The organism is Pustulibacterium marinum, from assembly GCF_900116665.1.
In the GTDB taxonomy this organism is placed as follows: domain Bacteria; phylum Bacteroidota; class Bacteroidia; order Flavobacteriales; family Flavobacteriaceae; genus Pustulibacterium; species Pustulibacterium marinum.
On record NZ_FPBK01000002.1, the window covers coordinates 54,360 to 112,030 of the forward strand.

At 35.4% G+C, this 57,671-nt stretch carries 58 protein-coding genes (1 of these 58 only partly in view); 27 read left to right on the forward strand and 31 right to left on the reverse strand.

All coding sequences use genetic code 11. The features are described from left to right. The 3 genes from BM383_RS18920 to BM383_RS04720 form a co-directional block, all read left to right on the forward strand. On the forward strand, positions 1 to 184 hold a 184-nt coding region (locus BM383_RS18920; RefSeq protein WP_218157911.1), incomplete at its 5' end, for a hypothetical protein. A gap of 64 nt (positions 185 to 248) precedes the next feature. Further along, positions 249 to 878: a hypothetical protein gene (locus BM383_RS04715; protein WP_093023540.1), complete on the forward strand. Its 630-nt coding sequence runs from the start codon at positions 249 to 251 to the stop codon at positions 876 to 878. A gap of 246 nt (positions 879 to 1,124) precedes the next feature. After that, positions 1,125 to 2,921 carry an NACHT domain-containing protein gene (locus BM383_RS04720; protein WP_093023542.1) on the forward strand — a complete coding sequence of 599 codons (1,797 nt, stop codon included), beginning with the start codon at positions 1,125 to 1,127 and terminating at the stop codon, positions 2,919 to 2,921. A 103-nt stretch (positions 2,922 to 3,024) separates the two neighbouring features. Here the strand turns inward: BM383_RS04720 and BM383_RS18980 are convergent, their stop codons facing one another. After that, the gene (locus tag BM383_RS18980; RefSeq protein ID WP_262501693.1) at positions 3,025 to 3,321 is read right to left on the reverse strand and encodes a transposase; all 297 of its coding nucleotides are present in this window, start codon (positions 3,319 to 3,321) and stop codon (positions 3,025 to 3,027) included. 313 nt (positions 3,322 to 3,634) lie between these two features. Here BM383_RS18980 and BM383_RS19045 point away from each other — a divergent pair, with 313 nt between their 5' ends. From BM383_RS19045 to BM383_RS04775, 9 genes are all read left to right on the forward strand, one after another. Continuing rightward, positions 3,635 to 3,763 (forward strand): hypothetical protein, encoded by a 129-nt coding sequence (locus tag BM383_RS19045; RefSeq protein WP_262501682.1) that lies wholly within the window; start codon positions 3,635 to 3,637, stop codon positions 3,761 to 3,763. Beyond that, positions 3,760 to 4,014 carry a hypothetical protein gene (locus BM383_RS04735; RefSeq protein ID WP_093023546.1) on the forward strand — a complete coding sequence of 85 codons (255 nt, stop codon included), beginning with the start codon at positions 3,760 to 3,762 and terminating at the stop codon, positions 4,012 to 4,014. Before BM383_RS19045 ends, BM383_RS04735 begins: the two co-directional genes overlap by 4 nt. Positions 4,015 to 4,554: 540 nt before the next feature. Next, positions 4,555 to 5,415: a TraB/GumN family protein gene (locus BM383_RS04740; protein WP_093023548.1), complete on the forward strand. Its 861-nt coding sequence runs from the start codon at positions 4,555 to 4,557 to the stop codon at positions 5,413 to 5,415. 6 nt (positions 5,416 to 5,421) lie between these two features. Beyond that, a complete protein-coding gene (locus BM383_RS04745) occupies positions 5,422 to 5,925 on the forward strand; it encodes an RNA polymerase sigma factor (RefSeq protein WP_093024056.1) in 504 nt (167 codons plus the stop codon). Next, positions 5,915 to 6,538 carry a hypothetical protein gene (locus BM383_RS04750; RefSeq protein WP_093023550.1) on the forward strand — a complete coding sequence of 208 codons (624 nt, stop codon included), beginning with the start codon at positions 5,915 to 5,917 and terminating at the stop codon, positions 6,536 to 6,538. Before BM383_RS04745 ends, BM383_RS04750 begins: the two co-directional genes overlap by 11 nt. A gap of 277 nt (positions 6,539 to 6,815) precedes the next feature. Beyond that, the gene (locus tag BM383_RS04755) at positions 6,816 to 7,319 is read left to right on the forward strand and encodes a hypothetical protein (protein ID WP_093023552.1); all 504 of its coding nucleotides are present in this window, start codon (positions 6,816 to 6,818) and stop codon (positions 7,317 to 7,319) included. Positions 7,320 to 7,673: 354 nt separating this feature from the next. Next, positions 7,674 to 7,964 carry a hypothetical protein gene (locus BM383_RS04760; RefSeq protein WP_143106340.1) on the forward strand — a complete coding sequence of 97 codons (291 nt, stop codon included), beginning with the start codon at positions 7,674 to 7,676 and terminating at the stop codon, positions 7,962 to 7,964. A 146-nt stretch (positions 7,965 to 8,110) separates the two neighbouring features. Continuing rightward, complete coding sequence (locus tag BM383_RS04770; protein WP_143106341.1) at positions 8,111 to 8,944, forward strand: hypothetical protein; 834 nt, start codon at positions 8,111 to 8,113, stop codon at positions 8,942 to 8,944. A gap of 53 nt (positions 8,945 to 8,997) precedes the next feature. Further along, positions 8,998 to 9,642, forward strand: a complete 645-nt coding sequence (locus BM383_RS04775; RefSeq protein ID WP_093023560.1) for a hypothetical protein — start codon at positions 8,998 to 9,000, stop codon at positions 9,640 to 9,642. Between the two features lie 121 nt (positions 9,643 to 9,763). On the opposite strand, the gene BM383_RS04780 is transcribed toward BM383_RS04775, so the two are convergent. From BM383_RS04780 to BM383_RS04790, 3 genes are all read right to left on the reverse strand, one after another. Next, positions 9,764 to 10,507, reverse strand: a complete 744-nt coding sequence (locus tag BM383_RS04780; protein WP_093023562.1) for a succinylglutamate desuccinylase/aspartoacylase family protein — start codon at positions 10,505 to 10,507, stop codon at positions 9,764 to 9,766. Next, positions 10,501 to 11,373 carry a TonB-dependent receptor plug domain-containing protein gene (locus BM383_RS04785; RefSeq protein WP_245766525.1) on the reverse strand — a complete coding sequence of 291 codons (873 nt, stop codon included), beginning with the start codon at positions 11,371 to 11,373 and terminating at the stop codon, positions 10,501 to 10,503. The genes BM383_RS04780 and BM383_RS04785 overlap by 7 nt, the downstream gene beginning before the upstream one ends. A 180-nt stretch (positions 11,374 to 11,553) precedes the next feature. After that, entirely contained in the window at positions 11,554 to 11,871 is a 318-nt protein-coding gene (locus BM383_RS04790) for a hypothetical protein (protein ID WP_143106342.1), read from the reverse strand. Positions 11,872 to 12,004: 133 nt separating this feature from the next. On the opposite strand from BM383_RS04790, the gene BM383_RS04795 reads away from it, so the two are divergent. Beyond that, on the forward strand, positions 12,005 to 12,397 hold the full coding sequence (locus tag BM383_RS04795; protein WP_093023566.1) for a Fur family transcriptional regulator: 393 nt from the start codon (positions 12,005 to 12,007) through the stop codon (positions 12,395 to 12,397). A gap of 130 nt (positions 12,398 to 12,527) precedes the next feature. Here the strand turns inward: BM383_RS04795 and BM383_RS04800 are convergent, their stop codons facing one another. Beyond that, positions 12,528 to 13,547 (reverse strand): helix-turn-helix transcriptional regulator, encoded by a 1,020-nt coding sequence (locus BM383_RS04800; RefSeq protein WP_093023568.1) that lies wholly within the window; start codon positions 13,545 to 13,547, stop codon positions 12,528 to 12,530. A gap of 179 nt (positions 13,548 to 13,726) precedes the next feature. On the opposite strand from BM383_RS04800, the gene BM383_RS04805 reads away from it, so the two are divergent. Further along, positions 13,727 to 15,127, forward strand: a complete 1,401-nt coding sequence (locus BM383_RS04805) for an RtcB family protein (protein WP_093023570.1) — start codon at positions 13,727 to 13,729, stop codon at positions 15,125 to 15,127. Positions 15,128 to 15,216: 89 nt separating this feature from the next. On the opposite strand, the gene BM383_RS04810 is transcribed toward BM383_RS04805, so the two are convergent. The 6 genes from BM383_RS04810 to BM383_RS04835 form a co-directional block, all read right to left on the reverse strand. Continuing rightward, positions 15,217 to 16,236 carry a cytochrome-c peroxidase gene (locus BM383_RS04810; RefSeq protein WP_093023572.1) on the reverse strand — a complete coding sequence of 340 codons (1,020 nt, stop codon included), beginning with the start codon at positions 16,234 to 16,236 and terminating at the stop codon, positions 15,217 to 15,219. A gap of 61 nt (positions 16,237 to 16,297) precedes the next feature. Further along, the gene (locus BM383_RS04815; RefSeq protein WP_093023574.1) at positions 16,298 to 17,158 is read right to left on the reverse strand and encodes an MbnP family protein; all 861 of its coding nucleotides are present in this window, start codon (positions 17,156 to 17,158) and stop codon (positions 16,298 to 16,300) included. A 26-nt stretch (positions 17,159 to 17,184) separates the two neighbouring features. Next, positions 17,185 to 19,170, reverse strand: coding sequence for a TonB-dependent receptor plug domain-containing protein (locus BM383_RS04820; protein ID WP_093024060.1), 1,986 nt, complete (start codon positions 19,168 to 19,170; stop codon positions 17,185 to 17,187). Between the two features lie 2 nt (positions 19,171 to 19,172). After that, a complete protein-coding gene (locus BM383_RS04825) occupies positions 19,173 to 20,099 on the reverse strand; it encodes a hypothetical protein (protein ID WP_093023576.1) in 927 nt (308 codons plus the stop codon). Positions 20,100 to 20,232: 133 nt separating this feature from the next. Further along, complete coding sequence (locus BM383_RS04830; protein WP_093023578.1) at positions 20,233 to 20,604, reverse strand: hypothetical protein; 372 nt, start codon at positions 20,602 to 20,604, stop codon at positions 20,233 to 20,235. Between the two features lie 256 nt (positions 20,605 to 20,860). Then, positions 20,861 to 21,232 carry a hypothetical protein gene (locus tag BM383_RS04835; RefSeq protein WP_177229064.1) on the reverse strand — a complete coding sequence of 124 codons (372 nt, stop codon included), beginning with the start codon at positions 21,230 to 21,232 and terminating at the stop codon, positions 20,861 to 20,863. A 653-nt stretch (positions 21,233 to 21,885) separates the two neighbouring features. On the opposite strand from BM383_RS04835, the gene BM383_RS04840 reads away from it, so the two are divergent. Next, positions 21,886 to 22,689 carry a hypothetical protein gene (locus BM383_RS04840; RefSeq protein ID WP_093023582.1) on the forward strand — a complete coding sequence of 268 codons (804 nt, stop codon included), beginning with the start codon at positions 21,886 to 21,888 and terminating at the stop codon, positions 22,687 to 22,689. Positions 22,690 to 22,786: 97 nt separating this feature from the next. Beyond that, positions 22,787 to 23,524 (forward strand): formylglycine-generating enzyme family protein, encoded by a 738-nt coding sequence (locus BM383_RS04845; protein WP_093023584.1) that lies wholly within the window; start codon positions 22,787 to 22,789, stop codon positions 23,522 to 23,524. A gap of 194 nt (positions 23,525 to 23,718) precedes the next feature. Here the strand turns inward: BM383_RS04845 and BM383_RS04850 are convergent, their stop codons facing one another. Continuing rightward, on the reverse strand, positions 23,719 to 25,095 hold the full coding sequence (locus tag BM383_RS04850) for a TlpA family protein disulfide reductase (RefSeq protein WP_093023586.1): 1,377 nt from the start codon (positions 25,093 to 25,095) through the stop codon (positions 23,719 to 23,721). Positions 25,096 to 25,206: 111 nt separating this feature from the next. Between BM383_RS04850 and hutH the strand changes: the two genes are divergently transcribed. Beyond that, positions 25,207 to 26,721 carry a histidine ammonia-lyase gene (hutH, locus tag BM383_RS04855; protein ID WP_093023588.1) on the forward strand — a complete coding sequence of 505 codons (1,515 nt, stop codon included), beginning with the start codon at positions 25,207 to 25,209 and terminating at the stop codon, positions 26,719 to 26,721. 4 nt (positions 26,722 to 26,725) lie between these two features. Here hutH and BM383_RS04860 read toward each other — a convergent pair whose 3' ends face one another. From BM383_RS04860 to BM383_RS04870, 3 genes are all read right to left on the reverse strand, one after another. Next, entirely contained in the window at positions 26,726 to 27,130 is a 405-nt protein-coding gene (locus BM383_RS04860; RefSeq protein WP_093023590.1) for a hypothetical protein, read from the reverse strand. 40 nt (positions 27,131 to 27,170) lie between these two features. Then, positions 27,171 to 28,550: a 30S ribosomal protein S6--L-glutamate ligase gene (rimK, locus tag BM383_RS04865; RefSeq protein WP_093023591.1), complete on the reverse strand. Its 1,380-nt coding sequence runs from the start codon at positions 28,548 to 28,550 to the stop codon at positions 27,171 to 27,173. 160 nt (positions 28,551 to 28,710) lie between these two features. Further along, entirely contained in the window at positions 28,711 to 30,111 is a 1,401-nt protein-coding gene (locus BM383_RS04870; protein WP_093023593.1) for a Do family serine endopeptidase, read from the reverse strand. A gap of 161 nt (positions 30,112 to 30,272) precedes the next feature. Here BM383_RS04870 and dapF point away from each other — a divergent pair, with 161 nt between their 5' ends. The 4 genes from dapF (at position 30,273) to BM383_RS04890 (ending at position 33,627) form a co-directional block, all read left to right on the forward strand. Beyond that, a complete protein-coding gene (gene dapF / locus BM383_RS04875) occupies positions 30,273 to 31,052 on the forward strand; it encodes a diaminopimelate epimerase (protein WP_093023595.1) in 780 nt (259 codons plus the stop codon). Further along, a complete protein-coding gene (locus BM383_RS04880) occupies positions 31,046 to 31,567 on the forward strand; it encodes a GNAT family N-acetyltransferase (RefSeq protein ID WP_093023597.1) in 522 nt (173 codons plus the stop codon). The genes dapF and BM383_RS04880 overlap by 7 nt, the downstream gene beginning before the upstream one ends. Further along, the gene (gene mltG / locus BM383_RS04885; protein ID WP_093023599.1) at positions 31,564 to 32,601 is read left to right on the forward strand and encodes an endolytic transglycosylase MltG; all 1,038 of its coding nucleotides are present in this window, start codon (positions 31,564 to 31,566) and stop codon (positions 32,599 to 32,601) included. Before BM383_RS04880 ends, mltG begins: the two co-directional genes overlap by 4 nt. A gap of 357 nt (positions 32,602 to 32,958) precedes the next feature. Then, entirely contained in the window at positions 32,959 to 33,627 is a 669-nt protein-coding gene (locus tag BM383_RS04890) for a peptidoglycan-binding protein LysM (RefSeq protein ID WP_093023601.1), read from the forward strand. 75 nt (positions 33,628 to 33,702) lie between these two features. Here BM383_RS04890 and BM383_RS04895 read toward each other — a convergent pair whose 3' ends face one another. Continuing rightward, on the reverse strand, positions 33,703 to 34,587 hold the full coding sequence (locus tag BM383_RS04895) for an aldose 1-epimerase family protein (protein WP_093023603.1): 885 nt from the start codon (positions 34,585 to 34,587) through the stop codon (positions 33,703 to 33,705). Positions 34,588 to 34,694: 107 nt separating this feature from the next. Between BM383_RS04895 and BM383_RS04900 the strand changes: the two genes are divergently transcribed. Next, the gene (locus BM383_RS04900) at positions 34,695 to 35,228 is read left to right on the forward strand and encodes an NADPH-dependent FMN reductase (protein ID WP_093023606.1); all 534 of its coding nucleotides are present in this window, start codon (positions 34,695 to 34,697) and stop codon (positions 35,226 to 35,228) included. A gap of 117 nt (positions 35,229 to 35,345) precedes the next feature. Here BM383_RS04900 and BM383_RS04905 read toward each other — a convergent pair whose 3' ends face one another. The 3 genes from BM383_RS04905 to BM383_RS04915 all read right to left on the reverse strand — a co-directional run bounded on the left by BM383_RS04905 (position 35,346) and on the right by BM383_RS04915 (position 38,715). Continuing rightward, complete coding sequence (locus BM383_RS04905; protein WP_093023608.1) at positions 35,346 to 36,701, reverse strand: DEAD/DEAH box helicase; 1,356 nt, start codon at positions 36,699 to 36,701, stop codon at positions 35,346 to 35,348. A gap of 53 nt (positions 36,702 to 36,754) precedes the next feature. Further along, the gene (locus tag BM383_RS04910; RefSeq protein WP_093023611.1) at positions 36,755 to 37,120 is read right to left on the reverse strand and encodes a DUF779 domain-containing protein; all 366 of its coding nucleotides are present in this window, start codon (positions 37,118 to 37,120) and stop codon (positions 36,755 to 36,757) included. Between the two features lie 68 nt (positions 37,121 to 37,188). Continuing rightward, a complete protein-coding gene (locus tag BM383_RS04915; RefSeq protein WP_093023613.1) occupies positions 37,189 to 38,715 on the reverse strand; it encodes an aldehyde dehydrogenase family protein in 1,527 nt (508 codons plus the stop codon). Positions 38,716 to 38,828: 113 nt separating this feature from the next. Between BM383_RS04915 and BM383_RS04920 the strand changes: the two genes are divergently transcribed. Beyond that, positions 38,829 to 39,743, forward strand: a complete 915-nt coding sequence (locus tag BM383_RS04920; protein WP_093023615.1) for an AraC family transcriptional regulator — start codon at positions 38,829 to 38,831, stop codon at positions 39,741 to 39,743. Here BM383_RS04920 and BM383_RS04925 read toward each other — a convergent pair. From BM383_RS04925 to BM383_RS04970, 10 genes are all read right to left on the reverse strand, one after another. After that, positions 39,740 to 40,930: a heparan-alpha-glucosaminide N-acetyltransferase domain-containing protein gene (locus BM383_RS04925; RefSeq protein ID WP_449421146.1), complete on the reverse strand. Its 1,191-nt coding sequence runs from the start codon at positions 40,928 to 40,930 to the stop codon at positions 39,740 to 39,742. The genes BM383_RS04920 and BM383_RS04925 overlap by 4 nt on opposite strands. 120 nt (positions 40,931 to 41,050) lie before the next feature. After that, positions 41,051 to 42,337 (reverse strand): argininosuccinate lyase, encoded by a 1,287-nt coding sequence (gene argH, locus BM383_RS04930; RefSeq protein ID WP_093023620.1) that lies wholly within the window; start codon positions 42,335 to 42,337, stop codon positions 41,051 to 41,053. A 6-nt stretch (positions 42,338 to 42,343) separates the two neighbouring features. Continuing rightward, positions 42,344 to 43,411, reverse strand: a complete 1,068-nt coding sequence (locus tag BM383_RS04935) for a M20 family metallo-hydrolase (protein WP_093023622.1) — start codon at positions 43,409 to 43,411, stop codon at positions 42,344 to 42,346. Beyond that, on the reverse strand, positions 43,408 to 44,184 hold the full coding sequence (gene argB / locus BM383_RS04940; RefSeq protein WP_093023624.1) for an acetylglutamate kinase: 777 nt from the start codon (positions 44,182 to 44,184) through the stop codon (positions 43,408 to 43,410). The genes BM383_RS04935 and argB overlap by 4 nt, the downstream gene beginning before the upstream one ends. Next, on the reverse strand, positions 44,184 to 45,137 hold the full coding sequence (locus BM383_RS04945) for an N-acetylornithine carbamoyltransferase (protein ID WP_093023626.1): 954 nt from the start codon (positions 45,135 to 45,137) through the stop codon (positions 44,184 to 44,186). The genes argB and BM383_RS04945 overlap by 1 nt, the downstream gene beginning before the upstream one ends. Next, the gene (locus BM383_RS04950) at positions 45,134 to 46,261 is read right to left on the reverse strand and encodes an aspartate aminotransferase family protein (RefSeq protein ID WP_093023628.1); all 1,128 of its coding nucleotides are present in this window, start codon (positions 46,259 to 46,261) and stop codon (positions 45,134 to 45,136) included. Before BM383_RS04950 ends, BM383_RS04945 begins: the two co-directional genes overlap by 4 nt. An 8-nt stretch (positions 46,262 to 46,269) precedes the next feature. Beyond that, positions 46,270 to 47,058 carry a pyrroline-5-carboxylate reductase gene (proC, locus tag BM383_RS04955; protein WP_093023630.1) on the reverse strand — a complete coding sequence of 263 codons (789 nt, stop codon included), beginning with the start codon at positions 47,056 to 47,058 and terminating at the stop codon, positions 46,270 to 46,272. Positions 47,059 to 47,091: 33 nt separating this feature from the next. Further along, complete coding sequence (gene argC / locus BM383_RS04960; protein WP_093023632.1) at positions 47,092 to 48,069, reverse strand: N-acetyl-gamma-glutamyl-phosphate reductase; 978 nt, start codon at positions 48,067 to 48,069, stop codon at positions 47,092 to 47,094. Then, on the reverse strand, positions 48,066 to 49,253 hold the full coding sequence (locus BM383_RS04965) for an argininosuccinate synthase (protein WP_093023634.1): 1,188 nt from the start codon (positions 49,251 to 49,253) through the stop codon (positions 48,066 to 48,068). Before BM383_RS04965 ends, argC begins: the two co-directional genes overlap by 4 nt. Further along, positions 49,250 to 49,891, reverse strand: a complete 642-nt coding sequence (locus BM383_RS04970; RefSeq protein WP_093023635.1) for a GNAT family N-acetyltransferase — start codon at positions 49,889 to 49,891, stop codon at positions 49,250 to 49,252. The genes BM383_RS04965 and BM383_RS04970 overlap by 4 nt, the downstream gene beginning before the upstream one ends. Positions 49,892 to 50,286: 395 nt before the next feature. On the opposite strand from BM383_RS04970, the gene BM383_RS04975 reads away from it, so the two are divergent. The 3 genes from BM383_RS04975 to BM383_RS04985 are packed head-to-tail and all read left to right on the forward strand — an operon-like array spanning position 50,287 to position 54,914. Next, positions 50,287 to 51,591, forward strand: coding sequence for an anthranilate synthase component I family protein (locus BM383_RS04975; protein ID WP_093023637.1), 1,305 nt, complete (start codon positions 50,287 to 50,289; stop codon positions 51,589 to 51,591). 45 nt (positions 51,592 to 51,636) lie between these two features. Next, positions 51,637 to 52,944: a tRNA lysidine(34) synthetase TilS gene (gene tilS / locus BM383_RS04980; RefSeq protein WP_093023639.1), complete on the forward strand. Its 1,308-nt coding sequence runs from the start codon at positions 51,637 to 51,639 to the stop codon at positions 52,942 to 52,944. A gap of 2 nt (positions 52,945 to 52,946) precedes the next feature. After that, positions 52,947 to 54,914, forward strand: coding sequence for a protein-disulfide reductase DsbD family protein (locus tag BM383_RS04985; protein ID WP_093023641.1), 1,968 nt, complete (start codon positions 52,947 to 52,949; stop codon positions 54,912 to 54,914). Positions 54,915 to 54,993: 79 nt separating this feature from the next. Here BM383_RS04985 and BM383_RS04990 read toward each other — a convergent pair whose 3' ends face one another. Together BM383_RS04990 and BM383_RS04995 are read right to left on the reverse strand one after the other, a co-directional pair. After that, positions 54,994 to 55,194, reverse strand: a complete 201-nt coding sequence (locus BM383_RS04990; RefSeq protein WP_093023643.1) for a helix-turn-helix transcriptional regulator — start codon at positions 55,192 to 55,194, stop codon at positions 54,994 to 54,996. Next, on the reverse strand, positions 55,184 to 55,672 hold the full coding sequence (locus tag BM383_RS04995) for a hypothetical protein (protein ID WP_143106343.1): 489 nt from the start codon (positions 55,670 to 55,672) through the stop codon (positions 55,184 to 55,186). Before BM383_RS04995 ends, BM383_RS04990 begins: the two co-directional genes overlap by 11 nt. A 216-nt stretch (positions 55,673 to 55,888) precedes the next feature. Between BM383_RS04995 and BM383_RS05000 the strand changes: the two genes are divergently transcribed. Further along, positions 55,889 to 57,671, forward strand: the 5' portion of a protein-coding gene (locus BM383_RS05000; protein ID WP_093023647.1) for a CocE/NonD family hydrolase. The gene runs 65 nt beyond the window's last position; only the first 1,783 of its 1,848 coding nucleotides appear in the window; the start codon lies at positions 55,889 to 55,891; its stop codon lies beyond the right edge, outside the window.

Sequence of the window (57,671 nt, forward strand, 5' to 3'; positions counted from 1 at the left end):
AAATGCGACAAAAACAGTAACAAATGCGACAAAAACAGTAACAAATGCGACAAAAATAGTAACAAATGCGACAAAAATAGTAACAAATGTACTGTGTGTAATTTGTAAAACTCTAATATTCAGTAGTGTAAAAGTAATGATTGTGGTGGGTGAAAAAGCAGATAACTCTTGTATAACCAGGTAAAAAGACCTGAGAAGAGAACTGCTGTACAATCAATTAAAATTCAATTTTTTAAAAAAACAGTAACATGAAAAGAAAAGTACGAATTTCATATGCTTATATGAAAGACAGCCAGCTAAATGTATTTGCAGGAGAAGTAATTACCAAACTCACCGGAAATACCAATTTTACGTTCGATGCGGGGGTGTTAGAAGCCTTAACGGCTGCTTCGGTAGCCTACAGAGAAAGTTTGGAAGCCGCTACAGGTGGTGGAATGGCCTATACGGCAGAGAAAAACATAGCTCGCGCTACGTTGTTGGTAGCCTTACGAAAAGTAGCTCAGATAGTTAACTATCAAGCAGATGGTGATGAAGCTAAATTGCTAAATTGTGGATTTATTTTAATACGAATCCCTACAGAAGTAGTATTGCCAGCACCAATTAATTTTAGTGTAGTTGCGGGCCCCGAAGGAGCCGATTTAATTTTACGAATGAAAGCCAACAAAGATGCCAAGTCGTACCTTTTTTTCGTCGGCCCGTCAGAAACCCCGGTAGTAACAGCTAAACTTCAACAACACAGCAGCAGTAGCTGCACGTTGCATATTACAGGTTTAGAACCGGGCGTTAAGTATGCCTGTCGGGCCGCCTATTTGGGTAGCAGTAAAAGCAAACTAAAATACTCTAGCATACAGTTTGCCTGTACCACACCAGTACCTTAAAAATAGTGACATTACTTTTGTTTTTTGCCAGCCAAAAGTGTTGTATACATTAGCCGCAACACTTTTGGTTTATTACAAAAAAGAAACTTTTTGCACCTACCGTAGGTATGTTCCCAACTGTTAAAGCTTTTTGTTTATACAAAAGGCTTTTATTTTGGTAGCTACCATAGAATAGTATTTACTATTATTGTATAAAAAAGTTGTATATTGGTGCTGATATAAATGAGTTAGGTTACATTAGAAAATATGAAAGAAGAAATAGACCCAAATAAAATTATCGCAGAGTTTTTAAACCTAAAAGTTAATGATTTAACTAAAATTGGGGAAAGCATAATTAAAGGAACTAAAGAAAAAGTAAAAATTACGCTAAAGACTGGATACGAAAAATTCTTAGCAGAATCATTTACTAGATATGGGAAATCTAAGACATTCTTTCATAGAGATTCTAATGTAAACTTAAGCACTTTTTATGTTCCATTAAGTCTAAGATGCAATGATGTCTTAATAAAATCTGCAAATATTAAAGCATTACTTGATGCTAATAAAAATATTATAATTTCTGGAACTGGAGGAGCAGGTAAATCAATTATGCTTAAGCATCTATTTGTAAATTCACTTTTCGCTAAAAAACAGATTCCCGTTTTTATTGAATTACGCGACCTAAACTCTAAAGGTTTTGATTTAAAGGAATTTATTAATTATACTTTTGATTCTTTTGGTTTAGAGATTGAAAAAAGTTTTTTGCAAAAATCTTTAAATAAAGGTCAATATATATTCTTCTTGGATGGATTAGATGAAGTTTTCCCAGAAAAAAGAGAATCACTTTTAAAGGAAATTGACAATTTAACAAAAGCCTATAGTGGTTGTAGTATAGTTTTATCAACTAGACCAGATTTAAATGTTTCAGAATTAACCACATTTTCAATTTTTAATGTCGAGCCTTTAACCTTAGAAAAAAGTATTGAATTAATTAATAAACTACCTGCTGACAAGACAATTAAAGCAAAATTTATCTCAGATTTACAAGATAATTTATTTGAAAAACATAAATCTTTCCTTTCCAATCCTTTACTGCTATCAATAATGCTTATAACTTATGGTTACAGTGCTGATATACCAAATAAACTAAGTGTATTTTATAACCAAGCTTTTGAAGCATTATTTCAAAGACATGATGCTCTTAAGGGAGCCTTCAATAGAAAAAGAGAAACAGAATTAGATATACAAGAGTTCTCTAAAATTCTATCTATTTTTTGTGTATTAACTTATGAGCAACGTAAATTCAAATTTACTAGAATTGAAGCCCTCGAATTTATTGACCAAGCAAAAGAATTATCTTGTTACGAATTCAATTCATCAAAATATTTAACAGATTTACTTCAATCAGTTTGTCTGTTAGTAGAAGATGGACTTTTTATCTATTTTACTCATCGTTCTTTTCAGGAGTATTTCACTGCAAAATTCATAGTAGAATCTCAAACCGAAATAAAAACAACATTATTAAAAAAATATCAAGCAAATATAAGGGAAGATAATGTTTACAAATTGGTTCATGAGTTAGACCCTGACTTTATGGAATTTGAAATTATTATACCGTTCATAAATGATTTATTTAATGAAATTAAGCTTAAAAAAAATATTGGTATTTCACATTATGTAAGGTTTATCAGAATAATGTGGGAGAAATTCGAATTCAGAAATGGCAAATTAATTGGTACAGTAAAAAACGGGATTATCAACGAAATGGTCTATTTTATAATTTTTAATATTAAAAATGGAAAAAAATCCAAATCTTTATTGGCAGGGGAATCTGAATGGATAACAGATAATAAGGACGCTACTAAAGAAGGTAAAGAAAGGCTAGTCTTTTTAACTGAAAACTTAAAAACATCTGATATAGCAACATTAGAGTTCTATAAGAGTAGTCGGTTCTTCTCAAAAGGAATGTTAGAATCTTTAAATTTTGCAAAAAAGTCTATCGAGTTGAGAAAAAAGAATCATTCTTCTAAATTATTTGACTTATTATTAAAAGAAAAAACGTAGCCTAACACCGGTAGCTGTTGCACAACTCCTTGGTAAAAGTTGGGGGTTGGTTTCTACAAGTCGCTTTTGAGCGACTTTTTTGTTTTTAGCGTTAGTTGATTTTCTAGTTTTGCGGAAGGCTTACAAGGGGTTTATGGACTTTTAGGAAGGCTTTTATGGCCATTGTAAGTAGACGTGTGTTTCCCTGATTACTATGTGCCTTTTTGGTGGTGTATTTAAGGTATTTTTTAAGATTATAGGCAATGGCGGCCATGAGCATGCATTTGTTGGCTTGCTGTATGCCCAAGGTATTCACTTTGGCGAGCCCCATAAATTGGGTAAGAATGCCAAAAACAGGTTCTACGGTGCTAGAGCGTTTGGCTTTCATGTAGCGGCCTTGTTTGTAATTCCTTTTCTGAATAAAAAAACATACAAAGCTTTAACTGTTTTATTCCTTGTGATATGTATTCCCATTGTGTTTTTTCAATTTAATCCCATAGATACGTCTACATTTCCAAATGATGTAAAGGTGCTCAAGGTACAAGGATCATATCAACAAGTAGTAAGAGAGCAACAAAATATGAAAACTTTAATGGAGGAAAGAGATACAGTTTGGGTAGAAGATCGATTTATTTTTAGACGTATACTCAAATAAAACACTTTATATAGGTTTTATCTTACTTTTTGTGTAAATTTATGGGTAAAGTTTTATAAATCTTCTTAAACTTAAATTTATGAGTAAGCATTATGCGTATGCGGTGTGTTTGGTATTCATCTCCATTTTTATATGGTTTGGTTGCGAAGAACCCAAAAAGACAAGTGAAACAGATATGGAAGTAAGCGAACCTACAGCTATAAATTGATTTCATTATTTGAACAAAAATATGGAGTAATTAAACTCGCCAAATGTGATTACAATACAGAATTAAGCTCCTTTAAATATAAGTGTCCTAAGGTTAAAAAAGAACTTACTGAAAAATTTAAAAGTGAATTTATTCTCAATTTACGAAATGAGAAATTAGTGAATGAAATTAAAACATCGAGTGATTCAAAAATATTGGTTGTATATGGTGCTGGACATCTGAAAGGAATCAAAGAATTAATTAAAAAATAAAAAGCAGCACTCACAATAAAGATGTTAGCCAATGCATAACTCTTTGGTAAAAGTTATTCTTATCAGAAAACAACGGGTAACAATGTTTATATTTATTTAGATATAACGAGTTAGCAAACATAAAACCAGTCAATGATAATACTTGAACCAACAGTAGTATTTGAACCATGGGGTTGCTTAGGTGAAGAAGTTCATGGTATAATTGGTACAAATGAATAGTATGAGTGTTGAGATAATTTTTGGTAACACTTGAATTGAACCAGTATATTCCGGGTCTTGGTTTATACCTCTTGATAAAATTAACAAACCTGAGGTTTAAAAAAAAATCACTCATAGACTAGCTTTGATCTAGTGTACAGGAGAGTGCAGAGAAACCTCCACAAAACCCTAAGCAAAAGGTTGTAGGGAATGTTTGCATAACACAATTAAAACCCTATGAACATTAAAATCTACTCGTAAAGAAGTCTCCATTGTCATTTTTTTTTGTAACAAATATTGCTTCGCTATACTTACCCGGTATAATCAAAAACAATCAAAAAAATGAAGAGTTTAAAACATTGGATTACCGCTTGTATTGTATGTATTCCTGCCGTCTTTTTTGGACAAGAGAAAAATACTATAAAAAATTCTGTTCTTTGGAAGATAGAACATCCAAATTTAGAAAAACCATCTTATCTTTTGGGAACTATGCATATGATGTGTGAAGATGATTTTATCATTCCAGAAAAAGTATTAAAAACCCTAAATAATATTGATGATTTGGTACTGGAAGTAAATCTTTCTAACCCTAAAGAAATGGAGGCACTTCAAAAGGAAATGACTCATGCAAACAAGATTTCTGAAGATTTAACCGATGAGCAGTTTGCAAGGCTGGATACGCTTATCCAAAAAATTATGGGTGTTCCTTTAAAAAACTTTGATTCATATGGTATTTCAACACTTTACAGTATGATGGCAAGCAAGATGCTACCTTGCCATAAAATTAAATCAATAGAAATGGAATTGGTTAAAATTGCTACCGAAAATAACACCAATATTGTTTCGCTTGAAAGTGTATCAGAACAATTTGCCTATGTAAAAAAAGCGTATCCTGTAATGGAAAGTTACCGGCTTATATTTTTGTTTGAAACCTATAAAAAAGATTTCAATAAAGCCATTGAAGCGTATTTGGAAGAGAATATTACCATGACAGTGGGTTTAATTGCTCAAGAAAAATATATGAATGCCAATTCAACCAAGTACATGTTGCATGTTCGAAATGAAAACTGGGTTCATAAGATGCCCGAAATGATGCAAGAAAAAAGTAATTTGTTTGCTGTAGGAACTGCACATCTAACAGGTGAAAAAGGGCTTATTCAATTATTAAGACAAAAGGGGTATAACGTAACCCCAATACTGTAAAATATGATGAAAATAACCGAAAAAGAATTTTTAGATAAAATAAACGCTCACAAAGGTATTATATATAAGGTTTCAAGAATGTATTTTGATGAACCTGAAGATCGTGAAGATTTATTTCAGGAAATTATATTCCAACTCTGGAAGTCTGTAGATTCTTTTAAAGGCAACAGTCAGTTTTCATCTTGGATGTACCGTGTAGCATTAAATACTGCCATCGTTTTTTATAAAAAGCAGAGAAAACGAATAGGTACAACAGCTGATTTAAAAACAGAACCCGTAGCACCAAAAGATTATGATGGTGTTAAAGACAAACAACTCGGTTACTTTTATAAAGCCATAAGACAATTAGATAAAATAGATAAAGCATTAATACTGCTATATATAGAAGGATATTCGGGAAAAGAAATAGCTGAGACTTTAGGACTTTCCGAGACAAACACAAGAGTCAAAACCAATAGAGTAAAAAAACAATTAAAAGAAATTATTAAAACAGAAGGATATGAATTTTGAAGACATAAAACAACAAATGAATAGCCAAAATATGGATGACCAAGTAATACCCAACCATATAAGCGAACTAAAGAAAACACAACTTCCTATTCAAAAAATAAGAAGAAATATAAAAACCGAACTCTTAACACAAATAGTGATTATTCTACTTTTATTTATGACACCAGGGTTTATTGAAATGAATCCAGTTGCAAGAGGAATCTATTTTATTCTCATTTTTATTACTTCCCTCATTACAATTATCTATTTGCTTAAAATTAATAGTTTTATAAAGCAAACCTCAAACCTATCCTTTGCTGTAAAGGATGTTTTGGTAACAACTTTATATCAATTAAAATTAACATTAGAAGTGTATAAGACTGCTGTAATATCAGGAAGTTTATTGCTTCCAGCAGTTGGCTTTATTTTGATTAAAGGACGAAATAGCATTGATGAATCAGCCTTTCTAAACATCATAACGTTCAATATTTCCTTTGAAAAAATTATTTTTTACATCATTGGGTATTTAGTAACAGCAATTGCTATATACATTGTAACCAATTGGTGGGTAGACAATTTATACGGAAAATATATAAATGACCTTGAAAATATTTTAGAAAAACTTGAATACTGAAAAAGCACAACCTACAACAAGGTACTGGCCGTTGTACAACTCCAATTACGATATCAAAAGTGAATTTCCCAGATCTTGACAAATGTTTTGAGTATTGCTCATCAATGTGTTATTTTTATGATAGTCGTAGTTTTTGATGAAATTGAAGTATATTGGAATTGAAAAATAGGCCCAGCGTATAACAACAATCGCTAAAGCATAAAAGTAGGTGATTTTAGCTATCTTAGTTTCTAATCAATCCGCAACTAATTGTTAAACAAGACCGTTAGGCTTCATTTTGAAAATCGAACGCTGGAAAAAAAACAAAAGAAAGTTGAACAGAAAACATTTATTAATAATAACTGGGATTTTCACTTTCGGACTCCTGTTTTATTACCTTGTTTGGTCTATTTCTCCAGGAAGTTACGCGAAAGCGGAAACCTATGAATTAAACATTCCTGAAGATACTCTTATCGAAATTATAAATGATGTAAAATCTGAAAATAATTTACAAACAAATAGTTTTGTTGATCATCAAAATAGACATTGGTACTCAATCTATTTTGAGTATCAAGATAAAAATCAAATAATTCACACATTGACAAGGGCCAAAAATAAAACAACAACAACATTTTATTTTTCAGGTTATAAAAATAAAACAGACATAGGAAATTGGATCAATGCAAATGAATACTTTCTATGGTGGAAAAACTCAAAAGAAAAAAAGGAGTTTGAAAAAAGAATATTAAAAAAAATTGAAAAAAAACTAAAATTAAAGAACCAAAAAGAGGAAAAAAAGTGACGCAAAAAGAGTTTGACGCTATTGAATTGAAAAAAATGAAGTCGTTAAACGAAAATCAAAATTACTAAATACTTCTGTCAACAGAGGTAACGGTTTCCAGATATAAACAAAAAAGAGACTATATAAATTTTAAGTAAGGAAAAAAGTTTTATTTGTCTAGAGCATAAACAGGTAGATTGTATATTTTTATGCTTATATAACAAGTTACCCTAACGTTAACAATTTTACAATATTAAAAAGGAATAAAAATTGACTAAATTTTATCAATCAACTAAATATCTTTGGATAGTATCAAGAATACTTTTAATCATATTGTTTTCTGCTGCAATTTCAAATAGAATTAAAGAGACTACCATGTCCGATATCATTGTGAGCTCTGTTTTTATCATGGTCATATTTTTATTGATTGTATTGGCTATAATGGGATTTTTAAAAAAGAAAGCTCATTATGTACTGCATTTTATGGTTGGGATTTTGATAACTCTTTTCGGAATATTATGCAGTTATTTATTGTTAACATTTGGCGAAACTAAATATGCTGTCCATATCAAAATGGGATTTCAATTGGCGCCATTATGGATAGTACTTTACGGGATTTATGAAATAACGAACGGAATTAATTCATTGAAAATTAAACAGGATTGAATATTTGTGCAATAACGAGAACCGTTGCACAACTCTCAAATAACCACAATAGATTAATGATACAAGTCGCTCCCTGAGCGACTTTGTTTTTACAGTAGTAGCGTGGGGAGTGTAAAAGTTGTATATTGTATAGCATATTTACAGGTATGAAAAAAATAGTTACATTCCTCATGATACTGCTGGGGTTGCATCAAATGCATGCACAAAAAATAGATATCAAAGATTTTAATGAAAAAGCTGAAATTGCTGATTGGCTATTACGATATGATTTAGCAGCTTGGTATTCTACGGATGCTCTGGTGGCAAAAGGAGAAGAGGAAATGAGCGGCATTGGAAGAGAATGGTTCTGTTTTCAAGATACTACCAATATATGGCATGCCGTTTACGGAAAATATGAACATGGCCAATATGATCAGGTTTTTCATTTTAAGGTAAAGTCTAAAGAAGAAGTAATAGAAACTGATGAACAGATTGATACCACTTTTTTAAACAAATATGGGAAAGCTTTATCCAGAGCTTTTAAGGAAATGAAGCCTATAAGTGATGCAGCCGGAATTCGTTTCAATCATTATATAAGAGAAAATAAGGATGGGAATTTAGAAGTATTTATATTTCCTGGTTTTCAACCTAATGGAACAGCAGTGTATGGTGGAGAGTTTATTTATGAAATATCTCCTGATGACGAAATTATAAAAGATAATAGCTACTATCAAGGGCAGTTTTTAGGGTTTAAAACAGATCCACCAAGGGAAATATGGTTAAATTATAGAGAAAAAGAAAAACCTACCTTAGGAGGTGTGTTCTTTGCCTGGTATTACAAAGATTATTTCACTAAGATTTATATTGATAATAAAGAGAGTGTTTCGACACCTTTTAATGATAATGGTAATTATACTTGGATTCATGTAGAAAAAGATCTTAAAGCCGAGGCAAAAAAAAGAAAGCAAGACGCACGAGAAGAAAAGCGAAAGAAGATATAGTATAGTTTATAAAAGTTGTATTTTGGTCTTGGTATGAAAGCGCAATAATTTTAATGAACAGAAAACAATACATAGCTACAAGAGCTTTATTTGATGAAGATGACCTAACTATTGTAGGAATACTTTGGGATGATGAAAACCTTTCGAATGTAGAAAAACTGAATTTAAGTTTTGACTTTTTTGAACGTAGTCCTGAATACGGAATTTGTTCTGAATTGAACATGTACTTCTCAGAATTGACTTCCGAAGAGAAAAATACACTCTTAGACTACTATAAAAAATATCTCAAATCTGATAAACCAGAACATAAAAAGCAAATAAAGTATTCGCTTTGGGTTGATTTCTTTGAAGACCCACAAACAGTTGCTGAAACTTGGAATAGCTTAATAGGAGATTGTAAAGACGAGCACATTTTAAGAGAGTTATTATCGGTTTCTGGTCCTGTTCCATTTGATAAAAAAGACGAATTATATCTGAAGCTGATTAAAGATAAAACAAATCATGAAGCAATTTTAGATAGTTTAGTAGGAAGCTTTTTTGATGTTTATGGCGATATAAATATGCAAAGAGCCAGGGTTATTCTACCTACTTTGAAAATTGATAAAACCTCTGAAAAGTATATAAAACTGAATAAAAAATTAAAAGAGTTTCAAAGCAAAGAGGAATATTGGAAGTCTTTAGAAGGGAAAGGTAATTAACAATAGGTGTAGTATGATTTCTTGTTAATCGCTTAATCTATACATTATACAAGTAACTTAGTAGCGGTTTTGTAGTCTTTGTGGTTCATTTTTATTAGTAGTTTGTTAGATTAAGTATTGTTTAGTTAATGCCAATACAAAACAACGTTTGTCCTTTAGTAACGGGTGGAGTGCCAATTTTGTACAAAATAGTTCCGGTAGCGGTTGCATGTACTTTACCCAATTCGTTACCAAAAATATCTTTCACAATTCCCAGCAGTGTTCCTTTGGTAACAATGTCGCCTGCTTTGTAATCACTATAAAAAAGGCCTTGCATAGGCACAGGTATATAAGCCTGATTGGTAAAGTAGTTTTTAGCTATGTTTATTTTTGGGGTTGCTTTTTGATACATGTTCATGTAGTTGAGCATGCGATGTACCGCATTGGTAATTGTGCTAATTTCTTCCGGGTTCACGTTTCCTAATTTTCCCATTTCTATGCTTAATGCGGGTATTCCTTGTTGCACTGCTTGTTTAAAAGCATACTCGGCAGGTTGGTCTGCTGCTAAGTGGTATGGATACGATACTATATTTTCAAAACCACTCACATCACATAGTTGCGCAGCCAGTTGGGTTTGTGCTGTAAAATGTGTGTTGTTGTAATAACAAATAAATGGTAACAGGTCTTCGTTAGCATCTCCGGCATGCATATCTAACACCACATCAGAAATTGGATAGATATGTTGCTTAATGTAATCTGCCAGTACTTCTGTGATGCTTCCATTAGAACTTCCGGGAAATTCCCTATTCAGGTTTTTATGATCTAGCGGATTGTAAAAAGGAGTGCGTTGGTAAAAGGCGGCTGTGTTGGCTAACGGAATTATAATAAGGTTTCCCTTTGTACACGGTCTGTAGGTACTTTATAGTCGGCATAGTCTCTCACTGTAATGCGTGCTCTGTAAAACCAATTCTCTTTTCTAGCGGTTATTCCGGTAGAAATTCCAAGCAAACTGTTATTACTTTCTCCCAGTAGGTTTATGTTGCCTTTAAAACTGTGCGGCAAGGGTACGTTGGGTGGCGTAATGGCTACCACACCGGCAATGGCATCTGAACCATACAGCAAAGAAGCCGGACCTTTAATCACATTGATATGCTCAATACCATACTGATCAATTTCCAAACCATGATCGGCACCCCATTGTTGTGCTTCGTGTTTAATACCGTTTTCTACGACACTAACACGGTTAAATCCTAAACCTCTGATCACAGGCTTCGATTGTCCCGAACCAATATTGATAGTACTTACACCTGGAATTTTACTAAGGGTTTGCATTAAACTATTTTCTCTATTTTCCTCTAAATAAGTTTTAGTGATGGCGGTAGACATCATAGGAGTCTCGGTATTCATAGTGGTGCTTTGTGCCGTGACTTCTACTGCTGAAAGTGCAGTGTTCTTAGGCAACAATACAATACGTATAGGCTTTTGAAGCTCTTGATTAGAAAGCGCAACATGTTGCGTTTCGTAGCTCATGTGCGAAACATGTAAGGTTAGTTTTGCAGTAGCCTCCACAGTAAGGGTAAAGTTTCCTGCTACATTACTCACAGCGTAGTCATTTTTGTAAATCACAGTACCGTTCTCAATAGGAGATTGGTTTGTAGCATCGATGAGCGTTCCTGTAATTTGCACCGATTCTTGTGCATATACAGTGGCACATTGGAATACAATTCCAATGATCAGATATAAATATCTCATACAACAATAGGGTTGAGTATATGGCGCTATATAAAAGTTATTGCAGTTATATAGCGTTAACGAGTGTTAGTATTACACTTGGATATTTGTTTTTTTAGTAGAGAAAATCAAATAAAATACTTGTAGAACAGTACAGTTTAGATAGATTTCTCCCGGAAAAAATAAGTGTGAAATAGCTAATTATGCTATGTAAGGAGGGGGGAGGCTAAAGAGATAGCGTTGAAAAAAACAAGCAACCGTTTTTGGCTGGTAGTGGTTTACCTGATTTTCTTTTGTGTGGTTTGGAGGAATGCTAAGTGTATCATTTATAAATGCTTTTTCGGCAATCACAGGAGCCTGCTGGTCTAGCATTACAAAGTCACAGATGGCACATTCTACATCATCTTCACCATCGTTGAAATTAGTGTAGTGTTCTAAAGCATGCAACCCAGATAGCTTGATACTTAAAAGAAGTACCAGAAATGTGTAGGAAATAATATGCTTTACTTTTTGATGCAAGAGTGCTTTGTTTTGTATTGAAGTAGCAAATGTATTCAAAAAAAATAAAAACGCAACATAGTTGCAAAATATTCATCTGTTATAAAAAGGATAGATTTTGTAAATTTGTCATTATGATATCTTTATAATTAATATGGCTCTCACAAGAAATACAAAAGCACAGGAAGAAGTTTTAAAATTAATGCAGGAAACACCACATACCCTTACGGTAGATGAGATTTGTGAAAAAATTCCTTTACAGGTAAACAAAACAACCGTATATAGAATGTTAGAACGTTTTGTGGCTGCTGGTAAGGTACATTTTATTACCAGTTCTGATGGTAAAGCGCATTATGCCTTATGTACTTCTTGTAAACACCAACATACATTGCACAACCACATTCATTTTCAATGTACAGCATGTGGTACCGTAGATTGTTTGCCAGATAAGGTTGAAATTCCGGTATTACCAGGATATCAAATGAAAGAAACCCAATTTTTGATCATTGGAATCTGTACTAAATGTGCAGCAGTAGGTAAAGAATAATATAAAGTAATTACCAGTGCTAACCATTAAATTAGGTAAAAGAAGATTATGGAGTACTGTAGGTATGCAAGACTCACTATATGATTTATGAAATTGAATTTCTTTTACATGGCAAATACTTCTAAAGAGTTCATCTTCCACCTTCATAATACCCGGCAGCTTTGGTAAGTCGTCTTTTCATGTTGCGGCGAAGCATCTTGGGCGCTAGCACTTCTAAATAATCACCAAACCCAAGTAGCATACGTTCCAGCTCAAAGTTGAGGTGAACCCGCATGATGAACGTAATACTGCCATCAGCATGCTTTTCATAGACTTCCTGAGAAGCATGAAAGGGTTTGGTAAGCACATAAGGCGCATTGCTACGGTCTACTTTGAAAATTACTTTGGAAGGTCTAAATTTCTCCATCACAGTAACGCCAATGGTATGTTGGTAATAGGCATCTACATCAAAGGTTGCCGGAATATACGCTGCGCCAAAATCATAATCAATGCCCAGAATTCTATCCAAAGCAAAAGTGATGATTTTTGGTTTTTCTGTAGTACGACCAATAACAAACCAGCGGTTGTTATATTCTTTTAGAAAATGCGCATGAAAAATAACCTCCTGTGGTTGATAGGCTTTAAACGATTGGTACATCAGTTTGATGACTACCTGTTTTAAAATAGCCTGATACAATTCATTCAACCATTCCAATCCTTTTAGGTTGTCATTTTTGTCTAAATGAATAATAGGGTTTTTGTGATGCTGTTCGGTATAGATCTTATCTTCCAATTTGTTGATAATACCCTTAAAATCGGCAAACAAAGAGAAATCCTGAAACTGTTTTAGCATGTTCATGGTTTCTGTAAGTATCCCCATATCGGTTTCGGTCAAAGGAATATCGGTAATAGAATATTCAGGATCGGCATAGCGGTAAAACTTTCGGTCGTATACTTCAATAGGCGCATTGTAGCCCAATTTATCACTGCGCATTACCTGAATATCCATTTGCAGCGTGCGCTTGCTTACATTCACACTACGTCCTTCAAACTCATACAAGGCATCGCTACAGGCTTCCATTAAACTAGCAAGTGTCCAGTCTCTATAATGGTTTTGCAGGCATTTATCAATGGTTTTGTAGCGTATCAAAGCATTTTTAGTAACCGCCATAAAGTAAATTTTCGTACTAAAATACAGGAAAAAATAAACTACGCAAAAAGGTTGCGCACTTGTGTTGCAATCTTTGTATGTAGTTAAACAATGGGTTTGTAGCAGCTACATTAATTAGTAGTGCTCCGTTGCACGGGGAGGTAACGGAGCTTGATTAAAAATTAAAAAACAATTGAACTATGGAAGCATATACACACATCAACGGACATCATTTAAAAGCGATGGGTTTTCCACCGGGAAAATGGTATCGGGAAGCGTTGGAGCATATCAACAAACACCAACTTTCGGTGCCGGAAATGTTAGCGTATTTAGAGCAATTCCGTTTGCCTGATGCTATTGGTTTGCACGAAACACCCATGCCATACGCTGTACATTTAGATACTGAAAATGATTTGGAAGCCGAAAACTTGCAAAAGGTAACCGATTCTATGGAGGTGTTGATGCGAACGCCAACTTTGACCAAAGGAGCTGTAATGCCCGATGCTTGTCCGGCTGGTCCAAACGGAACGATTCCGGTAGGTGGAGTAGTGGCCGCAACCAATGCCTTACATCCGGGAATGCATAGTGCAGATATTTGTTGTTCGGTGATGTTAACCGATTTCGGAATGATACCACCGAAAGATGTTTTAGATGCGGCGCATGCCCATACACATTTTGGTCCGGGAGGACGTCCGCGTGGAGCACAGTTTTCGATGCCGGAAGATTTGTTGGCCGATTTTAAAGAAAATGACTTTTTATGTGATGAGAAGTCCTTGTCAATAGCACAAGAACATTTGGGAACTCAAGGAGATGGAAACCACTTTTTGTTTGTAGGTACTTCTGCCAAAACAGGACATACCATGCTGGTAACTCACCACGGTTCTAGAGGTCCGGGAGCGCGCTTGTACCACAAAGGAATGGCCGTTGCCGAACGTTTTAGACAAGTGTTATCGCCTGCGACCTCGAAGCACAATGCGTGGATTCCTTTTGATACAGAAGAAGGAAAAGATTATTGGGAGGCGTTGCAATTGATTCGTAGATGGACCAAACTAAATCATGAATTGATTCATGACCATACTGCGGCTGCTTTGGAAGCTACTGTAAAAGATAGGTATTGGAATGAGCATAACTTTGTGTTTAGAGACGGAGATACTTTTTACCATGCCAAAGGTGCAACTCCTTTAGCGGCTAAGTTTGTACCCGATAGTACGGGACCACGTTTGATTCCTTTGAATATGGCAGAGCCAGTATTGATTGTTTCCGGAACAACCACTAAGACAAATATGGGCTTTGCACCGCATGGTGCCGGACGTAATATGAGCAGATCGCAACACAAGCGTACTATGGGAGGAGAAACCGATGTGGAAATCTTTGCTAGAGAAACCGAAGGGTTAGATGTACGTTTCTATAGCAAAGAAATTGATATCTCAGAATTGCCAAGTGCTTACAAACCTGCTGCTACTGTGCGTGCACAAATGGAGCACTATGGTTTGGGTACTGTGATAGATGAGGTGTTGCCGTATGGCTGTATCATGGCGGGCGACGTAGCTAAAAATGCTCCGTGGCGAAAGAGACGTCGTAAAAAAGGTAAGAATTCATAACAGCGTTCCCAGAGCATGGGAACGTTTTTTATGGGCTTATATTTTGTGATAAGTAGGTGCGATTTGTAATGCCAAATATGTGTTAAGCCTTATTCCGTAACAAAACTTTCATCGCTTAGGGTATGCATAAAAGCAAGTAGGTCTTCTTTTTCTTGCGTGGTAAGCGCAATGCGGTTGTTGTTATTTTTTAGGATGGGGTCTAAATTATCGGCTGCTATGACTCCGGTATCAAAATAGTCTAATACCTCCATTAGAGTTTCAAACTGACCAAAACTACCATAAGGAGCGGTGTAGGCTACATTGCGTAACGATGGCACTCTAAAGCTCATATATTCATTCATATCTCCGGTGACACGGGCTCTTCCGGCTTCGTCTACACTTGGGTTTATAGGAAAACCAACGTTTCTAAAACTTTGATCGGTAAACAATTCGGAGCTGTGGCAACTGGCACATTTCTGCTGGAAAGTGGCATAACCATTTGCTTCACTTTCGGTAAAGCTAGCCCCTTCGTTGCGCATCACGGCATCGTAGGTACTGTTGGCAGAGACTAAAGTGTATTCGTACTGCGCAATACTTTGATAGATTCTTTCGGGAGTGATCTCATCATCGCCAAAGGCATTCCGAAACAATTCAGTATACGTATCGTCACCATCGATTTTTGAGATGACTTCCAAAATAGACGAATCCATTTCTTCGTGGGTGATAATAGGCACCAAAGGTTGATTTTCTAACTGCAATCGGCTGCCATCCCAATTGTAAAAATTCATAAACGCCAGGTTCTGTATCGCCGGAACATTGCGTAAACCTACTCGGCCTTCCACACCAATTCCTTGTGCGTTATGATCGGCAAAGGCATTGCTTGGTATGTGGCAACTGGCACAGGCAATAGAATTATCGGTGCTTAATCGGGTATCAAAAAACAACTGTTTTCCCAATTCCACGCCGTATTGTGTTGGCATATTATTGTACACCGCATTGTTGGGTTCTGGAAAATTAGCCGGAATAGTAAAACCTATTTCCGGATTTTCAATAGGAATCATTTCCGTAGTGGTATCACTACAAGACGCAAGTGTGATGGTTACAGCCAAAAGCATGCAATATTTTACCATAATCTAGAGGTGTTAAGAAAGTCGCTCATAGCCATACTACAGGCGACTTTGCTTAAAATAATTAGTTGGTTACACTTTCTATAGTAAACATTCCATGCGTATCGGTAGTACCGTCACCTCCCAGATTGTCTACAAATTGCTCCATACTCGCTGCGGTATGAATATTAGGCGTTGCGTTGTCTTCGCCCAGGGTAATGGTGTTGGTAGCGCCGCTTAACAGTTTGTCAAAATCTGCTTTAATGGTAATGGTAGGCGCACTGTTTCCTACAATAGCAGCGGTAGTAAGATCCAAAGTAATGGTTCTGTAGGCATCCACTCCTTGCGTATAAGTATCTTCTTCATCTTGTGTGCCTTCTACAGTACTTCCGGTATGTACCGAAAGCGTTTCATTTTCCGATCCGTAAAAGCCTTCAATTTTAGTAAAGCGATATCCGGTTCCCCATTCCCACATCATTTCGGTATCGTTGGCACCAGCTAAGGCGTAGAAGTTAGGGTTGCTTACTTCGTCTAAAGTGTTCAAATCGCTACGCACGCCTAAACCAAACTGAATTTGCGTATAGGTTGCCGCCGGAATGGTATTGAGTACATAGGTAAGGGTAGTTGCATCAGCTAAATTCACTACCGTAGCCCCGTTATCTAAATCGTTGATGTTGTATGGAAATTCAGTACCGTCTGCTTCTACCAACACAATATTGCTAATTACATATTTGGCTTCCGCAAAGTGGTGTATTTGTCCGGCTTCCGACGTATTCACTGTTGCCGACGCATCTGTAGCATCTCCCAACACAATGGTTTCGTCTCCAAAGGTATTATGAAAAGCCAGCGTTACATTGTTGGCTACGGGCGTACCGTCATCATTGCTACAAGAGAACAAAGCGGTTGTAGTTGCGGCTACGAATAGAAGTTTTTTTAAATTTTTCATGTGTATAATTAAATGTGTTATTGTTATTAAAAATTGATTTGTAATGCGGTAAATAGATTCCTACCCATTCTGGGAATGTTGCCCCAATCTGCGTACGTACTGTAGTATTGGTTCAGTACATTTTCGGCTCCTAGTTGTACAGTGGTTTCAAAATGATAGAGTTTGAAGGTGTAATCTGCCGACAGATTCCAAATAGCGTAGGCGGGAGTTAAATCTTCTCCATAAGCCGGACTATAATGTTCTTGTGCCAGATCTCCGTTGAAAGTGGTTTGCAGTCCGAATTGTTGATACTGATATTGCAAAGAAGTTTGATAGCTCAACGGACGAATAAAAGGCAAGTTACCGCCTTCGTTATCCATACCTCTTGCGTAGGTAAGCATTCCTTTCCACTGCAAATTTTTGGTGATGAAGTAACCCGCATCCAACGAAAAATTGAACAAGGTAGCATAGGCTAACGACGTATAACCTTTTACACCCACCGATTGGTAGTTCATAGGACTTCCCATGTTCAGGATTTTACCAATAATGTAGTTGTCTATGTAAAAGTAATTGGCTTTGGCTTTCAGACTCAACTTGTCATTTTGGAAGCCTGCACTAGCATTGACTTCATACGAGATTTCGTTTTTTAGATTCGGATTTCCTACATAGTCATAGCGATCAAAGCTGTTGTAAATGTAATAGCCATATCCTTCCGAAACCGAAGGCGCTCTGTGTCCGTATCCGCCACCTATAGCCACATCAAATTGTTGTATGCTTTGGTGATAAGTAGCATACAAGCTAGGCAACCAGCGTGTTTTTTCCTGAGGCGCTCCCGGATGAAAAATCCAGTTGAAATCAATGTACTTTGAATAGTTGTAATTGATACCCAAGGCGCCACCAAACTGCAATTCACTTTGTGCAGATAACTCCAGCGTATTGTTTGTTGAAAGTCCGGCAAAGCGCGTAGTTACCCACGGCCAGCTATAGGCAAACATGGTACGTTCACTGCGGTCTTGCGGATACATACGCATTTCGGCAATGGACAGATTATCATAGGCGTTCAACTGCATTTCCGAATGCCAATTTCCTTTCATCAGATGGGCTTTCGAAACCAATCCGTAGGTAGTACTCCAGCCCGGCATGTCCATATGCACCAGATTTTCGGGTCGGGTGGTATCATCCATATAATGCTCAATGGCGTTGAAATAGATTTTGGTATCCCAGGCACGCAGCCAACCTTCCTGATACAATTGTTTGAAAGTTGCTGAGGTAATCAAAGCTCGAGAAAGCCATAAATCCATGGGTAGCGCCGGATAGCCTACATCATTTGCCTGATCGAAAATAGCATCGACACGTAACGAAGAGAGTTTTCCTGTTTTATGCGCCAATCCTACAGAAGCATTGAACTTTTCAAATTGCGAATGCGCTACTTCATTGGTATTTCCGTCGGAATAATTGTTCGCTTTTCGGTACGAAACACTTCCTTGTGCCACCCATTGTTGATCGGCATACGCAAGATTACCCTGATTGTAGAATTGCTGATTATTGAATTCGAAACCAGAGCGGTACGAACCGTTCCACTTGGGTTGCATACTAAAAGGCGTTGTTTTTCTTTTAAGATCTACACTGCCCGATACCGTAGCGCCATTGGCACTTCCTTGTTGACCCGAACTGATGTTCACGGCCGCCAAATTATTGCTTTCTACATAGGAAGTAATAGGATCCATTTTATCGGTACAAGCGCCAAAAACATGCATGCCATCAATGGTAATGGTAGCGCGTTCCGAACTCATATTATTCAACATGGGTTCCCAAGCATAGGCACCGCGTTTGATGAAACTAATATTGTCTGACGATGCTAAAAATTCATCCACAGAAATATTCATCTTCATCGCAGTAGCGATGCTTTTCTTCACCTTAGCAGTTACCTGAACAGCTTCCAATTGCTGAATGCTATCGGTAGTGGTTTCCTGATCTTGTGCGTTCATTACAAGAGACGCCAAAAGGAATAGGGGAGATAAGAGGTACTTCATCATTAAAATAGAATATCTATGTACAATTCACTTTTTTCTCCTTCCACACCCGGTGTAAAATCCGTAGGTACTTCGGTTCCTTTGATCACGTCACCCGCTGCATTCTGAAATATGAAATTCAGCGTCCAATTCCCGGTCATGGTATAATTCACCACCCCATAATACAAGCCATCGCCTTCCTGCGTTAGGTCTTCATTATTTGGGGAGGAGTGATTGCCCATATTGGGTTCGGGCATGCGCGGATCTAACAACAACGTTGCGCCTTCCACTTCACTAAACGAAAATTGAGAAGGATCGGGGAAATCTCCTCCGGCAGTCTCAGGTTCGTTGTATTGGTACACGCCGGCTATCAGTTCATTTTCTGCCACTGACGGACTTACCGGAGCTATGAGGGCAATGTAATATTGCACGCCATCGTTTCCTGTAAAAGACGTCATGTTTAAATTCAGGTTCTCTTGTTCGGCTACTTCAATAGGTTGTTCCAGATTGAAAGTTTCCCCAGCTACCGTAATGCTGAGGTACAACACCCAACTGGCATCGGTATCCGTTTCAACATCAAAAACCGAATAGCCTTCATAGTAGGCATCTGTTGTTTGGAAGGCAACCACCTCGCTATGCGGACAAGAATATGCCTCCGCATTGGTAGTAGTTCTAATGGGCAATAGTGTTACCGTTGCATTTGCAATAGCTTCTTGCGTTGCGGTTTCAGTTATTTCAAAATGAAGTTCGTTATAGCCTTTGTAAAACGTACCGCCCAAAGCGTTTACACGTATTTGGTAACCGTTGCTGTTGATGCTAAAAGCTTCTTCAAACTCCGTTGTTTCCGGAATAGCCGTGGACAGCTCTGCTTCGTAATCTGTTTTGCTGAGTGTGCACGATGTGATGACCATACCAAAGAGTATCGCCATCGTCCAATGGATCATTTTCATGATTCAGTAATTTTAAAACGTTATGTATACACCACCATGGCAATACAGCGCATTGAAAAAATACGTAGCAAAGCCACAGTAATTTGTAGGATATGAATGCTTGCTAGGAGACCAAAGCACTCATAAATAGGTTTTAAAATACTAGGATAGGAGGTCGCAATAGGCGTGAATGGCTTGTGTATGCGTATAGAGTATCTTTGTACTCTAAAGTTTGTTGCGATTGTTCCGTAGCTATAAACAGGTTGAAATAAGAAGTGATCACTTCACAGAATTCAACAGTTGTATTGATGGGAATCTGTTTCTTTTCTCTACGTTCTTTTTCAGCCTCTTGTGCTTTGGCTATTTGTTTGGCCAAATAACATTTTCCGTCACAATGCAGTTCTGGTTTGTCTTTGTTAACGCACAGTTCATTTTTAATATAATCATAGAACACTATGTATTCCAGCACCGGAATAATAGGTTTTAGGAGCATATATAATGCACATATGATTATAAGTCTTTTCATGCGATACAATGTAGAAGCATACACGTACAGGTTGTTGTAAGGTCTACAAAACCAATGGGTGCTGCTTCGCATAGCGGCATAGCTACAGTAGCTGTAGTACACCGTAATTTTAAAAATGGATTTCTGTAACGATTCAGTTTATGAAAGGGCATACGTATCTGTTATAGCCATACCAATGCCTACCAAACCAAACTTGTACAAGCAGGGTGTAGTAGCCAAGGGATTGCAAGGCCTTTATATGATACAGTATACGTAGTTACGCAATAGGAGGTCTTAAAAGATGATTGCTAAACGTAAACGCATAGCTATTGGGTTGTAAAAGAGCTATGCTATGTTTGGGCGTGGCAAAGAAATGCGCACGCGGAATACTTATAATTTCCTGAAGACACAAAGGCGTTAACAACGAATCGAGTCTGGTTGTGGGAAGTTCTTTTTTAGAATTGGTATCTGAGTTTTCAGCCACCATTTTGGTTAAATGACACTTACCGTTGCAGTGCATTTGTGGTTTGTCTTTGTTGATGCACAGTACGGTAGCAATATAGTCATAGTTCACCGCATACTCCACAAAAGGAGCGATAGGCTTTACGGTGTGCACTAGAAATACAATGGCTACTAATAACTGTCTCAACATGTAAACAAAAAAGATGCTGCAAAAGTACATAAAAGAACCTTATTTATGATGCTTTTGTAGTGTAACCCAAGTCACATTCACTGTTAAAATTATAGAGTAGAAAGAACTGAAGTAGTTCAAAATACACATAGACAACCTTGGTTTTTAAGTGCTTTGGAGGGGGTGTTTAAGGTACAGATTCTGGAGATTTAGTCAATAGCAGTTCGCCAAACCATTGTGCAAATTTGTGCAATTTTGTGCATGTTTGTAGGAATTAATACCTAATTAAGGCATATTGTCCCATTATGTTGCCATTGATACCTCATTATACCAAAAGCTACCAAAGCATACCAAATGTTACATTTTCGTAAAACAACCCGGGGCATTTGTTGCAGTGTTGTTGCAGTAAACCGTGACTTTCCTTTACGAAAACGCCATTTTACCAAGGAAGACTGGAACAAAACTGGGAGGAAACCCCTTGGGAGGTGGCTGTGGATGGGGTAGATGGAAGCAGTATGTATTTATTTGTAGGAAAAAGTAGAGGTATAAATTTAATATCGTATAAAAAGTTGTATTTTGGTGGGGGTATAAAATATTTTGAGAAAAGTTGAAATTGAAGTAATTTAAGTCGGTTCTAATACTTATAAAGAAGAACATAGCAAACATTCAAAATGACACGATTTACTTTCATAGCACTGATTTTGATTCTGATACTTAGTTGTACAGAACATACGAAGTCAACACCCACTCAAACAGAAGCAACTTCCAAAATTGATTCAATAGACAGTACACCTCAGACAATATTAGACAACGTTGAAATCGATACAATTCTAGAAAGAAATAATCCTAAATCTCTTGACCTTACTAAACACCAGATTTTTATAGACACAACAAGAAGTTCCGAATTTCATGAAAGGATAAGAAATTGGGAACAATCAGAGTTGGACAAACAAGCAATTGAATTATATTTAAGTGAGATAAATAAAGATTTTCAGCCCAAAGAAATAAACTTAAAAGGGTTTCCTTCTCATTTCATAACACTTAGAAAACTTAATAATCAATTTGTACTTTATGATAGATGTGATGGAGTTGACCCGAGGTTTAAAATAAGTGATACAGCTTTCATATCTTATGGACCATTGGAATTGGGCGTGGAATCCATTTCTAAACTGATTTCATTAACAAGCAATTCAATAGAGCTCGAACTAAGAACCTATCAATCAAAATCAAACAACCAAAAATCCAGACTGAAAATTGAAAAGATTGAAGATTTTATTTATAAAATGACTTATGCATATCAGACATATAACAGCATTGAATACTTGACTACAGTTAATGGAATAGAGAACTTTGATTTAGTGGTGAATAACTGTACCACAATGAAAATGCTGGAATTTGATGGTTTTGATAAAGATGAAGAACAAAAAAAAATGCTAACAAAAGCTAAAATTCAGGCTGGATTTAGGCTCATGTAAGACCGAAATAAACACTTTGGTAAAAATTATAGAAGTACATAAATTTTCTATATTTATGCCTTTACTCTAGCATTGTGTTGAGTTTTTGGTCTAACGAATGAATATCATACTGTACAGGTGGTATTCAAAAATTACGCAGATAGCATTGACAATTAATCATATAACTGAAGAAAGCATTGGTGACTTATTAGTGAATATTCCTGCAGGAAACGTAGATTTACGAGATGACCGTATTAAAGTAACTTGGTCCGAGACAATTCCTGCCTTTAAGCTTTCAAAATATCCTATAACTCAAGGATTGTATAAAACCATCATGGGAAACAATCCTTCCAATTTTAAAGGAGATCAATTGCCTGTGGAATCGGTTTCTTGGGTAGAAGCAGTACAATTTTGTAATGCCTTATCTCAACATCTGAACAGAGTCCCTTGTTATAAAATAGATGTGCATACAGAAAGCGTGGAGTACAACAGTACAGCCAATGGATTTAGATTACCTTCAGAGGCAGAATGGCAATACGCTTGTCAATCAGGTACAAGAGATATTCGTTACGGAGATCTGGATGAGGTAGCCTGGTATAAGAAGAATTCAGCAAATCAACTTCAGGAAGTAGGGCAAAAGCAGCCCAATGAATGGGGTCTCTATGATATGTTGGGAAATGTTTGGGAATGGTGTTCAGATATTTATGATGAATCTATTTATGGAAGTTACCGTATTTTTCGAGGAGGTGGATGGAATGATGAAGAACGTAGCGTAATGGCCACTACCCGCAGAAGAAGTCATCCTTTTTCATTTAAAATAGATGATTTAGGGTTTAGAATAGCAACATGTGAATAATCGATTATAATAAATATTGTGAGTACCATTTTTATCATTTTAGCTCTTTGCATGGTCTGTTTTGCATTGAGAATTTAGGAATGAAATTTTTATAAGGTAAGTGTATCTCATATTTATACGGTTATTATGATATTAAAACAAAAGGGATTCTAATAACGGAATCCCTTTTTTATGTGAAAGTTTGAAGTACTTATTTATATTTTTTCTAAGCCATCAAACGTTTCTTTTAATTTTGGATTCGATGGTCTTGGAGCACTAGCCGAAACAATATTTCCTTCTGTATCTATCAGTAAAAATCTTGGAATTGCGTTGATTCCATAGCTTTGAACAAATTCTGATTTCCAATCCTTATCAGCGAATAATTGAGTTCCGCCCAATTCTTCATCATCTACAAACTTTTTCCATTTGTCATGATCCGCTTGGGTATCAATAGAAATACTTACAAACTCTATATTCTTATTATGATATTCTTCTTCTACCTTTTTAAGAAAAGGAATTTCTCTTTTACAAGGTCCACACCAAGTAGCCCAAACGTCTACATACACATATTTTCCTTTTAAATCTGCCAACGAAGTGGTTCCACCATCGTGGTTTTCATAAGTAAACGTTGGTGATGGCGCTCCAGGAGCTAATTTTTCAACCAAATCGTATGCTTTGGTAAGTTCTTCTTTAAAGTCCTCATCTTTGGAGATTTTCATGAACTCATCGTAGTAGAATTTTGATTTTTCAGCATCTTCCGGACTAATTTCTCTAGCCATTGCACTCATTAAAATAGCTTGTACAGCCGGGCTTTTCTTTTCTTTGATAAGCGCCACAGCCTTTGTTGGTACAGAGTCTGGCATGGTCATGTAAAGTGGACCAATTTCTTTTCTGAAATCATTCAAAACAATAGTGCTATACGAATTGTATTTTTTGGCATCAAACTCGTTATCAAGGTCCACTTCTATGATATTTGCATTGAAATCATCAGATGGACTGTAACTCATGTTTCCAGAGAAATATCCATGGTATTGTGGATAGTTAAGTAAATGCACATAACGCTCGTACATTAAATTCTTTTTCTCTAGCTCTTTAAAATCTTCAGATGCTTTGGATAGTTCCAAGTCATTCTCCAACTTTGTTTTTAAGCTATCTAATTTTCCAACAAACTCTTTTTCTTCCAAAGAATAAAAGTCTTTCATGTTAGAAGTTATTTTTTCATCGGTGATGTATTTTTGAGCCAGGTAATTGTTTTCTTCGGCTCCCTCACCTGTATAAGTAATACTTTCGTCAAACTGATTTGTGTCAATAGAAAGATTGATGTCTTCACCATTTTTCAAATAGAATGTAGAAGTCTCTTGTCCTATTTTAAAAGTGTAATATCCAGGTTCTTCAATATGAAGCGTATCGGTAAAAGTACCATCTTCTTTAATCTGAAATTCTTCAGAAAGTTGATGTCCGCCTACAAAGCCTTTTTCTGAATTTGGGTTGGTTACAGTTCCAGAAAAAACAAGGTAATCTTTAGGTTTGGTAGTTTCATTTTGGCATCCTACAAGTACTGCAGCAGCCAAGAAATAATGAAGTTTTTTCATTTTTGGTGTTTTTTTCAGTAATGAATTTATATTGTTGATAATTTGAATACGAAATGAATTTGGAAAATATAATGTTTATATGGATTTTTGACATCCAAACAATATACGGTAATGATTCAAACGCATTATATAAGTAGCAATATACTCGATTTATCAGAGATAAACGAAATAATTTCTGAAAAGAAGCAGTTGCAATTATCAGATGAAGCGAAGCTTTTAATTCAAAAATGTCGTACCTATCTGGATGATAAAATGAAAACGCATAAAGATCCTATTTATGGTATCAATACTGGGTTTGGATCGTTGTATAATGTGAAAATTTCATCAGAAAACTTAACCAAATTACAAGAGAATTTGGTGAAGTCACATGCTTGTGGAACCGGAGAACGTGTACCAAAAGAGGTGATTAAATTAATGCTATTACTCAAAATACAATCATTGAGTTATGGATACAGTGCGGTACAATTGTCTACCGTAGAGCGTTTGATAGCTTTTTTTAATAACGATGTTTTACCAGTTGTATACACGCAAGGTTCATTGGGCGCTTCGGGCGATTTGGCTCCTTTGGCACATTTGGCGTTACCATTGTTAGGTATTGGAGAAGTGTATGTAAATGGAGAAATTACCGATGCAGCCGTGCTGGAAGAGAAGTTTGGTTGGGAACCGATAACGCTACTATCTAAAGAAGGTTTAGCGCTATTAAACGGAACTCAATTTATGAGTGCTTATGGTGTTTATTGTTTGTTGAAAGCCTATAAACTATCGTATCTAGCAGATTTTATTGGTACCATTTCATTGGAGGCTTTTGATGGAAGAAAGGAACCATTCTTTGCGCCTATTCATTTGATAAGACCGCATAGAGGACAAGTGAAAACAGCAGAAAGAATTTTAAAGTTCTTGGAGGGGAGTGAACTTATAGAACGTCCAAAACAGCATGTTCAAGATCCTTATTCTTTTAGATGTATTCCGCAAGTACATGGAGCTTCAAAAGATACGCTGGCTTTTGCTCGTAAAACGTTTAAAACTGAAATGAATTCAGTTACCGATAACCCAAATATATTTATCAAAGAAGATCAAATTATTTCCGGTGGAAATTTTCATGGTCAGCCTTTGGCGTTAGCTTTTGATTATTTGGGAATAGCAATGGCCGAACTAGGTAATATCTCGGAAAGAAGAACATTTCAATTGGTTTCCGGTTTGCGAGAATTACCAGCATTTTTGGTAGATGATCCGGGAATCAATTCAGGATTTATGATTCCGCAATATACGGCTGCAAGTATTGTAAGCCAGAACAAACAATTGGCGACTCCAAGCAGTGTAGATAGCATTGTTTCATCAAACGGACAAGAGGATCATGTGAGTATGGGGGCTAATGCCGCTACAAAATGTTTGAGAATTATAGATAATTTAGAACGAATTCTAGCCATAGAATTGTTCAATGCATCACAAGCTATGCATTTTAGAAGACCTTTTAGAAGTTCTGAGCTTATTGAAAGTTTTCTAGAAGATTACATAAAAGAAGTACCGTTTGTGGAGCAAGATAGATTTCTTCATTTAGATATAGAAAAATCTATTTCGTTTATACAAAATAGAACTATTGAGATTACTGAACTCTTTGAGAATTAAGAGTTCAGTAATTTTTTATTTTCAAAACTCTATTGATCCAGATGTAGGCACTCTTCTTATCGTGAAAAATCTTCATGTTCTTTTTATAGAAGAAATTTTCGATATTAAAATTAAAGAAGTCAATTTCTTTGGTTGAAACAATAGCCATCGCTTTTAGGTTGGTAAGGTTTCTTAAATAGAAATAGCACGTAGGATCTACAGTGTAAGATTGGTTTCTTAATGAGATATAGGCAAATGACTTATCTTTAAAATAAGTATTTGCAATGCTCATGAACTCATTACACTTTTCTTTGTCGAAAACAACTCCTTCGTTTACAGTAGATAACATAAAATAGTCATAAATGTAAACAGTGGCATAATCCAACTTGTAGGTTGCTTCGACTTGAAGGTCGGAAATTGATGTTAACATTTAAATGGTAATTAAGGGCATTTAAACTTACAAAAAAATCTTATGAATCAGTAGTCCATTTGACATTTTTTTCAATGGCTTTTATCATCATTGATGCAATATCTTTCTCAGTAGCTGTCTCTATTCCTTCTAAACCTGGTGAAGAATTCACTTCCAATAGTAATGGACCTTTAGATGATCTAATAATATCTACACCGGCAACTTTAAGTCCCATGGCTTTGGCTGCTTTTACTGCTATTTTCTTTTCTTCGGCAGTTACTTTTGCTATAGATGCTGTTCCTCCAAGATGAATGTTAGCTCTAAATTCTCCTGGCAACGCTTCTCGCTGAATGGCTGCAACTACTTTTCCATCTATGACAAATAGACGAAGATCTTTTCCACTTGCTTCTTTGATGAATTCTTGAACCAAAATGTTTGCTTTCAAACTCTTAAAAGCATTGATCACACTCTCTGCTGCTTTTTTAGTTTCGGCCAAAACAACTCCTTTTCCTTGTGTGCCTTCTAATAATTTTACAATTAGGGGAGAACCACCTACCATTTTAATAAGGTCTGTAGTATCAAGCGGAGAGTTCGCAAAACCTGTGGTAGGAATATGAACTCCGTTATTTAAAAGTAATTGTAATGAGTATAATTTATCTCTAGATTGTGTAATGGCATTAGAAGAGTTCAAACTAAAAATGTTTAAAGCTTCAAATTGTCTTGTTAGTGCACAACCATAAAATGTCATACTAGGTCTAATTCTAGGAATTACAGCATCAAGATCATTGAGAATTCTACCACCGCGATAATGCACTTCTGGTGTTTTTGCATCAAGTTTCATGTAACACTGAGCAATGTTTAAAAAGTACATCTCATGACCTAAACGTTCTCCCGCTTCCATGATTCTTTTGTTACTATACAAATCTGGATTACTGGCTAGAAGTCCAATCTTTAATCCTTTTCTCTCTACTTCTTTATTTTTATAAACTGATTTTAGTTCATCATCATCAAGATCGCCTAAAAGAAAGCTACTTTCTGGGTCTACCAAAATTCTTCCCATCATGGCTTCTCTACCAAGTAGCATTCGGTAACCCATAGAATCACGATTGGTAAGCGTCAATTCTATTTCCCAAATTTCATCTTCACCAATATGAAGAGAAGATTTAATTACATACCTATGTTCTTTGGTTCCAGTAGAACTTTTGATAACTCTTTTATCTGCAATAGGAGATTCACAATGAACTACGGTTTTTCCATTTGATTGCAACGGATATACATCATAGCGAACCCAATGTTCACCATCTTTCACAAACGGTTCTATATTTACGGCGTGCAACGCAGATGTTTTTGCTCCACTATCTACACGTACTTTTATTGCAGGAATATTAATTTTAGGCAGCTTTACCCATTCTTCGCTACCAACAACAATTTTATCAATCATTTTAACAGAGTTTATCTTGTACGAAAATAAACAAAAAAGGATGTACGTATCTTAATAGAACTATAAATAATTAAAAATGTTTAATTCGTTTGTATATAAAGTATTATCATGAAAAACGCCTCCGTTTGGAGGCGTTTTTTAAAATGTATGTGCTGTATTTTTACAATAAATAACGTTCTTTTTCTCCTTTTTGATTGATCACAATTAAAAGGTTTCTTTGATAACCAGATGCATCATTGGAAATTGACTTCACATCTTCAATCGAGTTTACAGGATTGTTGTTGATGGAAATAATTACTTTTCCTTTCAGATCTAAATTCTGATTTTGATAGTAATTTGCTTCATCAGTAATTTTTACTCCGCTATCTGTTTTGAATGCTTTCTGATCGGCTTTGGAAAGATTTTTTACTTTTAATCCAAGGCCAGCAATCACATAAGTGTTGTTTTTCAACAAAGTAACCGAAGTGGTTTTTGTATCACCATCTCTTTCATAAGTTACATTAACTTTATCGTTTGGTCTTTTTGATGAAAGGTATCCCGTAAGATCAGCAAATTTTGAAATTTTGATGTTATCTATTTTTTTAATTACATCACCTTTTGTTAAACCGGCTTTATCTGCTCCAGATTCTTCTTCAACACCGGCAACATAAACACCTTCCGTATTTTGAATTCCTAATTCTTCGGCGATATAAGAATTTAAACCGCTTCCTGTAATACCTAAAATACCTTTTTGAACGTTTCCATATTCTAAAATATCGTCTACTATTTTCTTCGCAATATTACTCGGTACAGCGAAAGAGTATCCTACGTAATTTCCGGTTTGTGAAGTGATGGCGGTATTAATACCTATTAAATCTCCGGCTGTATTTACCAATGCTCCACCACTGTTACCAGGATTCACAGCAGCGTCGGTTTGAATAAACGATTGTACTTTATCATCATTCGGATTTAAATCTCTTGCTTTAGCACTGATGATACCTGCAGTTACGGTAGATGTAAGATTAAAAGGATTACCAACAGCTAAAACCCATTCACCAATTTGGGTATTGTCTGAATCACCAAACGCTAAATAAGGTAATTTTTCATCGGCATCTATTTTAATAAGAGCAATATCAGAATTTGGGTCAGTACCCACTAGCGTTGCTTTGTAACTTTTATTGTTGTTTAATGTTACTTCCAATTCAGAAGCATTGTCTACCACGTGATTATTGGTAACAATATATCCGTCAGGAGAAATAATAACTCCAGATCCTGTGCCTACTTGTGCTCTTTGAGTTCCTCCGTTTCCATAAAAGAAATCAAAAACGGAATTAGGACTAGATTGTGCAATAGTGGTATTTTTAACGTGAACTACGGCGTGTACCGTCTTATTTGCGGCATTTGTAAAACCTTCTTCGTCAAGGGCGGCTGGCGGCGGGGTATTAAAACTTGTGGTAAATGTGTTGACAGGGGTGTTTTGTTCGCTAATGATATAATCTTTTTCTAAGAACAATTTGTAAGAACCAAGGGTGATGGCTCCTCCTAAAATAGCAACACTCAGCATACTTAAAAACTTTTTCATTTGCTTTCTATTTTATATTAATACTGTATTTAAAATGTTATTTTCTTTCTTTTTAACACCTAAAATTATTCCATTATTATGCTCACTTTTCAACTTTAACCACATTTTAACAATGGAAAAAGCGCTCTAAAAAATGTATATTTGCGACAATATTACATCCTATGAAACTCACATTTTATAAATACCAAGGAACAGGAAACGATTTTGTTATGATAGACAATCGTGATAAAATATTTCCTGTAGAAAATACACAACTTGTAAATCAGCTCTGCGATCGCCGTTTTGGCATTGGTGCAGATGGACTTATTTTATTAGAGAATGATGAAAATGTTGATTTTAAAATGGTGTATTACAATGCCGACGGAAATCAAAGTACAATGTGTGGAAACGGAGGGAGATGTTTGGTAGCGTTTGCCAATTTCTTGGGAGTAATTCAACAAAAAGCAACTTTTAACGCTATTGATGGTTTGCACTATGCGGAAGTGCATGGTGAAGAGGTGAAGTTACAAATGATTGATGTAGATGGCATTCAGGTTTTTGATGATTACACATTTTTAAATACAGGTTCTCCACACCATGTAGCTATCGTAGAAAATATTGAAAATTATGATGTTTTTTCAAACGGAAAACGAATTAGAAATGGAGCACCTTATTTTGAAGAAGGAACCAATGTAAATTTCGTAGAAAAAATGTCAGCTGACAGTTTTTCAGTAAGAACATATGAGCGTGGGGTAGAAGATGAAACCTATTCTTGTGGAACCGGCGTTACTGGAGTTGCTATAGCGATGCACAAAACTGGAGTTACAGAAGCTAACGAAGTAACGCTGAAAACTCCCGGAGGTAATTTAAAAGTTAGTTTTGAAACGGAGGGTGAAGTTTATAAGAATGTTTTTCTACAGGGGAAAGCCACCTATGTTTTTAAAGGAGAAATTACATGCTAGCACTCAAAGGTAAATACTGTTATTTAAGAGCTTTGGAACCCGAGGATTTGGAGTTTCTCTATTATGTAGAAAACGATGAATTGGTTTGGGAAGTGAGCGAAACAGTTACGCCCTATTCTCGTTTTGTACTAAAACAGTATTTAGAAAATAGTCATAGAGATATTTACGATGTAAAACAATTGCGTTTAGCCATCGTTTCACAAAATGACCAATTAGCGGGTTTTATTGATCTGTTTGATTTTGATCCAAAAAATGCAAGAGTAGGAGTAGGTATTATTGTTGCTGAAATGTTTCGAGGGCAAGGATTGGCAAAGGAAGCTTTAGCAATGATTACCAATTACTGCTTTCAAAAATTGAATCTGCATCAAGTGTATGCAAATATTACTGAAGACAATCTTGCTAGTAAAAAGTTATTTGAAAGTCAGGATTTTGAATTATTTGGTGTAAAGAAAGATTGGATTTTTTCCGAAGGAAAGTATAAGAACGAATTATTTTATCAGAAAATAAAAGAATGAATTTAAAGAAATTAGTCGCTATTGTAGCGGTTTTAGGTTTGGTTGCATGTAGTTATTTTGTATACGTGATCTATAGTTGGTTGTTTGTTTCCAATACCAATTTTAACAACGAATATGCCGAAATCTATATTCCTACCAATGCCACCTATGCAGACGTAAAAGAGCAGTTAACTCCATTGTTGAAAGATGTAGATGCCTTTCGTCAAGTAGCTAATAAAAAAGGATATACTTCCAATATCAAAGCTGGAAAATATAGAATTCAAAAGGGTATGAACAATAATCAAATTGTGAATACACTAAGAAGCGGAAATATTCCGGTGAATGTATCATTTAATAATCAAGATACGGCAGAAAAATTAGCCGGAAGAATAGCGGTTCAGATTGAGGCAGACAGTGCTTCTTTGGTGACTGCTATGAAAGATACCGATTTTCTAACTGAAAATGGTTTTACAGAAGCCACCTATCTTTCCATGTACATTCCAAATACCTATGAATTCTTTTGGAATACAGATAGCGAAGGTTTTAGAAATAGAATGCAGAAAGAATATGAAAAATTTTGGACAGCCGATAGAAAATCGAAAGCGGCTGAGCTCAATCTTTCACCAACCGAGGTAATGACTTTAGCTTCGATTGTTCAAAAAGAAACTGCTAAGACAAATGAACGCAAGCGTGTTGCGGGCGTTTATTTAAATCGATTAAAATCTGGAATGTTATTACAAGCAGATCCTACCGTGATTTATGCTGTGAAGGATAGAAATGCAGATTTTGATACAATTATCAAGCGTGTAGTGTACGAACATCTAAATGTAGATTCTCCATACAATACTTACAAATATGCAGGGTTACCACCGGGACCAATTGCTATGCCCGATATTTCTTCTATAGATGCAGTTTTGAATCCAGAAAAGCATGATTATTACTATTTTGTAGCTGATACTAAGAACTTTGGCTATCATAAATTTTCAAAAACCTTAGCTCAGCATAATAGAAATGCAGCTAAATATCATGCATGGGTTAGCAAGCAAGGCTACTAATAAAGCTAGTTTTCGAATTTAAGAGAATGATAAAGTTTCAGTTTCGGTGTTAATCATCGTTAATATTGCCGTTAAATTGGAGTTAACGGTATTTTTTTAACATTTTAAGTCATTGTTGAAAATTAAGATATTCTCAGTGTTAGGAGTATTTTGTTAAGGAAATGTCATAAAAAACTCATATTCGTATTGTTTATCATATAAAAAACACCTTTTTTTTGTTTTAATATAACTTTAACTATCTGTTTTTCAGTAAAATAAAAAGAGTATATATTTGTCCCCACAAAATTCTGAATAGAATAGCTATATAAAATATGATTTTTTAAGCTATTTACCAAATATTCAGAGAAAACAAATTATATGAGAAATGGAATAGTAAAAATTACCTTTTTTCTATTAGCAGTTGTATTCATTTGTGTAGGCTATGTAGCAAAAGATAAAATTATGCTACGAAAAAAGGAGGAGAAAGTTGCTATTGTTTTTGAACAACCAGATTCGTTATCAATGACGAAAGCAATGTTTCCAAAGATCACTACTTCCCAACCAGTAATTAAAAACAAAATTACCCCGCCTTTTATAGGCAAATCTTTCACAGGTTTTAAAGAAGCTTTAGGATATAAAGAATCCCGTGGAAATTATTTTATTGTAAACCAATTAGGATACTTAGGAAAGTATCAGTTTGGAGCTAACACGTTAAGTGCTTTTGGTATTAGAGATACTCAAAAGTTTTTAAATAGCCCAGAACTACAAGAGAAGGTTTTTTTAGCATATATGTCGCGTAACAAGGCAATTCTTAAAAATGAAATAGCCAAGTATACAGGAAAAACAATTGGAGGCGTTCTAGTAACAGAATCAGGATTGTTGGCAGCAGCGCACTTAGGTGGAGCAGGAAATGTTAAAAGATATTTGAGAACCAACGGAGCTACTCGTTTTAAAGACGCTAATGGAGCATCTGTAAGGTTCTATATGAAAAAGTTTAGCGGATATGATGTTTCGTTTATCAAATCAGACAGATACGCTAAAATTTAAAAGTTCATTTACCCAAGGAATGTGGAAGGGAATAGTTTGTAAAGCTATTCCCTTTTTTTATTTCGTATATAAAATTTAATGAATAGTGATGGAATAACTCACTTCATTGATTCCACCCGGTTCAAGAGTTTGGTTGGCTTCCTTAGTTGTAAAATCACCATCTGTTTGTGCGTTATCAGTAATTCCAAGCCAAGGTTCTAAGCATACAAAATTACCTTCCGTTTTTGCCCAAATTCCTAAATAATCAAAATCATCATAAGAAACAGTCACTACAGGACCTTTTGTTTCGTGTGCCAGCGATACTGATTTTGATTTAAGATTTTTAAAAATGAGCGCATCATCTTTAAAAAGATCATGTTGTAGGCGTAACACTTTATCTTCATTCAACATGGGAGCAGTTTCTCCAGATTGTAACCCGTTGTTGTCTAACAGATAGGTGACATCCGTCTCCGGTTTTTCAAAATCAATTAAATAATCAGTATACGCTTCTTCTTCATAAACTGGACATTTGAAAGCTGGATGACCACCAACTGAATAGTACATGGTTTCGTCTCCTAAATTTTCAATTTTATGATGAACTTGAATTGTGTTTTCAGTTAAAGTAAATGTGATTCTAAAATCAAATTGAAAAGGATATATACTTAAAGAATCTTTTGAATACGTATACCTAAACGTAACACTTTCTTCAGATTGTTTTTCAATCTTTAAATTCTCGTTATGTCGAATGAAACCATGTTTTGGTGTATAGTATTTTTCACCTTTGTAAAGAAAATGCTTGTCTTTTAAACTTCCAATAATAGGAAAAAGTACAGGTGCATGGCTTCCCCAAACGTCTGGGTTAGCATCCCACATGAATTCTGTACCATCATTATTTTTAATACTCGAAATTTCAGCTCCTTCAGTTTTAATAATTACAGAGAGTGAATTATTAGATAAGGCAATTTTTTTTGGAGTTTTCATGAACTTTATATGAAAATGTTAGTAAAAATGAATAATTGGTAATTATCTATACTTAGTAAGTAATTTCACCAATTATGGGTTATATTTAAGATTAAAATTAGTAAAAAATGAAAAAAATAATTGCTTTTGCTGGAAGTAATTCTTCAACTTCCATTAATTACCAACTCGTAAAGTACACAGCAAATTTACTTGAAGATGCTGATGTTCAAATCTTAAACATGGCCGAAATGCCATTTCCTATTTATAGTGAAGACACTGAAAAAAAAGATGGATTCAAAAATTCATTGGTAGAATTACATAATGATATTCAAGAAGCTGATGGACTTATCATTGGTGTGAATGAACACAACGGTAGTATTTCTGCTTATTTCAAAAATCTGATTGATTGGTTATCGCGTTTCAACAGAAACTTTTTAGTAGGTAAAAAAGTCTTTGTTTTAAGTACTTCAACAGGGAAATTTGGTGGTTCCAAGGCAGTAGAAGCTGTTAAATTAACATTACCTTTCTTTGGAGCTGAAATTTATACAACGTTTTCGTTACCTTTGTATATGGAAAACTTCTCTTCGGGTGAAGGAATCCTAAACGAAGAACTAAAAGTTTCGCACGGGGGAAAATTGCAGGACTTTGCGAAAGCTCTCTGAAAAAGAAAAAGGCAGCCATACTTTTGGCTGCCTCTTTTTTATAAAGTTATATTGTCTTAAAATAACTTATCAAAAATCTAATAATATTATGATGACAAATTCTAAAAAAAAAGAAGATTAGCGTCTTCTCTTTTTCTTCTTATTAGCGTTTTTATCGCCTCTGGTTTTTGGTTTTTTATATTTTTTGGCTAATTCTCTTCGGTAACTTCCACCTAGATTTTGCTTTTTGTTTTTTTCCTTTTTCTCATGAAAAGCTTCTCCACGATCGTCCAAATCCACTTTTGTTGGGTTGTTGCGTTCACGAATCACGGTACGTTCTTCAGGAAGTAACTGACTATCTAGCTTTAAATCTTCAGGATTTTCAAGTAATGTGATTTTCTTCTGCATTAAATTTTCAATAGCTTCTACAAAATCAGCTTCTTTTGGAGTAGAGAAAAGAATCGATTTTCCTTCTTTTTCGGCACGACCCGTTCTACCCATTCGGTGAATGTAGTTTTCAGGATATTCGGGAACATCAATACTTATTACATGTGAAAGTTCATCAAAATCCAATCCACGTGCAATAATATCACTGGCAACGAGAATTCGGTTTTTACCACTGTCAAAGTTTTCAATGGCTCGTAAACGATAGTTTTGAGTTTTGTTGGAATGGATTACAGCACATTGCCCAAGGAATTCTTCCTCTAAACGCTCAAACAAAATATCAGCTTTTTTCTTATTTGGAGAAAAAATCACCACTTTAGAAAAGGTTTGCTTGTCTCTTAAAAGTTGAGTTACTAGATTGATTTTGGTATAGAAATTTTCAACCTCGTAACGCGTTTGTTCAATGTTTTCAAGCGGAGTACCTGATGCAGCAACTGATATTTTTTCAGGTAATAAAAAGAAATCAGTAATCAATTCATCTACATCGGTCGTCATGGTTGCAGAGAACATGATGTTTTGTCTTTTCTCTGGAAGTAGATCAAAAATATTCATCAATTGAAACCGGAAACCAAGATCTAGCATGACGTCTACTTCATCAATAACCAATTTTTGAACTGACTTTAAACTTAGCATTCGGCTAATAGTAAGGTCATACAATCGGCCTGGGGTAGCTACAATAATATCTTGACCTTCGCCAACTAATGCAGCATGCGTATTCATATTTACACCACCATAAACTCCGGCTACACGAATATTCATATAGGCGGTTAATTTTTCAATGGCTTCTACAACTTGAACAACTAATTCGCGCGTAGGAACCAAAATAAGAATACGCGGATTTAATTGTCTTGAAAATTTAAGCTCACGCAAAAGTGGTAGCAAATAGGCAAAAGTTTTACCAGTACCCGTTTGGGCAATACCTACCATATCTTTCCCAGATAAAATAGCAGGAAAAGCTTCTTCTTGAATTGGAGTAGGAGTAGTGTATCCTAAATCTACTAATGCGTTGTCTAAAAACTTGCCGAGGTTTAAATCTTCAAAAGTGGCCATGAACTCAATTTTGTGCAAAGGTAACTTTTTAAAAGTTATAATTTTGAAAAGCTTTACACCTCTAAAATCTTTCGTTCTTCTTCTGTTAATAATCTTGATTGAATGATAAAGCGAACGCCCATGGGAATTTCAAGTGAAAAACTAGAGCCACGACCCGCTACAACATCCAATGTTAGGTGGGTGTGTTTCCAATATTCGTATTGATCTTTACTCATCCAAAATTCTACTCCGTCTATTTTGCCAAGCATAATATCGGAGTCACCCACTTTGAATTCATCTTTTTCAAAACACATGGGTTGCGAGCCATCGCAACAGCCACCACTTTGGTGAAACATTATGTCTTTGTAGCGGTCTTTAAGCTCATAGATTAATTTTCGGGCTTTATCAGTAGCATCTATTTTTGCAATATTTGTTGTCATAACTTCAATTTTTAAAATTGAAAAAGGGCAGTTTGTAACCGCCCTTCTTCATCCTATTCAACTAAATTCTAAAAGAAACCTAACTTATTCTTATCGTAAGAAATAAGCATATTTTTCGTTTGTCTGTAGTGATCTAACATCATTTTATGATTTTCTCTACCATAACCGGATTTTTTGTAACCTCCGAATGGAGCATGTGCCGGATAAGCATGGTAATTATTTACCCAAACTCTACCTGCAAGGATTTGGCGGGGAACCTGATACATTTCGTGTGCATCTCTTGTCCAAACTCCGGCTCCAAGGCCGTAAAGGGTATCATTGGCAATCTCTAGTGCTTCTTCTGTAGTTTTAAACGTACAAACAGCTACCACAGGACCAAAGATCTCTTCTTGAAACACACGCATTTTGTTATGTCCTTTAAAAATTGTTGGTTGAATATAATATCCGTTTTCAAATTCTCCTCCTAAATGGTTTTCATCTCCACCACATAAAACTTCAGCACCTTCTTCTTTTCCTATTTTTAGGTACGACATGATTTTCTCTTTCTGATCGTTACTAGCCTGAGCACCCATCATAGTATTTGGATCTAGCGGATTTCCGGTAACAATAGCTTTGGTTCTGGCAACTACGCGTTCCATAAACTTGTCGTAAATATCTTCGTGCACCAACATTCTGGATGGACAGGTACACACTTCACCTTGATTTAAAGCAAACATTACTGCACCTTCAACTGCTTTGTCAAAGAATTCGTCATCTGCATCTGCAACCGATTTGAAGAAAATGTTTGGAGATTTTCCACCTAGTTCCATAGTAGATGGAATAATGTTTTCTGATGCATATTGCATAATCAATCTACCGGTGGTGGTTTCTCCTGTAAAGGCAACCTTCGCAATTCTTGGGGAAGTAGCTAGAGGTTTTCCTGCTTCTACACCAAATCCGTTTACAATGTTGATAACTCCGGCCGGAACAACATCCTGAATTAATTCCATTAACACCATAATAGAAGTTGGGGTTTGCTCTGCAGCTTTTACTACAGTGCAATTACCCGCAGCAATTGCCGGAGCAATTTTCCAGGTGGCCATCAATAATGGGAAATTCCACGGAATAATTTGGCCAACAACTCCTAAAGGTTCGTGCAAAGCAATACTGACTGTGTTTTGATCTAATTCGGCCATAGTGCTTTCTTCGGCACGAATAACACCCGCAAAATATCTAAAATGATCTATACATAAAGGTAAATCAGCATTCAGGGTTTCTCTAATTGCTTTTCCGTTATCTATGGTTTCAACGGTTGCCAGATATTCTAAGTTTTGCTCCATCACATCTGCGATTCTAAGCAACACAGCACTTCTTTCGGTAGCTGGGGCAACACTCCAGGTTTTGTAGGCTTCGTGAGCAGCGTCTAAAGCTAAATCAATATCTTCTTTAGTAGAGCGTGCTACTTGAGAAATGAATTCGCCATTAATAGGAGAGGTGTTGTCAAAATAGTCACCTTTAACCGGGGCAACCCATTTGCCACCAATGAAATTATCGTATTTGTTTTTGAATGAAACTTCTTTTCCTACAAACGGAAACGTTTTCGTTATAGTGTCCATGTCTTTGGGTTTAAATGATTACGAAGCTAAAATTCGTTTAATAAAAACATAAAAAATTGAACAATTGTATTTTTTTGTAGTACATTAGTGTTATATCGATAAAAAAACAAGTTTTGAATACCAATTTGATAAAGCATCATGCCCTAAGAAAGATAGATACACTGGTAGAAAACCGCACAGTATACAGTGCCGACTTTGCTGAGTTAAATATCTATGAAACCCGGCAAAAAGCAGAGAATGTTTATCTAGAATTTAGTTATCCTATTATTGCCAGTATGATTTCCGGTAAGAAGATAATGCATTTGAATAATGTAAAACAATTTGATTTTGTACCGGGTGAATCTGTGGTGTTACCGGCAAATGAGAAAATGATCATTGATTTTCCTATTGCGTCTTTAGAAAAACCTACTGAATGCTTGGCGTTAGGTATTGATGCTTCTAAAATTAAAGAAACAGTAGAGCTCTTTAACGATAAAACCCGAATTGAGTTTGAAAATGATCAATTTGATTTTGACGATATTGCTATTCATTTAAATCATAATACATCTTTACAATCTTTGGTGGATAGACTGGCGCACACCTTTGTTGAAGGAGACAAAGCAAAAGATGTGTTGATAGATTTGATGATTAAAGAACTCATTATTCGTTTACTGCAAACCAAAGCGCGAGTATTATTACTTAATGATAGCAATGCGTTGTTTGATAATAGCAGAATGGCGTTTATAGTGAAATACATTCGAGAACACCTTACCGAAGAAATAAGTGTAGATAAATTGGCTGATAAAGCTTGTATGAGTAAATCGAGCTTCTTTAAAACGTTTAAAAATACATTAGGTGAAAGTCCAATTGATTATTTGAATGCAGAACGCATCAAATTTGCTAAGAAACTGATCAGAACATCGAATGATAAATTGAGAGAAGTAGCTTTTCAAGCCGGGTTTAATAATGTGAGTTATTTCAATCGTCAATTCAAAAAAATAGAAAAAATAACGCCCAAGCAATACCGTTCTTTGTTAGATAATGCTTAGTATTTTTTCCACCCAAATAAGGCCACGATTTTGTTTTTTAAACGAATTGCTAAGTCTACGGTAATATGTAATGCATCGATGCTTCTTACCTGAACTTCTTGTTTTACAATTGCGAGTTTTGCATCTAAATCGGGTTTGTAAAGGTTGTATTTAAATGAAAGAAATACAGTAACCATCACAAAAGCCATGGCTCCCGGAACTACAATTATAGGTGCTAATTGATGGTTGAAGAACTTATATAATCCAATTCCGGTAAAACTTCCATACAATAACATAAAGTGAATCACGTAAATTGATAAGGTATTTTGACCAATCTCTCTGAATTTTCTGCTAGTGATTACATTTTGTAATAACATGAAAATACCAAAAATCAACAGCACATTTCCTAATCTGGCAAACAGGTAATTATTGTCATGAATCAGTTTGAAAATATCAAAATTGGTGACTTCATATAATTTCCAAAACAGCGGGGAGCTTCCAAATAGAAAGGCGATTCCTCCAATAAAAGCTGTTGAAATAGCATAGGTATAAATGTGTTTATGCTCCTTAAAATAGTTAAACACATATCCTAAGAAAGCTCCAAAAGCAGCATAGCCAAACCAAGGAAAAATGGTAAAAACCGATCCGTTTCTTTTGGTGAAATAATTAGCGATGGCTTTTGGTAAAAAGTCAAAACTTTGCTGTGAATATATTGGTTCAAAAGCGAAAAGGAATAAAGTAAAGAATAATAAAATAGAAGGCATTATCCAGCTTTTTGCTTTCAAGGTTAGCATATAAACTGTGATGATGAGTAATAATGATAAACCAATACATTGCAACACATCAATCATGTAAAAGCCATCGTAAATTTCACCAATCAACAGGCCTCCAATGTTCATACGTAATGCGTAACCAATGCCTAAAAGCATCAATCCACGCTTGATTCCTTTACGAACTCGAATGTTGTCCCAACCCAAATGAGCTTTGTCTTTAATTAAAAGATACGTGAAAATGAAACCAGAAACAGTGAAGAAAACCGGAGCGGTAATTCCACGATTGTACAACCAAATCGAATAAAAAATATTATTGGAGTCTCTAAAATCGTATCCTAGAAGGCTGTCTGTAAAGTGCCCTTGCAGCATCATGCAAATAGCATATGCACGAATAAGATCGATAAAATAGAGACGAATTGGTTGTTTCATGTACAGTTGAAATTTGCAGCAAAACTATACAAAAAAACGGAAGATATGCTATGTAGAAATACGAATTTTACATCTATCAAAAATAAATGTAAAACTCGTAAAATTAGTGCTTTAAAATTTTGATAATCATAATTTTAAAGCATCATTCATTTTTGTTTTAATACCCTCTAAACACAAATTCCCTAAACTTCCTTCGTGGGTATGATTTACTTCTTTGTTTGGAGTAAAGTTACCAGCTTGAATTTCTAAACCTATTTTTTTATACGCATCTCTAAACGGCATTCCGCTTTGTACTAAGTGGTTTAATGTATCTACACTAAACAGATAATCATATTTGTCGTCATCTAAAATGTTTTCATTTACTTTTACATCTTTCAACGTAAATGTTGCCATTTCGATACACGATTTTAATTCTTGCAAAGCAGGAACAATTAATTCTTTTGATAATTGTAAATCTCTATGGTAACCGCTTGGTAAGTTGGTGGTTAACAACGCTAATTGTTGTGGTAAACCTTGCAATACGTTGCATTTTCCTCGAATTAACTCAAACACATCCGGATTCTTTTTGTGTGGCATAATGCTGCTACCGGTTGTTAATTCATCAGGAAAACCAATAAAATTGAAATTCTGACTCATGTACAAGCAAATATCCATCGACATTTTAGCCAATGTTGCAGCAATACTACTGACAGCAAATGCGGTAGATTTTTCAGATTTTCCACGACTCATTTGTGCGGCAACCACATTGTATTTCATGGTTGCGAACTCCAATTCTTCGGTAGTAAATGTTCGGTTGATGTTGAAAGAACTTCCGTAACCAGCAGCACTTCCTAACGGATTTTGGTCTACAATTTTGTAGGCAGCATTCAGAAAATACACATCGTCAATCAAACTTTCAGCATAGGCAGAAAACCATAAACCGAAACTCGATGGCATGGCAATTTGTAAATGCGTATAGCCCGGAATTAAAACATTTTTATACGTTTCAGCATGCGAAAGTAAAAGATCAAATAACTCTTTAAGTTGCTTTTTAATTTCGATGATTTCATCTTTCAAATACAAATGTACCGCAACCAAAACCTGATCGTTTCTAGAACGTGCTGTGTGAATCTTTTTACCGGTATCACCTAATTTTTCTACTAGAATAAACTCGATTTTAGAGTGCATATCCTCAAAATCTTGTTCAATAGTAAATTCACCTTTGGTAATGGTTTCTGCAATGTTATCAAGTTCGGTAACTAAATCGTTCGTTTCTTCTTCAGTTAGTAAACCAATCTTGCCTAACATTTTTGCATGTGCTTTGGAAGCAATCACGTCATATTTAGCTAAGAGTAAATCGAGTTCTCTATCGTTTCCAACGGTAAAATGATCTATTTTTTTATCGGTACTAAAACCTTTGTCCCACAATTTCATGCTGTGTTATTTTAAAAATTTTTCTAATATTTTGATGTATAAATCAACACCTTCTTCAATTTCATTCAGGTAAATAAATTCATTTGCTGAATGTGATCTGGTAGAATCTCCAGGACCTAATTTTACTGACTGACATGATAAAACGGCTTGATCTGAAAGGGTAGGAGAGCCATACGTTGTTCTACCTAAACTTTGTCCTGCTTTTACCAAATCATGGTTTTTATCAATACAAGACGAATTTAAACGTAACGATCTTGGTTTGATTTCACACGGAGCTTCGTTTGCTAAAATTTCAGCAATTTCTTGATTTGAGTATTTGTCGTTTACACGAACGTCGATAACCAAATTCACTTCTGCAGGAACCACATTGTGTTGTTTACCGGCATTGATTTGCGTTACCGTAAGTTTTACTTCGCCCAATGCTTCCGATGTTTTTTCAAACGTTTTGGCTTCAAACCACTTCAGTACATCAATAGTCTTGTAAATGGCATTGTCGTTATTTGGGTGAGCGGCATGACTTGGCGTTCCTTTTACAACCGCATCAAAAACCACCAAACCTTTTTCGGCAATGGCCAAATTCATTAACGTGGGTTCACCAACAATAGCAACATCAATTTCAGGTAAATGCGCTAACATGCTGTTGAGTCCGTTTGGTCCTGAACTTTCTTCTTCTGCAGAAGCAACAATCACTATGTTGTGCGATAAGTTTTTTTGCTCGTAAAAATGTACAAAAGTTGCTAGTAACGACACCAAACATCCACCGGCATCATTGCTACCCAAACCATATAATTTACCATCTTCTACAATGGCTTTAAACGGGTCGTTCGTGTATGCCGAGTTTGGTTTTACCGTATCGTGATGCGAATTTAAAAGCAGCAACGGTTTCCCTTCTTCAAAATATTTATTGAAAGCAAAAATGTTGTTTTGCCTGCGTTGTGTTGCTATACCAAAACTACTAAGCCAATCTGCAATCAACGTAGCAGTTTGGTCTTCTTCCGAAGAAAAAGATTGCGTTTCAATCAGCTGTTTTAGCAAATGAATCGCTTTTTGCGTTAAGTTTTCTTGAGTCGTCATAAGGTTATGGTTGTATGTTTGGCTCCTTCTTTTTCCAGAATCATTTTGGTGTTTCCTATACACACTTTGCTAACGTTTTGTTTGAGCGCTTCAAAAGCGTTGTGTAATTTAGGAATCATACCATCAATAATAATTTTATCGTCTAAAAGCTTTTGATAGTTTTCAGCATTGATGTGTTCAATTACCGAATCATCATCGTTGATGTCTTTCATTACCCCATTTTTTTCAAAACAATAGTACAAAGCAACATCATATAAACTACTCATTCCTGTAGCAATGGTTGACGCAATGGTGTCTGCATTGGTGTTGAATAATTGTCCGTTTCCATCATGAGAAATGGCACAAAAAACAGGCGTTAAACCACTTTCTAGCAAAGCCGAAATGGTTTTTGAATTCACCGATTCAATATCACCTACAAAACCATAATCAATTGTTTTTACAGGGCGTTTTACCGCGGTAATTGCATTTCCATCTGCTCCTGAAAGTCCAATGGCGTTACAGTCTTTCGCTTGTAATTTGGCTACAATAGTTTTGTTTGCAAAACCACCATACACCATAATAATCACCTTCAAAGTTTCAGCATCTGTGATTCTTCTACCTTCTACCATTTGGGTTTCAATACCTAGTTTTTCGGCTAGTTGTGTAGCTAATTTTCCACCGCCATGCACCAAAATTTTAGGCCCTTCAATAGTAGCAAAATCCGTTAGGAAAGCTTCTAGAGCAGTTTCGTTTTCAATGATGTTTCCGCCTATTTTTATGACTTTTAGTTGCATTATTTCTCTAATTCTTCTAAAATATTTTTCAAAACCACTTGAGCAGAAAATGTTCTGTTATTTGCTTGTTGTATTACGATAGATTGCTCGCTATCCAACACTTCATCAGCCACAATCATATTTCTACGAACCGGCAAACAGTGCATAAATTTTCCGTTGTTGGTCACACTCATTTGTTCGTTTGTGATGGTCCAACTTTTATCTTGATTCAACACTTTACCATAGTCTTTAAAGTTGCTCCAGTTTTTCACATAAATAAAATCAGCATCTTTAAAAGCTTCTTTTTGGTTGTGCATTATTGGAGTTTTTTTGGTGACTTCTGGATCTAATTCGTAACCTTCCGGATGCGTAATGACAAAATCAACATCCATTTTTTGCATCATTTTGGTGAATGAATTCGCTACCGCATGCGGTAATGCTTTTGGGTGTGGAGCCCAACTTAAAACAACTTTTGGCTTTTGGGTCTGTTTCAATTCCATAATCGTAATGGCATCTGCCAATGCTTGTAATGGGTGAGCAGTGGCACTTTCCATATTAATGATAGGAACTGAAGCATATTTTTTGAAATTGTTAAGCACAAATTCCGATTGATCTTTTTCTTTATCAGTTAACGTAGGGAAAGCACGAACGGCAATAATGTCGCAATACTGAGAAACCACAGCTGCAGCCTCTTTAATGTGTTCCGAAGTACCACCATCCATCACAGTTCCGTCTTCAAATTCAATGGTCCAAGCTTCCGAAGTAAAATTCATCACCATACAGTGCATGCCCAATTGCATCGCCGCTTTTTGAGTACTTAAACGCGTGCGCAAACTCGAATTGAAGAACAATAAACCAATGGTTTTGTGTTTTCCTAAAGTTTCAAAAGCAAACGGATTTTTCTTCAAAGCAATCGCCTCATCAATTAGTTTGGGGAGATTTTCTATATCGGTAACGTCTAAATACTGTTTCATGATAGTATGGTTTTGAGCGCATTGAAAAATGTGTCAATGTGTTCTTTTTGAACGGTTAATGGCGGAAGAATTCTCAATAGTTTTTTGTTGTTGGCACTTCCTGTAAAAATATGATGATCGTAGATCAATTTTTTTCTGAGTTCAGCCACTTCAAAATCGAATTCCATTCCCAGCATTAAACCACGACCTTTGATGAGTTTTACTTGCGGAATTTCTGCTACTTTTTCCTTGAAATAGGCTGAAATTTCATCAACATGCTGCATCAAATTTTCTGATTTCAACACATCCAATACCGCAATTCCCGCAGCACAAGCAAGGTGATTTCCACCAAAAGTTGTTCCTAACATTCCGTGTGAAGCTTCGATGGAAGGATGTGTTAAAATACCACCAATTGGGAAACCGTTGCCCATTCCTTTTGCCATAGAAATCACATCTGGAGTGACATTGTAAGTTTGAAAAGCAAAGAATTTACCAGTTCTTCCGTAGCCAGATTGTACTTCATCAGCAATGAGAAAAACACCATTTGCTTTACACAATTTGTCAACACCTTCATAGAATTCGGCAGTACCTTCATCAAGTCCGCCAACACCTTGAATAAATTCTAAAATAACCGCACAAACGTCGCCTTTTTCCAATTCAGTTTTTACGGCTTCTAAATCGCCTAACTCTAAAAAAGTAACTTTTTGTTGTGCGTTGATGGGAGCATTGATTTTTGGATTATCGGTAGTAGCAACAGCTGCAGAAGTTCTTCCGTGGAACGCATTTTTAAAAGCAATAACTCTAGCATTTCCTGTTTTAAAAGAAGCTACTTTTAATGCATTTTCGTTAGCTTCAGCACCTGAATTGCATAGAAACAAATTGTAATCATCGCAACCAGAAAGCGCTCCTAATTTTTCAGCCAATTCTACTTGTAAAGGGTTCTGGATAGCATTAGAATAGAATCCTAAAGTAGCCACTTGCTCTTGTATTTTTTGAACATAATGTTCCTGTGCGTGACCTATGGAAATCACAGCGTGACCGCCATATAAATCTAAATATTGTGTTCCTGCATCGTCATAAACATACACGTCTTTGGCTTTTACAGGAGTGATATTGTATAATGGATAAACGTCGAATAATTTCATGAGAATAATTATGAGATGGAGTTGATTTTATCAAAAGAAGCAATCAATCCTTTTATTAATGATGAGCTTAAGCCTTGGTGTTCCATTTCGTTTAAACCTTCAATGGTACAACCGCCAGGTGTAGTTACTCTATCAATTTCTTTTTCCGGATGATTTCCGGTTTCAACTAGTAAACTTGCAGCACCCAAACAGGTATGCATAGACATTTCTAAGGCTTCTTTAGACTCAAAACCTAACTGAATAGCACCTTGTGTAGTGGCACGAATCAAACGCATCCAAAAAGCGATTCCGCTTGCACAAATTACCGTAGCAGCACGCATTTGCTCTTCTGGAATTTCTATGGAAGTTCCTAAACGATTGAAAATAGCTAACGCAACATTAACGCGTTTTTTACCTTTTTCGTTGGAACAAATGCATGTCATAGACTTACCAACAGAAATTGCGGTGTTTGGCATTGCTCGAATGATGAAATGATCTGAACCAATAATTTCTTCAATTTTAGGAATTTTGAATCCGGTAACCACAGAAATTAAAACATGTTTTTCAGTCAATAAATCTTTTACTTCTTCTAGCACCATTTCCATATGGCGGGGCTGAATAGCAAAAATGATAATATCAGACTTTTCAACAGCTTCTCTATTATCTGTTGTTATTGTTACATTACCGTATTCAGCATAACTTTCAATACTGCTAATGTTTCTTTTGGTTAGGTACAGCGTGGTAATTGCGTTGTTGACAATTAATCCTTTTGCGATTGCTAACCCTAAATTTCCGGTTCCTAAAATGGCTATTTTCATACGATTCGTTAGTTTACAGTGAACATTTCACTATTAAAAATAAGCAGCTTTTAAATGCAAACCTGTTGTTTCTTCGAGTCCGAAAAGTAAATTCATATTGTGAACTGCTTGGCCAGAAGCTCCTTTTAATAAATTATCTATACAGCTTGTTATCAGTAGTTTATTTTCGTGTTTGTGCAAGTGCACTAAACATTTATTGGTGTTTACTACTTGTTTCAAATGCAACGGTTTGTCTGAAACTGTGGTGAACGCAGCATCTTTATAAAATGCTTTGTATAGTGCTTTAGCATCTTCAAGAGAACCCTCATATTTTGTGTACATAGTTGCAAAAATTCCTCTTGTAAAATCACCTCGATATGGCATAAAGTTAATGTCAGTCTCCAAGTTACCTTGTAAGGTAACTAGCGTTTCTGAAATTTCACCTAAATGCTGATGCGAAAAAGGTTTGTAGTACGAAAAATTATTGTTTCGCCACGTAAAATGTGTAGTTTCCGAAAGCGATTGTCCTGCTCCTGTACTTCCTGTTACTGCTTGTATATGCACATCGTTTTGTAACAAACCTGCTTTTGCCAAAGGCAATAAACCTAACTGAATTGCCGTGGCAAAACAGCCTGGATTCGCAATGTTATCTGCATTTTTGATTTCGTTTTTTTGAAATTCTGGCAAGCCGTATACAAAAGTTCTACCGTTAAAAGTAGCATCATCATTCAAACGGAAATCATTACTTAAATCAATCACTTTGGTATGCGAAGCAAAGGTTATCTTCTCTAAAAAAGCTTTTGAATTTCCATGACCCAAGCAAAGAAAAACCACATTTACGTTTGGATTGATTTCGTCTGTAAAACACAAATTGGTTTCACCTTCTAAATCTTGGTGAATAGCACTCACCAGATTTCCTGCATTTGAAGTACTGTAGGCAAAATTAATTTCAGCTTTTGGATGATTCAGTAAAATTCTGAACAATTCTCCGGCCGTATAACCCGCACTTCCAATAATTCCTACTTGTATCATGATTCTCCGTTTACGTGGTAATAAATTTTGTTTTGATTTGCTGTAAGTTTGATGAATCCTTTAGCGTCATCGGCTGTCCAACCTTTGTTCATTTCGCCATAGCTACCAAACGATGCGTTCATTAAATCGTGTTTAGAAGCGATTCCGTTTAGCTCAAATCGATATGGTAATAAAGTGACAAACACATCTCCCGAAACATTTTTCTGAGAATCGGTTAAAAAAGCTTCCATATTACGCAACGCTTCATCTAAATACTGTCCTTCGTGCAATAACATTCCGTACCAATTGGCCAAATATTCTTTATGATGTTGTTGCCATTTAGTCAACACATGTTTTTCTAATAAATGATGCGCTTTGATAATCACGATAGGAGCAGCGGCCTCAAAACCAACTCTACCTTTGATACCAATAATGGTATCACCCACGTGAATATCTCTCCCAATGGCATATTTTGATGCCATTTCATTCAGAATTTGTATGTTTTTTTCTGGCGAATTTGATTCACCATCAATAGCAGTTAATTCTCCTTTTGTAAAAGATAAGGTTACTTTTTTAGGTTCCGAAGCTTCTAATTGACTAGGATACGCTTCTTCCGGTAAAGAACTGTGCGAAGTAAGTGTTTCGCTACCGCCAACACTGGTTCCCCAAAGTCCTTTATTGATAGAGTATTTTGCTTTTTCCCAATTCATATGGATACCGTTTTCTTTTAGGTATTCAATTTCTTCTTCTCTGGCTAATTTTAAATCTCTAATAGGGGTAATGATCTCAATTTCTGGAGCTAGAATTTGAAAAATCATATCAAAACGAACCTGATCATTTCCTGCTCCGGTACTACCATGAGCAATATATTGCGCACCAATTTTCTTGGCGTGATTGATGATTTCTATGGCTTGCACAATACGCTCAGCACTTACCGAAAGTGGATAGGTATTGTTTTTTAAAATGTTACCGAAGATGAGATACTTCACTACTTTTTGGTAAAACGTAGTCAATGCATCGATACTAACATAAGAAGTGACGCCCATTTGATAGGCTTTTTCTTCCATGGTTTTTATTTCATCGGCAGAGAATCCACCTGTGTTTACACTCACAGCATGAACTTCGTACCCTTCTTCTTTTGATAAATATTTGGCGCAGTAAGACGTGTCTAAACCACCACTGTAGGCTAATACAAGCTTTTTCATTTTTTTTCTTCTTTATGTTCTTTTGGTAAGAATATGTGTTGTTTGATATTTTTTAATCTTTGCAAAACTTTTTTATCGTAGTCATTCGGATGTTTTTGATTTAGTTTCGCTTCTTTTTCTGCAGGATCATAAAGCATACCTGTACACAAACACATTTTTTGTTCGGTACGTTGCAAAATATCATAATTTTTGCAGGTTTGGCAGCCTTTCCAAAATGTAGGATCTTCCGTTAATTCAGAGAAAGTAACAGGTCTATACCCCAATTCATAATTAATTTTCATAACAGCAAGTCCTGTTGTAATTCCGAAAATCTTGGCATTTGGGAATTTTTTTCGAGATAAGTTAAATACCTCTTGCTTTATCTGTTTGGCTAAGCCTTGATTTCTGTAATCTGGGTGAACAATCAAACCTGAATTGGCCACGAACTTTTCGTGACTCCATACTTCAATATAGCAGAATCCAGCAAATTTATCACCATCTAAAGCAATAACAGCGTTGCCATTTTCCATTTTGGTCATGACATATTCAGGAGATCTTTTGGCGATTCCTGTACCGCGTACTTTGGCAGAATCTGCCATAGTATCACAAATTTGTGCTGCATATTTGCTATGAGATTTATTGGCTACAATAATCTTCATTTCAACAAGTTAATAATTTAATACGATAAAAAATAGAAATTTCCTTAAAAGGGGAACCGGACTCACCAAAGTTCCAAAAAAGAATAGCACCCTTACGGGCGACGGCGACGGCGCTCGGGGCGAATACAAGAAAAACTTCTTTCAGATAATGTCTGAAAGTTATTTTTGAAGTAAGGTATGTAAAGTGAAATTGAAATCATGAATGAAAAATGTACGTAAACAAAAAACTAACAAATAAAATTATTTGCAGCGTTGCTCGGGAGAGCGGTTTGGATACGGACGTGATATGATAGAACTCATACTTTTCATATGACAATAATACAAAGATATTTTGAAATGAAAACTACGCTTTCTTTAATACTTTGTTAAATTTGTCACACTTTTTCAAACAGTTTATGAAGAGAACAACGCAAACACTTTCCATTAAAGAATATCAAGTTTCTAGCATAAAGGAGAAACTGGTTCAATGGGCACAACAATACGAAGAGGTTTGTTGGCTAGATTCTAACGATTATAAAAGTAATCACAATAAATACGAAGCTGTATTGGCTGTGGATGCGATTACTGTGATTAAAAGTGATACACATGAAGCTTTTGAAAAATTAAAAGAGTACCAAGGAATAACTCAAGATTGGTTATTTGGCTTTCTAGGATACGATTTAAAAAATGATACAGAGCCACTCAGTTCCAAAAATTTGGATGCGCTAGGCTTTGCTGATTTATATTTTTTTCAACCGAAAAAAGTGATTTTTTTAGAAAATCAGCAGTTAACCTTTCAATACCTTGGAATGGTTGATGATGAAATTGAATTTGACTACAAGGCTATCTTAGAAGAAGCCGTTTTAGAAGTAGTTCCAGAAGCAAAACCAAAAATTAAGGCTCGTATTTCTAAAGAAGCATATATTGAAAAAATTGAATCTATGCAGGCATACATTCATAGAGGAGATATTTATGAAGCTAATTTTTGCATGGAATTTTTTGCTGAAAGTGTTTCGATAGATCCTGCTTATGTATTTAGAAAATTAAATGAAATCTCATCTCCGCCATTTGCTACGTTTTTAAAATTGCAAACTCATTATTTAATGTCTGCTTCTCCAGAGCGTTATTTAATGCGAAAAGGTACTGATGTGTTGTCACAACCAATTAAAGGAACTGTTAGAAGATCTTTGGATGAAAAGGAAGATCATTTATTAGCAGAAACTTTAGAAGCAGATCTCAAAGAACGTGCAGAAAATATAATGATTGTAGATTTGGTTCGGAATGATCTTTCTCACTTCGCAAACAGGGGAAGTGTGGTAGTAGAGGAACTATGTAAAGTGTATTCTTTTAAACAAGTTCATCAACTTATATCTACTGTAAAAGCTACAATACCTGAAAATACCAATTCCATAGATTTGATTAAAAGTACTTTTCCGATGGGAAGTATGACGGGAGCTCCAAAAATTTCAGCCATGAAAATTATTGAAGAATTGGAAGAAAGTAAGAGAGGTTTGTACAGCGGCGCTGTTGGATATTTTGATCCAAATAATGATTTTGATTTTAATGTTGTAATCCGCAGTATTTTATACAATGCAGAAAGCAAGTATGCATCGTTTTCTGTGGGTAGTGCAATCACTTCAAAATCAGAGGCTATTAAAGAATATGAAGAATGTATGTTGAAGGCGAAAGCCATGAAACAAGTGCTCTCTGGCGCATCTTAAGTAATAGTTAAGAAATATATCGATTGAAGTTCGTATTTTTGAAGCATGTTCAAGGAATTCCAAAATCTAATCAACCAATCTTATCCAAATCTTTACAAACAGCGTACACTTATTGCCGTAAGTGGCGGCATAGATAGTATGGTTTTGTTGCATTTAATGCATAAAGCAAATCTGAATTTGGCTGTTGCGCATTGCAACTTTACATTGCGTGGAGAGGAAAGCGATGCTGAAGAGATTTTTGTAAAGGAAACAGTCGCGGATTATGATTACGAATTTTTTGTAGAACGATTTCCTACCCAATCATATGCCGCAGAAAAAGGATTGAATACGCAATTGGCGGCAAGAGAGTTACGCTACGCTTGGTTCAATCATTTAGCAGAGTTACACAATTTTGATCACATTGCCGTTGCACATCATGCCAATGATAAAATAGAAACATTTCTTATCAATCTTTCTCGCGGTACAGGAATTGATGGATTATCTGGTATTCCAGAGAAAAATCAAAAAATAATAAGACCGTTATTACCATTTTCCAGAGCTCAAATTACGGCTTATGCAAAAGAAAATAATATAGATTGGAAAGAAGATAGCAGCAATAGTTCAGATAAATATATACGAAACAAAATTCGTCATCATATAGTTCCAATTTTAGAAGAACTGCATCCAAATTTCTTGAATAATTTTTTACAAACTCAAGAATTTCTTTCCGATACTTCACAAATTGTAGCAAAGCAGGTGGAAGAACTAAAATCTATTCTCTTCATTAAAGAAGACGGATTGATAAAAATTCCCGTGCAGCAATTGAAAGTGTTACATCCTTTGAGAACATATCTTTACGAATTGTTCAAAGACTATAATTTCACCAATTGGGACGATATAGGACATCTTTTAGATGCCATGAGTGGAAAGGCTGTGTATTCCAAAACACATGAACTGAGTAAAGATAGGTCTTTTTTAATACTTAGGAAAATTCCTTTAAAACTGAATACTGAATTTATTTACGAAAAACTATCAGAGACAATTCATGATCCTATTCATCTAAATGTAACAAAAGTTACAGAAATTGAAGAAAAAGATGCAAATACTATCTATGTTGATGCGGAAAAATTAAATTTGCCGCTGATTGTAAGGAAATGGCATACGGGCGACTATTTTCATCCGTTTGGTATGAAAGGCAAAAAGAAAGTGAGTAAGTTTTTTAAGGACGAAAAATTTTCACTTCCGGAAAAAGAAACACAATGGATTTTGCTTTCACAAGATCAAATTGTGTGGATTATAGGTAAACGAGCCGACCAACGTTTTGCGGTTTCACCAAAAACAACATCAATATTAAAAATACAACTACAACCTTAAGCATGAAAAAAATACTGGCAATTCTATTGTTATTAGTCACTGGACTTTCTAGTTACGGTCAATTTGGAAATCAAATGGGCGGAATAGGAGATCAAAAACCGGTAACCTGGAAATATAGTGTTGAAAAAATTTCTGAAACAGATTTCAATTTAATTTTCAAAGCAACCATTGCTCCAGAATGGCATTTGTATTCACAGTTCAATCCACCAGGAGGTTCATTGCCACTTGAGTTTCAATTTAAAAATACTGGAACCGATTTTGAACTGGTAGGGCAGGCAGAAGAAAGCGATACGTTTACAGAGTACAATGATATTTTTGAAGTAGATGAAACTTTTTTCAAAGACGAAGCAGTAATCACACAAAGAATTCATTTACTAAAATCGGATATCAAAGCTGTACAAGGTAGTTTATCTGGTCAGGTTTGTATCAATGTTTGTATTCAGGTAGATGAAGATTTTGCCTTTTCACTAACTGGGGAAAAAGCTGAGGTTGAGAAAAAAGTGGTAAGTGATAAAGATGCTGAGCTTTCTTCAAAACTAGTATTACCACTAAAAAATACACATTATTTAAAAGGAGAACAAGAAGATCAAAGCTTCTGGAAAGTGTTACTTTTAGGATTTCTTGGTGGATTGATAGCCTTGTTTACACCTTGTGTTTTCCCAATGATTCCATTAACAGTTTCATTTTTCACGAAACAATCAAAAGATCGTAAAAAAGGTATTGCAAATGCTATGTTATACGGGTTTTTCATAGTGTTTATCTACCTATTATTGAGTGTTCCATTCCATCTTTTTGATACGTTAGACCCAGAAATTCTGAATAACATTTCAACAAGTGTAGGGCTTAATGTTACATTCTTCGTCATATTCTTATTCTTTGCATTTTCGTTCTTTGGATATTACGAAATCACTTTGCCTTCTTCTTGGGGAAACAAAATGGATAGTGCATCAAACGTAGGAGGAATCGTAGGAATCTTTTTCATGGCAGTTACTTTGGCCATCGTTTCCTTCTCTTGTACTGGTCCTATCTTAGGATCGTTATTGGCAGGTTCATTATCATCAGACGGTGGCGCTATGCAATTAACAGCAGGAATGGCTGGTTTTGGTTTAGCTTTAGCTTTGCCGTTTGCATTGTTCGCATTATTCCCAAATTTATTAAACTCGTTACCGCGTTCCGGTGGTTGGATGACAACTACCAAAGTGGTTTTAGGATATTTAGAATTAGCTTTTGCTTTTAAATTCTTTTCAAATGCCGATTTGGTAATGCACTGGGGAATTTTAAAGCGTGAAGTATTCATCGCAGCTTGGGTGATTATTTTCATTCTGTTAACCCTTTATTTATTTGGTGTTTATAGATTTCCGCATGACGGACCAAAAGGAAAACTTTCTAAAGGAAGATTGGGCGTAGGTATAGTATCTGCTGCGTTTTCAGTGTATTTAGTTTTAGGACTTGTAGGAGTTAATGAACTTAAATTACTAAGCGGTTTTCCACCGCCATCATCATACTCACTATTTGCTGAAAATAATGAAGAAAAAGAATTAAACATTTTTAAAGATCTAGACGAAGGTTTAGCGTATGCTGAAGAAAATGATAAGATAGTGATGCTAGATTTTACGGGGTGGGCTTGTGTAAACTGTAGAAAAGTAGAAGAGCAAATTTGGACAGATCCTACAGTTGAAAAGATTCTTCAAGATGAAATTGTAATTATATCCTTGTATGTAGACGATCGTAAAGATCTTCCAGAAGAGGCTCAATTCAATTATCAATATGATAGTGGAAGAGTGAAAACTATTGAAACGATTGGAGATAAGTGGGCTACTTTCCAGGCAATCAATTTTAAATCGGCTTCACAACCATTTTATGTATTGATGACTCCAGATTACGAAGTGTTGAATGTACCACAACAATATGTTCCTACAGAAGAATATTTAGCATGGTTAAAAACAGGTTTGCAAAACGCAGGCAAATAAAATACTGTAGCTAATAAATTAAAAACGCCATCTGATTCAGATGGCGTTTTTTGATTGATGAATGAACAAGAGATAGTAACTAATCTTCTATTTCCAACTGAAAAATATCTTCTACCGAAACCTCAAAAAAAGCAGCAAGTTTCAAAGCCAAAACTGTAGAGGGTACATATTTCCCTTTCTCCATTGCGTTAATAGTCTGTCGGCTCACCTGTATGGCATCTGCTAATTGTGCCTGAGTCACGTTTTTGATAGCTCTTTGTACTTTTAAATTATTCTTCATAACTCAGTTCTTTTTGAGATTTGTAAAGTACGTAGTGAAATCTTGCTATAAAAAATAATAACTGAAGAAATAGATTATACAGAAGAAAATTAAAATAGATTCCTCCAAATATCAAAATTGTAACCAAAATAGTAAGTGCCGATGAAACATAAAATGCCCAAATAAGAGATTCAGATCGGAGTTTAAAACTAAATTCATCTTCCACTTTTAACCTTGAAAAACCAATCAGAACTCCACCAATTATAATGAGAAGGGTAATGATTTCATCAGAAATATCATTTTCAATGATTTTGAAAAATCCTGTATCTTTTTCAGTCAAAAATCCATCATTGTAAAGAGCAAATACTTTGGTTGTTGAAAAATCACCCGATGGTTCTACGTTGTTTAATTGCAATAGAATTCCTAATAATAGCCCGATAACTAATGTGATCCATCCATAAATTTTAAACTTGTGAGGAAATAAAAAGCGCATTTTCATAATAACTATTGTTTTTGATTGATATTTCAAATGTAAAGTAAAATTATTAAAATGTAAAATATATTTTACATTAAGTAAAAAATACCAATCTTTTGTTTTAGGGTACATTCAATCCTTGTAAATATCAATCTACCATCTAATTTGTGATTAATTACTTCGCCATTATTAGAAGTCCTTAGAATCAAATATCTTTAGCACTTAAATAGTTCCTTAATTATGAAACACAAGTTATTCTTACTTGCTTTTTTGAGCGTTTTTCTTCTCAAAGCTCAAGAGTACAATGTAAAAGATCACTACAACAAACAAGAAGTAGCCATTAAAATGAGAGATGGCGTACATTTACACACAACCATTTACAGTCCAAAAGATACTTCCAAGGAATATCCTATTGTAATGCAGCGAACCCCCTATAGTTGCGCACCATACGGTCCGGATAAATTCAAAAAAAGTATTGGTCCAGATGAAAATATGATGAAAGAAGGGTACATTGTTGTTTATCAAGATGTACGTGGACGTTGGAATAGTGAAGGTGTGTATGACAACATGCGCGCTTATATTCCAAATAAAAAAAGGAAACAAGTTGATGAAGCTTCAGATACCTATGACACTATAGATTGGCTGGTAAAACATGTAGATAACAACAACGGAAGAGTAGGTACTTGGGGAATTTCATATCCTGGATTTTATGCTACTTATTCTTTATTATCAAACCACCCGGCATTGAAAGCAGTTTCTCCTCAAGCTTGTATAGCAGATTTCTTTTTTGATGATTTCCATCATAATGGAGCTTTTTTAATGAGTTATTGGAGAGCGATTGCGTTGTTTGGTTACATGAAAAGCGAACCTGTAACAGAGCCATGGTATAAGTGGCCGGATATTGGACCAACAAAAGATCAATATGATTTTTATTTACAGAATGAACCTGTAACCAAGCTAGATACTTTCTATACAAAAGACAATGTATTTTGGGAACAGATAAAAGATCATCCAAATTATGATGAATTTTGGAAATCAAGAGGATTGGTTCAAAATTTAGATCAAATTACCATCAAACCGGCTGTTATGTTTGTGGGAGGTTGGTTTGATGCAGAAGATTTGTATGGACCTTTAAATTCTTATGCGAAAATTGAAGAGTCAGAAGATTTCTACAATACAATTGTTATGGGGCCGTGGAGTCATGGAGACTGGGCAAGAAAAAGTGGTAGACAAGCTATAGGAAATGTATATTTTGGAGATGGAATTTCAGAATTTTTCCAGAAGGATATTCAGAGTAAATTCTTCCACCATTTTTTAAAAGAAGATCCAAAAAGTGATGCAGGTTTACCGGAAGCATACATGTTTGACACTGGGAGAAACGAATGGCAACAATTTGATACTTGGCCACCAGAAAATGTAACCAAAGAAAGTTACGGAATGGGGAGAAATCAAAGTTTATCAAAAGTAATGACACGTGAATTTTCGTATCAAGAATTTGTAAGTGATCCTAAAAAACCGGTTCCTTATTCAGAAGATATCAAAATGGTTTTCACACCAAGAAAATACATGACAGATGATCAGCGTTTTGCTGCACGTAGACCAGATGTATTGGTTTTTGAAACACAAGTGTTGGAAGATGACGTAACCATGGTTGGCGATATTATGGCTAAGCTAAAAGTGTCTACCACTGGTACCGATGCAGATTGGATTGTAAAAGTGATTGATGTTTTTCCGGCTGATGCAGAAGAATATCCGGAAACGCAAGATTATCTAAAGATGAGTAATTATCACATGATGGTACGTAGCGAGGTTATGAGAGGAAGATTCCGTAATAGTTTTGAAAATCCAGAGCCATTTGAGCCAAATAAAATAGCCGATGTTGATGTGAAACTTCAAGATGTATTTCATACGTTCAAGAAAGGACACAAGATTCAGGTTCAAATTCAAAGTACATGGTTTCCTTTGATAGATCTAAATCCGCAAACCTTTGTAGAAAATATTTATAAAGCCAAAGAAGAAGATT

What these genes read in the sequence shown, in the direction of transcription:
- BM383_RS04995 (WP_143106343.1), bottom strand. Translation starts at nt 55,672, where the DNA reads ATGAAAATGCGCTTTTTATTTCCTCACAAGTTTAAAATTTATGGATGG.
- BM383_RS04770 (WP_143106341.1), top strand. Translation starts at nt 8,111, where the DNA reads ATGAAAAAAATAGTTACATTCCTCATGATACTGCTGGGGTTGCATCAA.
- BM383_RS04720 (WP_093023542.1), top strand. Translation starts at nt 1,125, where the DNA reads ATGAAAGAAGAAATAGACCCAAATAAAATTATCGCAGAGTTTTTAAAC.
- BM383_RS04985 (WP_093023641.1), top strand. Translation starts at nt 52,947, where the DNA reads ATGAAAAAAATACTGGCAATTCTATTGTTATTAGTCACTGGACTTTCT.
- proC (WP_093023630.1), bottom strand. Translation starts at nt 47,058, where the DNA reads ATGAAAATAGCCATTTTAGGAACCGGAAATTTAGGGTTAGCAATCGCA.
- BM383_RS04820 (WP_093024060.1), bottom strand. Translation starts at nt 19,170, where the DNA reads ATGAAGTACCTCTTATCTCCCCTATTCCTTTTGGCGTCTCTTGTAATG.
- BM383_RS04715 (WP_093023540.1), top strand. Translation starts at nt 249, where the DNA reads ATGAAAAGAAAAGTACGAATTTCATATGCTTATATGAAAGACAGCCAG.
- BM383_RS04760 (WP_143106340.1), top strand. Translation starts at nt 7,674, where the DNA reads ATGTCCGATATCATTGTGAGCTCTGTTTTTATCATGGTCATATTTTTA.
- argB (WP_093023624.1), bottom strand. Translation starts at nt 44,184, where the DNA reads ATGCAACTAAAAGTCATAAAAATAGGCGGAAACATCATTGAAAACGAA.
- BM383_RS04845 (WP_093023584.1), top strand. Translation starts at nt 22,787, where the DNA reads ATGAATATCATACTGTACAGGTGGTATTCAAAAATTACGCAGATAGCA.
- mltG (WP_093023599.1), top strand. Translation starts at nt 31,564, where the DNA reads ATGAATTTAAAGAAATTAGTCGCTATTGTAGCGGTTTTAGGTTTGGTT.
- BM383_RS04810 (WP_093023572.1), bottom strand. Translation starts at nt 16,236, where the DNA reads ATGGTAAAATATTGCATGCTTTTGGCTGTAACCATCACACTTGCGTCT.
- BM383_RS04975 (WP_093023637.1), top strand. Translation starts at nt 50,287, where the DNA reads ATGAAGAGAACAACGCAAACACTTTCCATTAAAGAATATCAAGTTTCT.
- BM383_RS04905 (WP_093023608.1), bottom strand. Translation starts at nt 36,701, where the DNA reads ATGGCCACTTTTGAAGATTTAAACCTCGGCAAGTTTTTAGACAACGCA.
- BM383_RS04775 (WP_093023560.1), top strand. Translation starts at nt 8,998, where the DNA reads ATGAACAGAAAACAATACATAGCTACAAGAGCTTTATTTGATGAAGAT.
- BM383_RS04745 (WP_093024056.1), top strand. Translation starts at nt 5,422, where the DNA reads ATGAAAATAACCGAAAAAGAATTTTTAGATAAAATAAACGCTCACAAA.
- BM383_RS04870 (WP_093023593.1), bottom strand. Translation starts at nt 30,111, where the DNA reads ATGAAAAAGTTTTTAAGTATGCTGAGTGTTGCTATTTTAGGAGGAGCC.
- BM383_RS04965 (WP_093023634.1), bottom strand. Translation starts at nt 49,253, where the DNA reads ATGAAAAAGCTTGTATTAGCCTACAGTGGTGGTTTAGACACGTCTTAC.
- BM383_RS19045 (WP_262501682.1), top strand. Translation starts at nt 3,635, where the DNA reads ATGAGTAAGCATTATGCGTATGCGGTGTGTTTGGTATTCATCTCCATT.
- BM383_RS04970 (WP_093023635.1), bottom strand. Translation starts at nt 49,891, where the DNA reads ATGAAGATTATTGTAGCCAATAAATCTCATAGCAAATATGCAGCACAA.
- BM383_RS04785 (WP_245766525.1), bottom strand. Translation starts at nt 11,373, where the DNA reads ATGAGATATTTATATCTGATCATTGGAATTGTATTCCAATGTGCCACT.
- tilS (WP_093023639.1), top strand. Translation starts at nt 51,637, where the DNA reads ATGTTCAAGGAATTCCAAAATCTAATCAACCAATCTTATCCAAATCTT.
- BM383_RS04990 (WP_093023643.1), bottom strand. Translation starts at nt 55,194, where the DNA reads ATGAAGAATAATTTAAAAGTACAAAGAGCTATCAAAAACGTGACTCAG.
- rimK (WP_093023591.1), bottom strand. Translation starts at nt 28,550, where the DNA reads ATGATTGATAAAATTGTTGTTGGTAGCGAAGAATGGGTAAAGCTGCCT.
- BM383_RS04915 (WP_093023613.1), bottom strand. Translation starts at nt 38,715, where the DNA reads ATGGACACTATAACGAAAACGTTTCCGTTTGTAGGAAAAGAAGTTTCA.
- BM383_RS04945 (WP_093023626.1), bottom strand. Translation starts at nt 45,137, where the DNA reads ATGAAACAGTATTTAGACGTTACCGATATAGAAAATCTCCCCAAACTA.
- BM383_RS04860 (WP_093023590.1), bottom strand. Translation starts at nt 27,130, where the DNA reads ATGTTAACATCAATTTCCGACCTTCAAGTCGAAGCAACCTACAAGTTG.
- BM383_RS04935 (WP_093023622.1), bottom strand. Translation starts at nt 43,411, where the DNA reads ATGACGACTCAAGAAAACTTAACGCAAAAAGCGATTCATTTGCTAAAA.
- BM383_RS04800 (WP_093023568.1), bottom strand. Translation starts at nt 13,547, where the DNA reads ATGGCGGTTACTAAAAATGCTTTGATACGCTACAAAACCATTGATAAA.
- BM383_RS04825 (WP_093023576.1), bottom strand. Translation starts at nt 20,099, where the DNA reads ATGAAAATGATCCATTGGACGATGGCGATACTCTTTGGTATGGTCATC.
- BM383_RS04910 (WP_093023611.1), bottom strand. Translation starts at nt 37,120, where the DNA reads ATGACAACAAATATTGCAAAAATAGATGCTACTGATAAAGCCCGAAAA.
- argC (WP_093023632.1), bottom strand. Translation starts at nt 48,069, where the DNA reads ATGATACAAGTAGGAATTATTGGAAGTGCGGGTTATACGGCCGGAGAA.
- BM383_RS04895 (WP_093023603.1), bottom strand. Translation starts at nt 34,587, where the DNA reads ATGAAAACTCCAAAAAAAATTGCCTTATCTAATAATTCACTCTCTGTA.
- BM383_RS04750 (WP_093023550.1), top strand. Translation starts at nt 5,915, where the DNA reads ATGAATTTTGAAGACATAAAACAACAAATGAATAGCCAAAATATGGAT.
- BM383_RS04795 (WP_093023566.1), top strand. Translation starts at nt 12,005, where the DNA reads ATGGCTCTCACAAGAAATACAAAAGCACAGGAAGAAGTTTTAAAATTA.
- BM383_RS04950 (WP_093023628.1), bottom strand. Translation starts at nt 46,261, where the DNA reads ATGAAATTATTCGACGTTTATCCATTATACAATATCACTCCTGTAAAA.
- hutH (WP_093023588.1), top strand. Translation starts at nt 25,207, where the DNA reads ATGATTCAAACGCATTATATAAGTAGCAATATACTCGATTTATCAGAG.
- BM383_RS04850 (WP_093023586.1), bottom strand. Translation starts at nt 25,095, where the DNA reads ATGAAAAAACTTCATTATTTCTTGGCTGCTGCAGTACTTGTAGGATGC.
- BM383_RS04840 (WP_093023582.1), top strand. Translation starts at nt 21,886, where the DNA reads ATGACACGATTTACTTTCATAGCACTGATTTTGATTCTGATACTTAGT.
- BM383_RS04740 (WP_093023548.1), top strand. Translation starts at nt 4,555, where the DNA reads ATGAAGAGTTTAAAACATTGGATTACCGCTTGTATTGTATGTATTCCT.
- BM383_RS04830 (WP_093023578.1), bottom strand. Translation starts at nt 20,604, where the DNA reads ATGAAAAGACTTATAATCATATGTGCATTATATATGCTCCTAAAACCT.
- BM383_RS04815 (WP_093023574.1), bottom strand. Translation starts at nt 17,158, where the DNA reads ATGAAAAATTTAAAAAAACTTCTATTCGTAGCCGCAACTACAACCGCT.
- argH (WP_093023620.1), bottom strand. Translation starts at nt 42,337, where the DNA reads ATGAAATTGTGGGACAAAGGTTTTAGTACCGATAAAAAAATAGATCAT.
- BM383_RS04805 (WP_093023570.1), top strand. Translation starts at nt 13,727, where the DNA reads ATGGAAGCATATACACACATCAACGGACATCATTTAAAAGCGATGGGT.
- BM383_RS04880 (WP_093023597.1), top strand. Translation starts at nt 31,046, where the DNA reads ATGCTAGCACTCAAAGGTAAATACTGTTATTTAAGAGCTTTGGAACCC.
- BM383_RS04900 (WP_093023606.1), top strand. Translation starts at nt 34,695, where the DNA reads ATGAAAAAAATAATTGCTTTTGCTGGAAGTAATTCTTCAACTTCCATT.
- dapF (WP_093023595.1), top strand. Translation starts at nt 30,273, where the DNA reads ATGAAACTCACATTTTATAAATACCAAGGAACAGGAAACGATTTTGTT.
- BM383_RS04890 (WP_093023601.1), top strand. Translation starts at nt 32,959, where the DNA reads ATGAGAAATGGAATAGTAAAAATTACCTTTTTTCTATTAGCAGTTGTA.